This window comes from Escherichia sp. MOD1-EC5495, from assembly GCF_002965965.1.
GTDB classification, from domain to species: domain Bacteria; phylum Pseudomonadota; class Gammaproteobacteria; order Enterobacterales; family Enterobacteriaceae; genus Escherichia; species Escherichia ruysiae.
Window position 1 is genome coordinate 56,947 of record NZ_PTRI01000018.1, and the last position, 42,795, is coordinate 99,741.

A 42,795-nucleotide genomic window follows, 5' to 3' on the forward strand; every position below is an offset into this window, starting at 1 on the left:
CGATCGCGGAACTCATACATCTCGCGGAATTTCCAGCCAGTATCAACATGCAGCAATGGGAAAGGCAGCGTACCTGGATAAAACGCCTTGCGCGCCAGATGCAGCATGACGCTGGAATCTTTACCGATAGAGTAGAGCATCACCGGATTTGAGAATTCTGCAGCCACCTCACGAATAATGTGGATGCTTTCCGCCTCCAGTTGCCGCAGGTGAGTAAGTCGTTTTTGATCCATAACCGTTCCTTTGCAATACCGCTATTTTCTTGCCATCAGATGTTTCGACTATAGGGAGCGTAAGAGAACGAATGAAATTACCAATTAGAATGAGTAGTTCCTTAACGGAATAACGATTTGGCAAAGCTAATATCAAAAAGTGCTTAAGGCTCCGGATTTCGGGCATTTAGGAAGATTTGAAATTGTTTTAGCGCAGCGGCAGTTTCATACTATGGCGGTAAAAAATTTGCATGGTATTTAAGGACTCACTATGTTTTCCGCATTGCGCCACCGTACCGCTGCCCTGGCGCTCGGCGTATGCTTTATTCTCCCCGTACACGCCTCGTCACCTAAACCTGGTGATTTTGCCAATACACAGGCGCGACATATTGCCACTTTCTTTCCGGGACGCATGACCGGAACACCCGCAGAAATGTTATCTGCCGATTATATTCGCCAACAGTTTCAGCAAATGGGTTATCGCAGTGATATTCGGACATTTAATAGCCGATATATTTATACCGCCCGCGATAATCGCAAGAACTGGCATAACGTGACGGGAAGTACGGTGATTGCCGCCCATGAAGGCAAAGCGCCGCAGCAGATCATTATTATGGCGCATCTGGATACCTACGCCCCGCAGAGCGATGCTGACGCCGATGCCAATCTCGGCGGGCTGACATTACAAGGAATGGATGATAACGCCGCAGGTTTAGGTGTCATGCTGGAACTGGCAGAACGCCTGAAAAATACGCCAACCGAATATGGTATTCGTTTTGTGGCGACCAGTGGCGAAGAGGAAGGGAAATTAGGCGCTGAGAATTTACTCAAGCGGATGAGTGACACCGAAAGGAAAAATACGCTGCTGGTGATTAATCTCGATAACTTAATTGTCGGCGATAAATTGTATTTCAACAGTGGCGTAAAAGCCCCTGAAGCAGTAAGGACATTAACGCGCGACAGGGCGCTGGCAATTGCCCGCAGTCATGGAATTGCCGCTACGACCAATCCGGGTTTGAATAAAAATTATCCGAAAGGCACCGGATGTTGTAATGACGCCGAAGTTTTCGACAAAGCCGGTATTGCCGTACTTTCGGTGGAAGCGACAAACTGGAATCTGGGAAATAAAGACGGTTATCAGCAACGCGCAAAAACAGCCGCATTCCCTGAGGGAACCAGCTGGCATGATGTAAGACTGGATAATCAACAGCATATTGATAAGGCACTTCCTGGAAGAATAGAACGCCGCTGCCGTGATGTAATGCGGATAATGCTACCGCTGGTGAAGGAGCTGGCGAAGGCGTCTTGATGGGTTTTAACTGATTATTCCTGTGCCTGCAGGAAATCAATGCCACCTGAAACAGAGTAAAAAAGGGTGCAGGAGACCAAACCATCACAATTCAATACGCGGGGTTTTACCCCCGCGTGGTGGCTACTTCTTCGATTCGTAAGCGAGAACTGCCTTAAACTCCATACCACGTTCTCTGATACTCAACTCACACAACGAGTCACTACCATCAGCGTGAATCCCAGTACTGTAAAACACAGTACTATGATTGCCACAAGGGCATATTTTGTCAGCATGTCTTGCCTCCCTGCAAAGAAGAGACTAACATCCGAATTGCTTAGGTTCGAACGCTGGCCTCAGGTTGATAGAAATATCGCCTGGGGCTTTTGTCCATCTGGAACCTCGCGAATGCTTAACGCCAGACAGCCTCAAGCACCCGACACCATTCTATACCTGTTGATTCTCCCTGCGACGTTCACGTTTAAATGCCGGAATGCTGCTCGCAAAATAAAAACGCCCCATCATTTCTGACAGAGGCGTTTAATTTATCCGGATAACGTTTACCCTTCGTGTAATCCACATTCCCTTTTTAAGCCAAAGAAACGCGTTTCTTCTTCCGCCATTCCGGGTTCCCATTTACGGGTTGTATGAGTATCACCGACCGATAAATATCCTTCGTCCCATAATGGGTGATATTTCAGGCCATGTTTTTGCAGATACTGATAAATAGTTCGGTTATCCCAGTCTATAATCGGCAGCACTTTAAATACGCCACGCTGGATAGCCAGCACCGGTAAATTGGCGCGGCTGCCAGATTGTTCACGGCGTAATCCTGCAAACCAGGTTTGCGCATTCAGCTCTTTCAGCGCCCGGTTCATGGGTTCGACTTTGTTGATCTCATTGTATTTTTCAATGCCATCAACACCCTGCTCCCACAGTTTACCGTAGCGCGCTTCCTGCCAGGCGGCGCTTTCTTTTGCCCTGTAGACCTTCAGGTTCAGTTTGAGTTTGTCCGTTAACTCATCAATAAAGCGGTAGGTTTCCGGGAACAGATAACCAGTATCGGTGAGGATCACCGGAATATCCGGGCGAATCTGGTTCACCAGATGCAGGCTCACCGCTGCCTGAATGCCGAAACTGGAAGAGAGCACATATTCACCGGGCAGATTTTCCAGCGCCCAGGCAACGCGGCCTTCAGCGTCCAGTTTTTCCAGTTGGGCGTTAGTTTCCGCCAGCGCCAGAATACGCTCTACCTTCGGCAGGTCATTCAGGGCGTTTAGATCGAGTCTGGACATAATTACCTCTGCACTTTTCCCCTCACCCTACCCCTCTCCCAAAAGGAGAGGGAATAGTCAGGAGATGCGTTAATCCCACAAATCACGCGCCGGATCGAGCACCGGGCGAATGATGCCCGCACGCACCGTAAAGTCGCCGAAGCCTTCACCCGCTTCGCGCTCTTTCGCCCAGCGCCCTATCAGCTCATCAAGCGACGCCAGGATTTCCGGCTCGGTGATGTTTTCTTTATACATCCGTGGGATACGTGTCCCAATGCGGTTGCCGCCAAGATGCAGGTTGTAGCGACCCGGCGCTTTACCCACCAGGCCCACTTCCGCCAGCATCGCGCGACCACAACCGTTCGGGCAGCCTGTTACACGCATCACGATATGCTCATCGCTGACGCCATGTTTCGCCATTAAATTATCGATGTTATCGATAAACGATGGCAGGAATCGTTCAGCTTCCGCCATCGCCAGTGGGCAGGTCGGGAAAGAGACACAGGCCATTGAGTTTTCACGCTGCGGCGTGACGGCATTCATCAACCCACTCTCTTTGGCGATCTTCTCAATCTTCGCTTTCTCACTTTCCGGTACACCGGCGATGATCAGATTCTGGTTCGCCGTAATGCGGAAATCGCCTTTGTGGATCTTCGCGATCTCCAGCAGCCCCGTTTTCAGCGGACGCCCCGGATAATCGAGAATACGACCATTTTCGATAAACAGCGTCAGGTGCCATTTGTCGTCAATACCTTTAATCCAGCCGATGCGATCGCCGCGTCCGGTGAACTCATACGGACGGATCGGTTCAAACTTGATCCCCGCACGACGTTCCACTTCCGCTTTAAACGTCTCGACCCCCACACGTTCCAGCGTGTATTTGGTTTTGGCATTTTTACGATCGGTTCGATTACCCCAGTCACGCTGAGTCGTCACGACGGCTTCCGCCACCGCCAGCGTATGCTCCAGCGGCAGATAGCCAAACTCGCTCGCGGTGCGGGCGTAGGTTTTTTTGTTACCGTGTTCGATAGACAGCCCACCGCCCACCAGCAAATTGAAGCCTACCAGCTTGCCGTTTTCTGCTATTGCCACAAAGTTCATGTCATTGGCGTGCAGATCAATGTCGTTCTGCGGCGGGATCACTACCGTCGTTTTAAACTTACGCGGTAAATAGGTCTGACCGAGGATCGGTTCTTCATCAGTGGTGGCGACTTTCTCCTGATCGAGCCAAATCTCCGCATATGCACGAGTACGTGGCAGCAGGTGCTCAGAAATTTTCTTCGCCCATTCATACGCTTCCGCGTGCAGCTGCGATTCAAACGGGTTCGAGGTGCAAAGCACGTTACGGTTCATGTCGTTGGCGGTTGCCAGCGCATCAAGCCCGACCGAGTGCAGCATCTGGTGTGCCGGCTTAACGTTCTTTTTCAGAATGCCGTGGAACTGGAACGTCTGGCGGTTGGTCAGACGAATGCTGCCGTAAATCGTGTTGTCTTCAGCAAATTTATCAATCGCCTGCCATTGTCTGGTGGTGATCACCCCACCAGGCAGACGGCAACGCAGCATCATCGCATGACGCGGTTCCAGCTTCTGCTCGGCACGCTCAGCGCGGATATCGCGGTCATCCTGCTGATACATACCGTGGAAGCGGATCAGCAGAAAGTTGTCGCCTTTAAAGCCGCCGGTCAGGCCGTCGTTTAAATCTTCAGCAATCGTGCCGCGCAGGTAGTTGCTCTCAAGCTTCATGCGCTCCGCGTCTGCCAGTTTACCTTCGACCACTAAAGGCCCTGGATGTTTTTCGCTCATTAGTAGACATCTCGCTGATAACGGCGCTCAACGCGCAGCTCACTTAAAAATTCATCCGCCGCTTCGGTGTCCATGCCACCAAATTCGGCAATCACTTCCAGAAGTGCCTGTTCAACGTCTTTCGCCATGCGATTGGCGTCGCCGCAGACATAAATGTGGGCACCGTCATTGATCCAGCGCCACAGCTCTGCGCCCTGTTCGCGCAGTTTGTCTTGTACGTAAATTTTTTCTTTTTGATCGCGCGACCAGGCGAGATCGATACGCGTCAGCACGCCTTCTTTGACGTAACGCTGCCATTCCACCTGATAGAGGAAATCTTCCGTAAAATGCGGATTACCAAAGAACAGCCAGTTTTTACCCGGCGCTTCGTCGGCGGCGCGCTGCTGCATAAAGGCGCGGAACGGCGCGATGCCCGTACCGGGGCCAATCATAATCACCGGAGTTTCGGGGTTAGCAGGCAAACGGAAGTTTTCGTTATGTTCGATAAAGACGCGGACTTCGCCCTCTTCTTCCACGCGATCGGCGAGGAAGCTGGAGGCACCACCCGCACGGGCGCGGCCTTCCACGTCATAACGCACAACGCCGACGGTGACGTGCACTTCGCTCTCGACTTCCGCCTGCGATGAGGCGATGGAATACAGGCGCGGCGTCAGTGGGCGCAAAATACCGATGAATGCATCAGCGTCCAGTTGTGCCGGAGAGAAACGCAACATATCGACAATTGGCGTGGTTGCCGCGTAATGCTGCAACTTCGCTTTATCGCCCACCAGCGGCAGCAGCGTTTCACTGCGCGTTAAAGTGGCGTAGTTCTCAACAATATTCGCGGTGTTGACGGTCAGTTCGAAGTGCCACTGTAAGGCTTCTGCCAGCGGTAGCGTTTTGCCGTCAACGGTGACGGGTTCATCGCCTTTCAACCACAGCAGTTCAACAATCTCTTTTACCAGTGCGGGATCGTTCTGATACCAGACGCCCAGCGCGTCGCCCGGCTGATAGCGCAGGCCTGAATCACCTAAATCGATCTCGATATGGCGAACGTCTTTTTCAGAATTGCGTCCGGTAATTTTCTGGTTAACCGAAAGGCTCGCCACCAGCGGCGCTTCTTTGCTATATGGGCTGGTGTGAATTTCATTTACCGCGCCAGTAGCGACGGATTGCAAAGGAGCCGCAACAGGCGCGCGGGACTTCAGAACATCAACCACGCGGGCGCGCCATTCGCTGGCGGCTGCCTGATATTCAACGTCAGCATCAACACGGTCGAGCAGGCGTTCACCGCCCAGTTCCGCCAGCTTGCTGTCAAAATCTTTACCGGACTGGCAGAAAAACTCATAAGAGGTGTCACCAAGGCTAAACACGGCAAAAGCGGTATTTTCCAGCTTCGGCGCTTTTTTGGAGAACAGGAACTTATGCAGCGCGACGGCTTCTTCCGGCGGTTCCCCTTCCCCTTGTGTTGAAGTCACCACGATAAGCAGTTTTTCACTGGCGATTTGTTTGAATTTATAGTCGCCTGCGTTCACCAGCTTAACGTTCAGTTTTGCCGTTAATAAGTCGTCACGTAACGCTTCAGCTACCCGGCGAGCATTACCCGTTTGCGAAGCGGAGATGATGGTGATACCCGGCATTTCTGCGCCTGGCGCAGGTGTAGCTGCAAGTGTACCTGGCTGCTGGTTAAGTATTCCCCAGAAATAGCCGGATACCCACGCAAGCTGGGTAGGAGTCAAATCAGTAGTGGCTGCCTGGAGGCGAGCCAGTTGCTCCGGGTTCAGCGGAAGCAAAGCGGAAGGTGGGGCCTGTGTCGTCATTCGTCGTTATGTTCCAGTAAGCAAAGCTGTTTCTGCGCCCTGTCTGCGCCCATAAAACAAAAGAGAAGGTAAGGTTAACGGGGCGAACGGTGTGGATTAAAGACGGGATAGCGATAACTAATAACCAAATCGACTAACCTGTTTTAGCAATAGTCTTTAACAACAAAATAGATTTATTAACCCAATGAAAAATAAATAAATATTGACCATCATTAAGATAATTAGGCTATTTTGCGCAACAAACCCATTTTAGATAATGCGAAAAAACAGGCTTTCCGGTACTCTACGCCCGTTTTGTCGTCCTGTAGAGAAATTATGATGTCCACCACGTTATTTAAAGATTTCACCTTCGAAGCCGCTCACCGCTTACCACACGTCCCACAAGGGCATAAATGTGGTCGCCTTCACGGGCACTCTTTTATGGTGCGCCTGGAAATTACCGGGGAAGTCGATCCGCATACGGGCTGGATTATCGATTTCGCTGAACTGAAAGCGGCATTTAAACCAACCTATGATCGCCTCGATCACTATTATCTCAATGATATTCCAGGTCTGGAAAACCCGACCAGCGAAGTTTTAGCAAAATGGATTTGGGATCAGGTTAAACCTGTTGTTCCGCTGTTAAGTGCGGTTATGGTGAAAGAAACCTGCACCGCAGGTTGCATCTATCGCGGCGAATGATAAGAGTGTGTCGGCGGTCAATTTCCCTTAAGTAACGCTATGTTAGGGTGTTGCGCTCTGGATATGTGGGGCACGGCGTAACGCCATTAACGGCTGTGCAAGTTTGGGGGCGGCGATTAATACAGCGGTAGGTCTGGGTCTGTATCCGGATTACGCAACGGCGATCGACAAAATGGTTCGCGTGAAAGATATCTTTATGCCTGTTGAGTGCAATGCCAAACGCTACGACGCGATGAATAAAGGTATTTTCAAAGACCTAACCAAACACACCGATGTGATTTTGAAAAAATCGTATGAAGTGATGTATGGTGAGCTGGGGAGTGCGGATTCGATCCAGAGCTGGTCGAATGCGTAAGTAAGGAAGACCGGGCGGGAAACTGCCCGGGCTGAACCCTACTGAAAGGTTTATCCCCGCTGACGCGGGGAACTCGATTCCACCGTGGACGACCTGAAGACTATTCACGGTTTATCCCCGCTGGCGCGGGGAACTCTCTAAACATAACCTATTATTAATTAATGATTTTTTAAGCCAGTCACAATCTACCAACTTTACAGGATCACACAAACAACACATCTACTATGTTAAAGAGCACTTAATCCATTGACTGAAAAGGTAAATATTTAAAATAAATCTATAAAAACTAAAATCTACCAAACTTCACCGCAATAATTTTCACCCCAGCGAAAAATTAACGCCACAGAATTTGTAGAGAATGGCAATGATTAGTCCAGGATGGGCAAAATGGAGTAGTTTCAGAGGCGACAAAGAATATAAATGAGTGGAGTTATTTACAGGTTCCACTCATTTTCAACGCTTATAAATGTTTAATCAGGCAATATTCAAATATTTATGCGTTTGCATCGACAAACGCCAGTTCCGCGCAATGCAGGTTTCAATACACAAACGCGTGGCATCATCCTTCTGGCTAATCGGCTGAAGGGCAATTACTCGCGGTTTATCATCGGTCAGCGTCGCCAACAATTCATCCAGTGCTTCAATATCCCGTACGCGTCCAACAGGATGTTTAATTTCATTGGCTCGTTCCAGTGCCTGAGACAACACTTCATAGCCGCCACGCATATTTATTTTTGGCGACACGGTAACCCAGGTATTCGGTGTGCAACGCACTTCATGAGTGCCGCTGGTTTCGATCTGGCAGCTAAAACCATTCTTTTCGAGCAGGTCGGTCAATGGCAGCAAATCATGAATACAAGGCTCACCACCAGTAATCACCACGTGACGCGCGGTGTATCCCTGACGACCGATGACTGCGAGCAAGTCTTCACTGCTCGCTGCCCCCCACTTATCACTCTCTTTGGTTTTCGCCAAAATGCTGAAAAGAGAAACTTCCCGATCCTCAAGTTTTTCCCACGTGTGTTTGGTATCACACCAGGCACAGCCGACCGGGCATCCCTGTAAACGAATAAAAATGGCGGGGACGCCGGTAAAGTAACCCTCACCTTGCAGGGTCTGGAACATCTCGTTAATCGGGTACTGCATAGCATTCTCTGTAAAGTGGATAATTGTTAATTATTGCAGATCCTACCGCAATATTCATGCTTTATTAACATTCTGTTACATGCGGGTTTAAGATAAAAAGGTGAATCAGATCATTAAGGAAATAATGAAACGACGTATTATGTCCTGGGGAATTAAACTAAAGGGATTTAAACATGCTCAGAATATTCATCGTAATTATATTTATTTTCAATTTATCAGGTTGTGGATATAACGATATTCAAACTTATGACGAGCAGATTAATTCATCCTGGTCAGAAGTTCTGAATCAGTATCAACGTCGCGCCGACCTTATTCCTAATCTCGTCGCCAGTATTAAAGGTTATTCCAGCCATGAAAAAGAAGTGTTGGAAGCCGTAACATTGGCGCGTAGCCAGGCTAATCGCGCCAGCAGCGATCTTCAGCAAGCTCCGGGAGATGCGCAAAAATTACAAACCTGGCAGCAAGCTCAGTCGCAGCTGACACGTACACTCGGCCAGCTAACGATTATTAGTGAGCGTTATCCTGAATTAAAGGCTCAGGAACTCTATCAAAATTTGATGGTACAACTTGAAGGAAGTGAAAACCGAATTGCCGTTGCGCGAGGAAGATATATTAAAGCCATTGAACAATATAATGTTACCATCCGCAAATTCCCCGCTGTATTAACCGCAAAGGTAATGGATTACACACCGAAGAAAAATTATTTGCCAGATGATGTCGCCGCAGTAAGTAAAGCCCCAACAATAGATTTTAGCCAGAATACTCATGCTCATTAAGCGGAGAAGCCCTATGCGAAATTTTATCTTTCTTATGGCTTTCTTCTGTTCATCTGCGTTTGCCACGCAAATTCCAGTACCTGAAATACCCAAGTATGTAAATGATTTAACTGACACATTGACGAACAACGAAGTAAACACCCTGACCAACCAGATTAAAGCCCTGACGCAAAAAAATCAGGCGCAGCTGGTCGTGTTAGTGGTTGAAACAACAGGCGATGAAACCATCGAACAGTACGCAACGCGGGTATTCGATAGCTGGAAGCCAGGTGATAAAGACCGCGATGATGGCATTCTGCTGTTAGTCGCCTGGCAGGATCATACCGTGCGTATTGAAATCGGTTACGGGCTGGAAGGCGTTATTACGGATGCACAGTCCGGACAAATTATTCGCAACAGTATTATTCCAGCATTTAAAAATGGCGACCTGGCTGGCGGTTTGCAAGAGGGAATCAGCGATATTGAAAGTCGTCTGACAGAGGATAATTTAGCAACGATAACACCGACCGATCACCCTTTACCCTTTAGCGGTTGGTGGGCTTTGTTGGCCTGGGCGATAGTACTGACCTTTATTTCCGCCAGGGGATATATCAAAACGCTGGGATTGATTTGCTTCGCAGCTGTTGTACTGGCCTTTGTTTTACCTATTGCCGGTTTCAGCGGAAGCTGGGGAGTGCTCGCAACATTACTCTGCTTCGCCACACCATTTCTGGCTGTCGCCATCGCCTTTACCCCTTTCGGCAGAAAAGTGCGTGATTCAATGCGTAAGGCCAACCAGCCATCACGTCATACCAGAAGCAATTCTAACTACAGAGATTCGTCGTCATCATCATCCTCTTCTTTCGACAATGACAATTTCAGCGGTGGCGGCGGTTCATCTGGTGGCGGTGGCGCTTCCGGGCGCTGGTAACGAAAGGAATTGCTATGCGTATTTTTATCCTGATTCTGGCGCTATTCGGTTTTCCTGTATTCGCTGAACAAGTGCCATATGTAACGGACTTGACCGGGACGTTAACGCCAGAAGAACAAACAGCTTTAACTCAACAATTACAGACTCTCGAGCAGCAAAACCACTTCCAGGTGGCAGTGTTGGTTGCGCCGACCACAGGGGGCAAAAACATTAAACTTGCAGCCTCGCAGAGCTACGGGGTATATCACTGGAAACCCGTTGGAGAGAAGCGGTACGGCGAAGGTATCTTAATTCTCGTCGTTTGGCCGGAAGGGCGGGCGTCAATGAAGATTGGACATGGACTGGAAGAAATGTTGCCACCAGAACAAGCTTCGCAAATTGTTCGTTACCGTATGCAATCAGAGTTTGAAAAAAACAATCTCTTCGCCGGATTAACGCAGGGAGTTGAAGGCATAGCTCTGTTTACCCATACCAAAGCGAACCTTAGTCCACTGGATGCTTTAGCCAATCATCTGTTTGCTAATCCGCAACGCTCACTGCCATGTCTTGCCTGGACATTGCTGATGATCGCCATTATTGCCGCCGTCTGGCGCTTCATCGATAATCCTGGACCTGTAATATGGCTTATTTCACTGGCAACCCCCGTCGTTTGGTTTTGCTTCTTTCGTGATGATGTCATCATTCGGCGAATATCTTTAGTATGCATAAGTTTATTGTTTACTGCCAAATGCTGGCGGCGCCTGATGGTGTTTTTTCATATGAGCCGCGCATTCTCCATGATGCTGGCACCAAAGAATAAAAACACCAAAGCAATAAAACAAAATACGCCTCTGCAACATCCTAAGTCAGGACGAAATTCATTGTTTGTCGTGCTGCTGATAATTGTTGTGGGATGGTGCCTGGTTTTCGCCAGTAATAAAGATATGGCATTGATATCAACAATTATCGGGCTGACTGATTATTTTATCGGGCCAATAACCATTGCTGGCATCGTTCTGCTGATCATTGTGGCTATATTTACCGGCAATCTTAAACTGGGTTCCAGTGCAAAAAATAACAAAAAAACGGAGAGTAGTGCTGCTCATTCTCGCTCTTCGTCGAGAAATTCTTTTCGTGGCGGGGGCGGATCTTCAGGAGGCGGCGGTTCATCCGGACGCAGGTGATCAATATGCGCTTAATCTTTTTTCTACTCATATTGTGGTGCGTTCCTGTGTTTGCCCAGCAAATTGCTGTACCGGAACTACACCAACAGGTGACCGATCTTACTGATACATTAAGTTCACCTGAGCAACAATCTCTGACACTGCAGTTACAGAAGATTGCACAGAATACGCAGGCGCAGGTCGCTATATTAGTGGTGCCATCCACTGGTGAAGATACCATTGAACAATATGCAACACGCGTTTTTGATAGCTGGAAGTTGGGCGATGTACAGCGTAACGATGGTATTTTACTCCTGGTCGCCTGGGAAGATCATACCGTCCGTATTGAAGTTGGCTATGGACTGGAGGGCGTTGTTACCGACCTGCAAGCGGCAAAGATTATCAGTGATATATTGATCCCCGCGTTCAAAAACGATGATCTTATGGGAGGGTTAACACTGGCCAGCGAAAATATCGGCGCGCTTCTGTTGAATGGTGAATTGCCAGAAGGCAGCGGAAATCATTACAGTATCAAAACTCCAATTCCATTATCGATTGCTATCATTATTTTACTGGCTGTACTTTCGTATTTTATTATTTTTACCGATCCATCAAATCTACCGTGGATTGCCCTCACTGCCGCAATTTACGGGATGGTATTCCTCTATGTTGCCGAGCCAGGACCATGGACGAATTTAATCGTTGCCTGCGGTATGTTAACGCCTTTTGCGATCGTACCGCTGCTTATCTTCTGGCTTCTGGTGAATAAAAAGTTACGCGCCAAATACAAGAAGCTCGGTAAAGAAAGAGCTTCAAAAAAAGGTTCTTCTTCATCCTCTTCCGGTGGAGGTTCAAGTGGCGGCGGATTTAGCGGAGGTGGCGGTTCTTCTGGCGGTGGCGGCGCGTCCGGCCGCTGGTAACTCAACCATAAAAAATGCCAGCCCGGAGGCTGGCATTTTTAAATCAGATAAAGTCAGACTTATGCCTGGCCTTTGATCTCTTTACGACCGTTGTACGGTGCTTTTTCGCCCAGAGCTTCTTCAATACGAATCAGCTGGTTGTATTTAGCAACACGGTCAGAACGGCTCATAGAACCGGTTTTGATCTGGCCTGCAGCAGTACCAACAGCCAGGTCAGCGATGGTAGCGTCTTCAGTTTCACCAGAACGGTGAGAGATTACTGCAGTGTAGCCAGCGTCTTTCGCCATCTTGATTGCAGCCAGAGTTTCGGTCAGAGAACCGATCTGGTTGAATTTGATCAGGATGGAGTTAGCGATACCTTTTTCGATACCTTCTTTCAGGATCTTGGTGTTGGTTACGAACAGGTCGTCACCAACCAGCTGGATTTTGTCGCCCAGAACTTTGGTCTGGTATGCGAAACCGTCCCAGTCAGATTCGTCCAGACCGTCTTCGATAGAAACGATCGGGTACTGTTTGGTCAGTTCTTCCAGGAAGTGAGTAAATTCTTCAGAGGTGAACGCTTTGTTGCCTTCGCCAGCCAGAACGTATTTACCGTCTTTGTAGAATTCAGAAGCTGCGCAGTCCATCGCCAGAGTGATGTCTTTGCCCAGTTCATAACCAGCAGCTTTAACAGCTTCAGCGATTACAGCCAGAGCTTCAGCGTTGGAACCCAAGTTCGGCGCATAGCCACCTTCGTCACCAACAGCAGTGTTCATGCCTTTCGCTTTCAGAACTTTTGCCAGGTGATGGAAAACTTCAGAACCCATGCGGATGGCTTCTTTCACAGTTTTCGCGCCAACCGGCTGAATCATGAATTCCTGGATATCGACGTTGTTGTCAGCGTGCTCACCACCGTTGATGATGTTCATCATCGGAACCGGCATGGAGTATTTGCCCGGAGTACCGTTCAGTTCAGCAATGTGCTCGTACAGCGGCATACCTTTAGCAGCTGCAGCAGCTTTGGCGTTAGCCAGAGATACAGCCAGGATTGCGTTCGCGCCGAATTTGGATTTGTTTTCGGTGCCGTCCAGGTCGATCATGATCTTGTCAATGCCAGCCTGATCTTTGGCATCTTTGCCAATCAGCGCCTGAGCGATCGGGCCGTTAACCGCAGCAACAGCTTTGGTTACGCCTTTGCCCAGGAAACGGGATTTGTCGCCATCGCGCAGTTCCAGTGCTTCACGGGAACCAGTAGAAGCACCTGACGGAGCAGCTGCCATACCGACGAAACCACCCTCCAGGTGTACTTCGGCTTCAACAGTCGGGTTACCACGGGAGTCGATGATTTCACGACCGATGATTTTTACGATTTTGGACATTAGGGTTTCCTCAAGTCACTAGTTAAACTAAAACTCCAGACAAACAACGCGTACCCTGGGTACGCGTTGCCGTTCTAACTTTTTTACTTACTTCGCCTGACGTTTCTGGAACTCGCTGGCGGCTTTCACAAAGCCGGCAAACAGCGGGTGACCATCACGTGGAGTAGAAGTAAACTCCGGATGGAACTGACAAGCCACGAACCACGGGTGATTCGGAACTTCGATGATCTCGACCAACTGATCATCCCCGGAACGGCCCGCAACGCGCAGACCTGCATCTTCAATCTGTTTCAACAGCATGTTGTTGACTTCGTAACGGTGACGATGACGCTCAACAATTGTCGGCGCATTGTACAGCTGGCGAACCAGACTATCGTCAACCAACTGGCACTGCTGTGCGCCGAGACGCATGGTGCCACCGAGATCGCTCTTCTCGCTACGAACTTCAACGTTGCCGTTTTCATCGCGCCACTCGGTAATCAGCGCCACAACCGGGTACTTACAGTCTGGCACAAATTCCGTAGAGTTGGCGTTCTCCATGTTGGCAACATGGCGAGCGTAATCAATTAACGCCACCTGCATACCCAGGCAAATGCCCAGATAAGGAATATTGTTCTCACGCGCAAAGCGCGCGGTAGTAATCATGCCTTCTACGCCACGATAGCCGAAACCACCAGGTACGAGGATCGCGTCCAGACCTTTAAGGATTTCAACACCGCGCGTTTCAACATCTTGTGAATCGATCAGTTTAATGTTGACACTGACACGATTTTTCAGCCCACCGTGTTTCAGTGCTTCAATCACGGATTTATAAGCGTCCGGCAGTTCAATGTACTTACCGACCATACCGATGGTAACTTCGCTCACCGGATTCGCTTCTTCAAAGATAACCTGTTCCCATTCGGACAGATCCGCTTCCGGGCAGTTCAAGCTGAATCGTTTACAAATATAATCGTCCAGCCCCTGAGATTTCAACAGGCCCGGAATTTTATAGATGGAATCGACGTCTTTCAGAGAAATAACCGCTTTTTCCGGAACATTACAGAACAATGCAATCTTCGCACGTTCGTTTGCCGGTACGGCGCGATCTGAACGACAAATCAGGATGTCAGGCTGGATACCGATAGAGAGCAGTTCTTTTACAGAGTGCTGAGTCGGTTTAGTTTTGACTTCACCAGACGCTGCCATGTACGGCACCAGCGTCAAGTGCATAAACAGAGTATGTTCGCGGCCAATTTCAACAGCCAACTGGCGAATCGCTTCGAGGAACGGCAGGGATTCAATATCACCTACAGTACCGCCGATTTCTACCAGAACCACGTCGTGGCCTTCGCCACCAGCAAGAACGCGTTCTTTGATAGCGTTAGTAATGTGTGGGATAACCTGTACGGTTGCGCCTAGATAGTCGCCACGGCGTTCTTTACGCAGAACGTCAGAGTAGATACGACCCGTGGTGAAGTTGTTACGGCGGCTCATTTTAGTACGAATGAAACGCTCGTAGTGCCCCAGGTCCAGGTCGGTTTCAGCGCCGTCTTCAGTAACGAACACTTCCCCGTGTTGGATTGGGCTCATAGTACCTGGATCGACGTTGATGTACGGATCCAGTTTCATGATGGTCACATTGAGGCCACGGGCTTCAAGAATGGCTGCGAGGGAGGCTGCGGCAATGCCTTTACCCAGAGAGGATACGACCCCGCCGGTCACAAAAATATAGTTCGTTGTCATGCTGAACCTGAGAAGTTAGGTTGAAAAGACGATGGAATAACCAGGACGGGAAAGCAGTATACCCGAACATGACCTGTGCCACAAACTTTCATTATCCCTCCTCTTCGCCAGCGCACTATTGAAATCAGGAGTGAGAAAATAGCCCCTTTGGGGTAAATGTTTTTGACGCAAATCAATCGCTTGTCATTTAAAAAATGACACAAATCGCGCTTGACCGCGTAATTCCCTTAGAGATCAATTTCCTGCCGTTTTACCTGTTGCCAGACTTCTTCCATTGTTTCGAGGTCAACACCTGTCATTTCCAGTCCACGCGCGGCAACAATACGCTCCACTTCGCGAAAACGACGCTCGAATTTTTCGTTCGCTTTTTGCAATGCAATTTCTGCTTTTGTCCCTAAATGGCGAGCCAGATTGACCGTGGCAAACAACAGGTCACCCATTTCCTCCTCCAGTTTAGCCTGGTCGACAACAGCCTGCCGCGCCTCGTACATCACCTCGTCGATCTCTTCATAAACTTTATCGACCACCGAGCCAAGCGTCGTCCAGTCAAAGCCAACGTTGGCGCAACGTTTCTGAATTTTTTGCGCACGCATTAAGGCCGGTAAACTACGAGGAATATCGTCCAGCGCCGAATGCTGCGCTTTCTGCGCGCGTTCTTCGGTTTTGATTTGCTCCCAACGGACGAGCACTTCACTGCTGTTTTCGGCAGAACTGTCAGCAAAAACATGTGGATGTCGACGCTCTAATTTATCGCTGATTGCAGCGCAAATATCATTAAAGTCAAAGCGCCCTTCTTCCTGAGCCATTTGCGCGTAAAACACCACCTGGAACAATAGATCGCCAAGTTCACCGCGCAGATCGTCAAAGTCTTCGCGGGCAATGGCATCCAGCACTTCGTAGGTTTCTTCAAGGGTATAAGGTGCAATAGAGGCGAAAGTCTGCTCTTTATCCCACGGGCAGCCGTTTTCCGGGTCGCGAAGACGCTGCATAATAGTGAGCAAACGGTCGATTTGATTCATTGGAATGTCCTGAAAATTGCGGGTCTGTCAGGTGTAATACCTTCGAGTAAAAGATATCGCTGGATACGGCTGACGCCATATCCAGCTATGTAAGATTAATTCCCGTGCAACCGACGCGCATCGATAACATCCGGCACCTGATTGAGTTTACCCAGCACGCGCCCCAGCACCTGCAAGTTGTAAATTTCAATGGTCATGTCGATGGTCGCCAGTTGCTGTTTGGTATCGCTACGGCTGGCAACGCCAAGCACGTTCACCTTCTCGTTGGCGAGAATGGTCGTGATATCACGTAACAACCCGCTACGATCATTCGCCAGCACACGAACCACCAGCGAATACCCGGCGGAGTAGCTCTCGCCCCATACAGCGTCAACAATGCGTTCCGGCGCATGGGAGCGCAGTTCCGCCAGTTGTTCGCAATCGGCGCGGTGTACTGAGATACCACGTCCCTGGGTAATGAAGCCGACAATCTCATCGCCAGGAATCGGCTGGCAGCAGCGCGCGATATGGTGCATCAGGTTGCCGACACCTTCGACTACCACGCGACCGTTATCTTTACTGCGGTTTTGCGGTATGTAGCTTTTTTGCTGAAGCTGCTTCAGCGCGGCGGCGTCCTGCTCTTCGGCACTCGGCTTATTAAATTGCGATTGCAGGAAGTTGACCATCTGATTGAGACGGATATCCCCGCCACCAATCGCCGCCAGCAACTCGTCGACATCATTGAAGTTGTAACGCGGCAGCAGATGTTTTTCTGCTTCTTTCAGGCTGATCCCCAGATGTTCCAGCTCGTCGTCAAGGATTTGCCGTCCTGCCAGAATGTTTTTGTCACGATCCTGTTTACGGAACCAGGCGTGAATTTTCGAACGCCCACGGCTGGTTGTGACGTAGCCGAGGTTTGGGTTTAACCAGTCACGGCTGGGGTTCGGCTGTTTCTGGGTGATAATTTCGATCTGGTCGCCCATCTGCAACTGGTAGGTGAACGGCACGATACGCCCGCCAATTTTTGCCCCGATGCAGCGGTGCCCGACATCACTGTGGATGTGGTACGCGAAGTCCAGCGGCGTTGAGCCCGCAGGTAAATCAACCACATCACCTTTCGGCGTAAAGACGTACACCCGGTCGTCAAAGACCTGGCTGCGTACTTCATCGAGCATTTCGCCGGAATCGGCCATCTCTTCCTGCCACGCAATCAGTTTACGCAGCCAGGCAATCCGGTCTTCATGTCCCGAACGCGCGCCGCCAGCAGCCGCGCCCTCTTTATATTTCCAGTGCGCAGCAACGCCCAACTCTGCATCTTCATGCATCTGTTTGGTGCGGATTTGGATCTCAACGGTTTTGCCGCCCGGCCCAAGCACCACGGTATGAATAGACTGGTAGCCGTTTGGTTTCGGGTTAGCGACGTAATCGTCGAACTCATCCGGCAGGTGGCGATAGTGAGTGTGCACTATCCCCAACGCGGCGTAGCAGTCCTGTAAACGCTCGGCGACGATACGTACTGCACGGACATCAAACAGCTCGTCAAAGGCAAGGTTCTTTTTCTGCATTTTGCGCCAGATGCTGTAGATGTGTTTCGGGCGGCCATACACTTCAGCTTTAACGCCTTCAGCTTTCATCTCTGCACGCAGATGACCGACAAACTCTTCAATGTAGTGTTCGCGGTCGAGACGGCGCTCATGCAGCAGTTTTGCAATGCGTTTGTATTCGGTCGGGTGGAGATAACGGAAGCAGTAATCTTCCAGTTCCCATTTCAGTTGCCCGATCCCGAGACGGTTCGCCAGCGGCGCATAGATATTGGTGCACTCTTTTGCTGCCAGTACGCGTTCATCTTCCGGCGCGTCTTTCACTTCGCGCAGATGAGCAATACGCTCAGCCAGTTTGATGACCACACAGCGAAAATCATCGACCATCGCCAATAACATCCGGCGAACGTTATCGACCTGTTCAGAGGAAACAGAATCGGTGTGCGTCGCTTTCAGCTGGCGGATCGCCGCCATATCTCGCACGCCGTGAATAAGGTTGACGACCGACTTACCGACGCTCTCACGCAGCACATCTTCGCTGACTACGTTGGCATCCGCCAGAGGGAACAGCAGCGCCGCCCGCAGCGTGTCAATGTCCATACTTAATGTCGAGAGGATCTCCACCATCTCAACACCACGCCACAATAGCAGACTGGCATCCGGATGCCCCTGCGTCTGCTGCAGACAATACGCCCAGGTTTCGGCTAAGCACTCACACGACTTCTGGCTGGTAATACCCAGACTTGCGATCCATTTTTGCGGATCAAATTCACCAGCCTTATTGATATGTGCACTTCTTACCGCAACCATCGTCCTCTCCTTTAGGGACCAGACCTGCCGAAATCAGCAAATCGTAACTATTTTACGCGCGAGAAAAGTACCATCGATTCCAGATGCCCCGTGTGTGGGAACATATCCAGCATCGCCAGTCGCGCAATGGTATATCCTGCTTTTAATAACGCTTCGCTATCCCGAGCCAGCGTTGCAGGGTTACAGGATACATAAACTATACGAATGGGTTCCAGTTTTATAATTTGTTGCATAACACCTGCGGCACCTGCTCGCGCTGGGTCCAGCAACACTTTATCGAAGCCGCTTTTCGCCCACGGCTGCTTTGTGACATCTTCTTCAAGATTTTCGTGATAAAACGTCACATTTTGTAAGCCATTAAGACGCGCATTCTGCTGGCCTTTTTCCACCAGTGCCGGAACACCTTCTACGCCCACCACGTTTGCCGCACGAGTGGTTAACGGCAGCGTAAAATTGCCCATGCCGCAGAACAGATCCAGCACGCGCTCGTCAGGTTGCACATCCAGCCACTCCAGCGCGCGCGCCACCATTTTCTGGTTCACGCCCGCGTTGACCTGAATAAAATCACGCGGGCTAAAAGTTAAGCGCAACCCGTTTGAGTCATACCAGGGCATCTCACCAGAGACCGTTTCGAGTATCTCACTATCGGGGGCGAGATACAGATCCAGGCCTTCAGAATGCGAAAAGCATTCCAGTTTTTCGCGATCTGCCGAACTTAGCGGTGCGGTATGGCGCAAAATCATCAGCGTGCCGCTGGTTGCCTGCACCAGTTCAACATGCCCAAGGTGGCGCATTCCCTGTAAGCTCGTCAGACATGCTCTGACTTTGGGCAGCAATGCTTCAAGTTGGGGCACTAAAACAGGGCATTGTTTAACATCAACAATGTCACTGGAACCCGCTTTGCGAAATCCCATCTGGAGCTGTTGTGTTTTCGGCTGAAAGTTCAGACTTAAACGCGCACGGCGCCGATAGCCCCAGGGGACGTCGGCGATCACTTCAGAGACGTCGTGTTTCATTAACCGGGCGAGCGCCGCACTTTTGCTGCGCTGCTGTAAATCCACGCTGGCGTGTTGTTGCTGACAGCCACCGCATACGCCAAAATGAGGGCAGCGTGGCGTTTCGCGTTCCGGGCTGTCGCTTAACCGCCGTACGACTTTAGCGCGGGCATACTGTTTTTTATCTTCAGTAACAGTCACTTCCGCGTTTTCCTGCGGCAATAGCCCGGGGATAAATAACGTTTTGCCGTTATGTCGCGCCACGCCCTGACCAAAAGAGTCGAGGTCGTTGACTGAAACGGTTATGATCTGACGCGTCGTCGTGCGTCGTTTTGCAGAGTAGAATTGCGCCATTGGCGAGACTTTCTCAATTTAACAGTGTGACCTTAATTGTCCCATAACGGAACTCCATGACCAACTACAGCCTGCGCGCACGCATGATGATTCTGATCCTGGCACCGACCGTCCTTATTGGTTTATTGCTGAGTATCTTTTTCGTCGTACACCGCTATAACGACTTGCAGCGTCAACTGGAAGATGCCGGTGCCAGCATTATTGAGCCACTTGCCGTTTCTACTGAATATGGCATGAGCCTGCAAAATCGCGAATCTATCGGTCAGTTAATAAGCGTACTGCATCGTCGCCATTCCGATATTGTTCGCGCGATTTCGGTTTATGATGAAAATAACCGACTTTTTGTCACCTCCAATTTTCATCTTGATCCTTCATCAATGCAGCTCGGCAGCAACGTGCCGTTTCCTCGCCAGCTCACTGTTACACGTGACGGCGATATTATGATCCTGCGCACACCGATTATTTCCGAGAGTTATTCTCCCGACGAATCGCCCAGTAGCGATGCCAAAAATAGCCAGAATATGCTGGGATATATTGCGCTTGAGCTGGATCTCAAATCAGTTCGCTTGCAGCAATATAAAGAGATCTTTATTTCCAGCGTGATGATGCTGTTTTGTATCGGTATTGCGCTTATTTTTGGCTGGCGCTTAATGCGCGATGTAACCGGCCCAATTCGTAACATGGTGAATACCGTCGACCGCATCCGTCGTGGGCAACTCGACAGCCGGGTGGAAGGATTTATGCTCGGCGAGCTGGATATGCTGAAAAACGGTATCAACTCGATGGCAATGTCGCTGGCAGCTTATCACGAAGAGATGCAGCACAATATCGACCAGGCGACTTCCGATCTGCGGGAAACGCTGGAGCAGATGGAAATTCAGAACGTTGAGTTGGATCTGGCGAAAAAGCGCGCCCAGGAAGCGGCGCGTATTAAGTCCGAGTTTCTGGCAAATATGTCACACGAGCTGCGTACACCGCTGAATGGCGTTATTGGCTTTACCCGCCTGACCCTGAAAACAGAATTAACACCAACGCAGCGCGATCACCTGAATACCATTGAACGCTCGGCAAATAATTTGCTGGCAATTATTAATGATGTTCTCGACTTCTCGAAACTGGAAGCGGGCAAGCTGATTCTGGAAAGTATTCCGTTCCCATTGCGTAGCACGCTGGATGAAGTCGTTACCCTGCTGGCACATTCTTCTCACGATAAAGGGCTGGAATTAACGCTCAATATTAAGAGCGACGTGCCCGATAACGTAATTGGCGACCCACTGCGTTTACAGCAAATCATCACTAACCTGGTGGGGAATGCGATTAAATTCACCGAGAATGGCAACATTGATATTCTGGTAGAAAAACGTGCGCTGAGTAATACCAAGGTGCAGATTGAAGTGCAGATTCGAGATACCGGCATTGGTATTCCTGAACGCGATCAATCGCGCTTATTCCAGGCCTTCAGACAGGCTGATGCCAGTATTTCCCGCCGCCATGGTGGCACCGGGTTGGGGCTGGTGATCACACAGAAACTGGTTAATGAAATGGGCGGCGATATTTCGTTCCATAGCCAGCCGAATCGCGGTTCAACTTTCTGGTTCCATATTAATCTTGATCTGAACCCGAATATTATCATCGAAGGGCCATCCACCCAGTGCCTCGCCGGTAAGCGTCTGGCCTATGTCGAACCAAACTCCGCAGCAGCGCAATGCACGCTGGATATTTTAAGTGAAACGCCGCTGGAAGTGGTTTATAGCCCAACGTTCTCCGCGCTGCCTCCCGCGCATTACGACATGATGTTGTTAGGCATCGCGGTGACCTTCCGCGAGCCGTTAACAATGCAACATGAGCGGTTGGCGCAAGCGGTGTCGATGACCGATTTCCTGATGCTGGCGCTTCCTTGCCATGCACAGGTCAATGCCGAAAAACTCAAGCAAGATGGTATCGGCGCGTGTCTGCTGAAACCCTTAACACCTACGCGCCTGTTGCCTGCCCTGACGGAATTTTGTCATCAAAAACAAAACACACTTTTGCCTGTTACCGATGAAAGTAAGCTGGCAATGACAGTCATGGCGGTTGATGATAACCCCGCGAACCTGAAACTTATCGGCGCGTTGCTGGAAGATATGGTGCAACATGTGGAGCTTTGCGATAGCGGGCATCAGGCGGTTGAACGCGCGAAACAGATGCCGTTCGATTTGATCTTAATGGATATTCAAATGCCGGACATGGACGGCATTCGGGCGTGCGAACTCATCCACCAGCTCCCACATCAGCAGCAAACGCCGGTTATCGCGGTAACGGCACATGCGATGGCAGGGCAAAAAGAGAAACTGCTTGGCGCGGGAATGAGCGATTATCTGGCGAAACCGATTGAGGAAGAGCGATTGCATAATTTGCTGTTGCGCTACAAGCCTGGCAGCGGTATTTCCTCTCGCGTCGTAACGCCAGAAGTGAACGAAATTGTGGTGAACCAGAATGCGACTCTCGACTGGCAACTGGCACTGCGACAGGCCGCAGGAAAAACCGATCTGGCGCGCGATATGCTGCAAATGTTGCTCGATTTCCTGCCAGAAGTTCGCAACAAAGTTGAGGAACAACTGGTTGGAGAAAACCCGGAAGGTCTGGTTGATTTGATTCATAAACTACATGGCAGTTGTGGCTATAGTGGCGTACCACGTATGAAGAATCTCTGCCAGCTCATCGAACAACAGCTACGCAGCGGTACTAAAGAAGAAGATCTGGAGCCGGAGCTACTGGAACTGTTAGACGAGATGGATAATGTGGCGCGCGAAGCCAGCAAAATTCTCGGATAATTAATATTTTATCGAGTAAAAACCGGCTCCAGACAGAGCCGGTTTTTGTTATCTGTCTTAACGCACCATGCAAGGACGCTTGTTATCGAACGTCCAGCCTGGGATCAGGTACTGCATTCCCATCGCATCGTCACGCGCGCCAAGCCCATGTTTCTGATACAACTCGTGCGCTTTCATCACCTGATCCATATCGATTTCTACACCCAACCCCGGTTTCTCCGGCACCTGTACCAAACCGCCTTTGATCTCAAACGGTTCTTTGGTCAGGCGCTGATTACCTTCCTGCCAGATCCAGTGCGTATCAATAGCGGTGATTTTACCCGGTGCAGCGGCTGCAACATGGGTAAACATCGCCAGGGAAATATCGAAGTGGTTGTTGGAGTGTGAACCCCAGGTCAGGCCAAATTCATGGCACATCTGCGCCACTCGCACTGAACCTTGCATCGTCCAGAAATGCGGGTCTGCCAGCGGGATATCAACTGATTGCAGGGAGAGCGTATGGCCCATCTGCCGCCAGTCGGTGGCGATCATGTTGGTTGCGGTTGGCAGGCCAGTTGCGCGACGGAACTCAGCCATCACTTCACGCCCGGAGAAACCTTGCTCCGCACCGCACGGATCTTCTGCATAAGCCAGCGAACCTTTCAGGTATTTACCAATTTTAATCGCTTCGTTCAGCGACCAGGCACCGTTAGGATCGAGGGTAATACGCGCCTGCGGGAAGCGTTTCGCCAGTGCCACGATAGATTCGGCTTCTTCTTCCCCGGCCAGTACACCGCCCTTCAGTTTGAAATCATTAAAGCCATATTTTTCATATGCTGCTTCCGCCAGGCGCACCACCGCATCCGGCGTCATCGCTTCTTCGTGACGCAGGCGATACCAGTCGCATGAGTCATCCGGCTGGCTTTGATACGGCAGCGGTGTAGCGTTGCGATTACCCACAAAGAACAGATAGCCCAGCATTTCGACTTCGCTACGCTGTTGACCATCGCCCAGCAGCGACGCCACGTTAACCCCCAGATGCTGCCCCAGCAGATCCAGCATTGCCGCTTCAATTCCAGTCACCACATGAATCGTGGTACGCAAATCAAATGTCTGTAAGCCCCGCCCGCCAGCATCACGATCGGCAAACGTGTTACGCACCAGCGTCAGAACGTTTTTGTACTCGCCGAGGGTTTTACTCACCACCAGCGGAATCGCATCTTCCAGCGTTTTACGGATTTTCTCACCGCCGGGAATTTCCCCTACGCCGGTGTGACCGGAGTTATCTTTGATGATCACAATATTACGCGTGAAGAACGGCGCGTGTGCGCCACTCAGGTTCATCAGCATACTGTCGTGACCCGCAACCGGAATTACCTGCATTTCAGTAACAACGGGCGTCGTAAATTGAGAACTCATGTTTATGTCCTTATTCAGAATCAATGACGGCCGAAAACGGGACGTTTACGGTCAGAAATTCAGGAGCCGGGATGTTTGAAATCGGGGTTATCATTTTATTTTCCCGCGACAGGTTTCAGCTCAATACGCTTGATATCACCCACCAGCACCAGATAACTCAGTACCGCGATTAAGGCATGAACCCCAACGTAAATCAGCGCCCCATTAAAGGAGCCCGTCGTGCCAACGATATAACCAATTGCGATAGGTGTGACGATGCCAGAAATGTTACCGAACATGTTGAACAGGCCACCGGAAAGACCGCTGATCTCTTTTGGCGCGGTATCTGCCATTACAGCCCAACCCAGCGCCCCGATGCCCTTACCGAAGAAGGCCAGCGCCATAAAGCCGATGATCATCCACTCAACGTTGACGTAGTTACAGAACACCATCACCATCGACAGCAACATGCCCATCACGATCGGCGTTTTACGCGCAATGTTCAGCGACCCCGTGCGACGCATCAGCCAGTCGGAAATAATCCCACCCAGCACACCGCCGATAAAACCGCAAACCGCCGGAACAGACGCAACAAACCCCGCTTTCAAAATCGACATCCCACGCGCCTGCACCAGATAAACCGGAAACCAGGTGATAAAGAAGTAAGTCATAGCGTTGATACAATACTGACCAATATAAACGCCGATCATCATCCGCGAACCTAGCAACTGTTTGATTTGCCCCCACTTCACGCTGAACGGCACTTTAACTTTGGTGTTTTGCTGATCCATATTGATAAGCGCACCGCCCGCAGCAATGTAGTCCAGCTCTTTCTGATTTACGCCCGGATGTTGATTTGGCTCGTGGATGACTTTCAACCAGATAAAGCTGATGACAATGCCCAGACCGCCCATAAAGAAGAAAACGTGTGACCAGCCCACTTCATGAGTCAGCCAGCCCATAATCGGCGCGAAGATAACCGTCGCAAAGTATTGTGCGGAGTTAAAAATCGACACCGCCGTTCCTCTTTCCTGCGCCGGAAACCAGGCCGCTACAATGCGACTGTTGCCGGGGAAAGATGGCGCTTCAGCAAGCCCGACCAGGAAGCGCAGCGTAAACAAGGCAACGATAATGCCAAATCCACTAAAGATATCGACAAAGCCTTGCAGCAAGGTAAACATCGACCAGATAAAGATCGACCAGAAGTAGACGCGTTTTGAACCAAAGCGATCCAGCAACCAGCCGCCAGGGATCTGCCCAATGACATAAGCCCATGAGAAAGCAGAGAACACATAGCCCATTCCCACTGGATCAAGGCCGATATCTTTGGCCATTTCCGAACCGGCGATAGAGAGCGTAGCGCGGTCGCCGTAGTTGAAGGATGTGACGATAAACAACATCACCACTATCCAGTAACGAGCATTAGTGCGTTTTTCCACACTGCTCGCAGCCTGACTTAAAGAACTCATTGTTGCACTCCTGAAAATTCGCGTTAGCCACGCTCACTCTGGACTGCAATACCGCCAGGAAATCAGAGGTGACGTAGGGTGTTTTTTGCCGTTTTTATAGGTCGTTCGCCGAATGCGGCGCGTGTTTATATCTGGCATCAGCAGTATAAAAAGCGCGCCATAGCGGCTCACCGTGCAACAACACAACATTAATGCGTTCAATGAGGCTCGATTTTGGCATTAGCCCTGGACGGTGGAATCAACTTCACGGAAATGAAAACAAGAACAAGAAAGGAAGGGTTATAACGGAGAAATAAAGAAGAGTATGAAATGGATCGCTTGACTCCAGGCAAACGCCAGTAAAAAACCGTCACATTTGCGAGTTTTTACTGGCATTTGCCTGAAAGGATTCGATTCAGTTTGCTTAAAACGGCAATTTGTCAGGACAACAGCGTGCCCCACTGTTCGACCCACGGGTTTGATTCCGTTTCAGGTTCCGGGTGCTCACTGGCGTCAATCAGCAGCATTTCCCCTATCCGCTGCGCACTCTGTTCCTGCAACAACGCATCGAACTGTTTGCCGCCATTGCAGAAATTCACATAACTACTGTCGCCGAGCGCAATCACGCCATAACGCAGATTCGGCTGAAAACCGAGACTATCTTTGATTCCCTGAAAGAGCGGCACAATGCTGTCAGGAAGGTCGCCTTGCCCGGTCGTGGACGTAACCACCAGCACGAACTTGTCCTGATAAGGCAGCCAGTCGCTTAATTCTGGATCTTCAAACACCGTTGCTTTGTGACCCTGCGCGGTCAAAATTGCTTCCGCCTCTTCCGCCACTAACAGCGAGTTTCCGTACATGGTGCCCACAAAAATACCAATTTCCGCCATACCGTTTTCTCCCTGGATTAGGAACTTATCTCACCATCCTGACCTGATGGCGCACTGAACTCAACCCTTTCATTTTCAGGAAGCAGACCACGCCAGCCAAATTGTGATAACGCCAGCATCCAGGTGTCGTCCAGCCCCGCGTGAATAGTCAGCGGTTCGCCAGTGAACGGATGCGTCAATGACAACTGACTGGCATGTAGCATTAACCGCTGGAGGCCAAAATGTTCAGCACCGCTGCGATTCTGGCGTAAATCACCATGTTTGCTGTCGCCAATAATTGGATGACGCAAATGGGCAAGATGGCGGCGGAGCTGGTGTTTGCGTCCGGTTTTCGGCTCCAGTTCCACCAGGCCGTAGCGCGTGGTCGGGTAACGTCCGGTTGCGACTGGCATTTCCACCGTCGCCAGACCGCGATAATGCGTTACCGCTGGCTGCGGGCCTTTATCTTCTCGGGCAAATTTATCGGCGATTTTGTCCAGTTCTTCCACCAGTGGATAATCCAGCGCCGCTTCTTCCATTAGCCAGCCACGAACTATCGCATGGTAACGTTTCTGGATTTGATGCTGTTCAAACTGTTGTGCCAGCAGCCGTCCAGCTTCGCTGGACAGTCCCATCAGCAATACGCCGGAAGTTGGTCTGTCCAGGCGATGCGCGGTAAATACGTGCTGACCAATCTGGTCACGCACGGTTTGCATGACCACCACTTTCTCGTCGCGATCCAGCCAGCTACGGTGGACCAGCCAGCCAGACGGTTTATTTACCGCAACCAGCCATTCATCCTGGTAGAGTATTTCCAGCATCAGTTTGCATCATCCGCAAAAAGAGCATCCAGCTTTTCCAGTTCCGCCAGAATAAGCGTGCGTTGCGGGTGGTCCGTCGCCAGCGCCATTTCATAGTACGGCGCCACGGCAAATGCCCCCGGTAATGGCTGGTTGTTATCTAATAAATCGTGCATCCGTGGGATAAGTACCCACTGCAACCACTCCAGTGGCTCCATGGTGTCCATAAAGAACGGTTGGGTACTGTTGAATTGATGCGGCTGGGGCTCATCGTTTCGCCAGTGCTGATGTTCACGCAGTAACGATTCAAGCACCTGCAACTGGAGACGAACGCGGTCATGAGTGGTCATAAAGCAACCTCAATAAGAAAAAACTGCCGCGAAGGATAGCAGGAATAAAAAAAGGGAGCACTGTATTCACAGTGCTCCCGGTTCGTTTCGCAGCAATCCAGCTACTTTTGTTGCTCCCTGCTCATCCTTGACAACTTTTCCTCTGGTCTTGCGACCAATCGTTCATCCTGAACTATCGCTTCCTGCTCACACCACCCCGATGTGATACTTCATCCTGAAGTGTCCCTGGCCTTCCTGACCCACCGAATCATCCTGACCGGTTCTCATTCTCCATCCTGGAGGTGTCCTTTAACGCGTCCTGCGTTATCCTCTTCGCTTCATCCAGAAGCCTTTCCCTGAAACACCGTCCTGGCGTGTCCTTCAGAAGTGTCATCATCCTAATGTTCACTTCTATTGTCTGACTCCCTGTCGACGAAGATAGAATCGTCTTTTTCGCTGAGTCTTACAAGGAGCTTACAGACAATGCCTTAAGGATAATTTCATATGAAAGTTAAGAATTAACAAGTAATAGATTGATTTTAAATGGAAATATCGATTCTTATCTTTTTAAGTATTCGCTTATTTCCTGGCGATCTCCTACAGGGTCTGTAAGAGATCTCTCACAACCAGACGGGGTATTTGGATTACAGAAGGGGCTTAAGTTGGTTAAGGAATTCCGCAAGATTTGAGGCTAAATGCGTCCGTTTACGCGTTCCCAGCGTCTCTTTGCACACTTCACCAGAGAGATTACACACCGAGATAACCTCTAACTCTTCTTCCAGCGTCGCGATAAATAGCGTGGGCGGCAGTTTTAGCCGTTTCTGAGTCACCAGATGACCAATCAGATTTTCCTGCACCCGACGGAAGTCGTCTTCGCTCCAGGTTTGCAGTAATGTCAGTGAGATATCACCAAACCGGGCATACATGTCCCCGGCAAACTGGGTTGTATAGAAAGTATGAATTGTGGGTTGTATCACAATATCAAAAGCGCGTTCAACCGCGTTTACATTTTGTTCACCGGTAAACGGCTGGGGTTGCCAGTATACGGCGTCATCGGTGGTTGAAATAATGCATGGTGAAGGCACACCATACAGCTCCTCACTTAACGGCCAGCTTTTATGCTGCTCATGCCACGCATCGCAGTAGCGCGCAGTAAAATCTCTTAAGGCTTGTGCGGTCAAATCGTCCACTAATTTCTCTCTTCACTTAAACCAGATACACTTGTTGTTTAGTTTATCTGGTTTATGACGGTGAAACATGTCTTCTTATGCAAACCATCAGGCACTTGCGGGCCTGACTCTCGGGAAATCAACCGATTACCGGGATACCTATGACGCCAGTCTGCTGCAAGGCGTTCCGCGTAGTCTGAATCGCGATCCATTGGGTCTGAAAGCGGATAACCTGCCTTTTCACGGTGCGGATATCTGGACGCTGTATGAACTTTCCTGGCTGAATGCCAAAGGTTTGCCACAGGTCGCGGTCGGTCATGTTGAACTTGATTACACCAGCGTAAATCTGATTGAGTCGAAGAGTTTTAAGCTCTATCTCAACAGTTTTAACCAGACGCGTTTTAATCACTGGGACGAGGTGCGTCAGACGCTGGAACGAGACTTAAGCACCTGCGCCCAGGGTAAAGTTAGCGTGGCCTTATATCGTCTTGATGAACTGGAAGGCCAGCCGATGGGTCATTTCAATGGCACCTGCATTGATGACCAGGATATCGCTATCGATAACTATGAATTTACCACTGACTATCTTGAGAATGCCGCCAGCGGTGAAAAAGTGGTGGAAGAGACGCTGGTTAGCCACCTGCTGAAGTCAAACTGCCTGATCACCCATCAGCCAGATTGGGGTTCGATCCAAATTCAGTACCGTGGACGCAAAATTGACAGGGAAAAACTGCTGCGTTATCTGGTTTCTTTCCGTCATCACAACGAGTTCCATGAGCAGTGCGTAGAGCGTATTTTCAATGACCTGCTGCGCTTCTGCCAGCCAGAGAAATTAAGCGTCTATGCGCGTTATACCCGTCGTGGCGGCCTGGACATTAACCCGTGGCGTAGCAATAGCGACTTTGTCCCATCGACGACCCGACTGGTACGACAATAAATTTTTTCTCATTTTTGCGTACTGGATTCACGCATAGAGTTGTGAAAGGCCATCAGGCAGGGCTATTGTAATCAAAGGGAATGACGATATTCGTCCCATAAGGAGTTTTTCTTGATTACACATATTAGCCCGCTTGGCTCCATGGATATGTTGTCGCAGCTGGAAGTGGATATGCTTAAACGCACCGCCAGCAGCGACCTCTATCAACTGTTTCGCAACTGTTCACTTGCTGTTCTGAACTCCGGTAGTTTGACCGATAACAGCAAAGAATTGCTGTCTCGTTTTGAAAATTTTGACATTAACGTGCTACGCCGTGAACGTGGCGTTAAGTTAGAACTGATCAACCCCCCGGAAGAAGCTTTTGTCGATGGGCGCATTATTCGTGCCTTGCAGGCCAACTTGTTCGCTGTTCTGCGCGACATTCTCTTCGTCTATGGGCAAATCCATAACACCGTTCGTTTTCCAAACCTGAATCTCGACAACTCTGTCCACATTACTAATCTGGTCTTTTCTATATTGCGTAATGCTCGCGCACTGCATGTCGGCGAAGCGCCAAATATGGTTGTGTGCTGGGGCGGTCACTCAATCAACGAAAACGAGTATTTGTATGCCCGTCGCGTCGGAAATCAGCTGGGTCTGCGTGAGTTAAATATCTGCACCGGTTGCGGCCCGGGTGCGATGGAAGCACCGATGAAAGGCGCGGCAGTGGGTCACGCTCAGCAGCGTTACAAAGACAGCCGTTTTATTGGTATGACAGAGCCGTCAATTATCGCCGCTGAACCGCCTAACCCGCTGGTCAACGAATTGATAATCATGCCGGATATCGAAAAACGTCTGGAAGCGTTTGTGCGTATCGCTCACGGCATCATTATCTTCCCAGGCGGTGTGGGTACGGCAGAAGAGTTGCTCTATTTGCTGGGAATTTTGATGAATCCGGCAAATAAAGATCAGGTTTTACCGCTGATCCTCACCGGTCCGAAAGAGAGCGCCGATTACTTCCGCGTACTGGACGAGTTTGTCGTGCATACGCTGGGAGAAAACGCGCGCCGCCATTACCGCATCATCATTGATGACGCTGCTGAAGTCGCTCGTCAGATGAAAAAATCGATGCCGCTGGTGAAAGAAAATCGCCGCGACACCGGTGATGCTTACAGCTTTAACTGGTCAATGCGCATTGCGCCAGATCTGCAAATGCCGTTTGAGCCGTCTCACGAGAACATGGCTAATCTGAAACTGTACCCGGATCAGCCTGTAGAAGTTTTGGCCGCTGACCTGCGTCGCGCGTTCTCCGGTATTGTGGCGGGTAACGTGAAAGAGGTCGGTATTCGCGCCATTGAAGAGTTTGGTCCTTACAAAATCAACGGCGATAAAGAGATAATGCGTCGTATGGACGACCTGCTCCAGGGTTTTGTCGCCCAGCACCGTATGAAGTTGCCTGGCTCCGCCTACATCCCTTGCTACGAAATCTGCACATAATCGCCCTTCCCCCGGTAACGTTTGTTGCCGGGTTTTCTCTTTTTTGGTCACTCACTCACCAATCCATTTCATTTGTTATCTGAATGTTTCAACGCATCAGAGGGCAATTAATATCACCAATATTAATATATCATACAATTTATATTGCAACGCAAACGTTTACCTGCTTTCATAAACCGCATTTTATTACTGTGAAAAAGAAATTCTTATCATGATTAACTAAAAGTATTGATTTTTTCAGTTCAACCTACATATATTGCGCGCCCCGGAAGAAACCAGATATCGTTTAGTGGGAAAATATTGCCCTTAAATTCTCTTTTACTTTTGATTTACAGAGTAAAGAGTTGGGATTATCTATCTTCTAAGTAGATTATTGTATTTGAGATCAAGATCACTGATAGATGCATAACTTGTGTGTATCTTTCCGCCCTCAAATTATTACGGCGGAAAATGATTAAGCCACCGCCGATAGACAGATTTCATTTTTACGGCCAGGCACCTTCCCGGGCTGAACTGGCTAAAAGCTGAATTATTTGCATTCCTCCAGGAGAAATAGATGGAAACGACTCAAACCAGCACGATTGCGTCGAAAGACTCTCGCAGTGCCTGGCGCAAGACAGACACCATGTGGATGCTGGGCCTGTACGGCACGGCAATCGGCGCGGGTGTACTGTTCCTGCCAATCAACGCCGGTGTTGGCGGTATGATCCCGCTGATCATCATGGCCATCCTTGCGTTCCCGATGACGTTTTTTGCTCACCGTGGCCTGACTCGCTTCGTACTGTCTGGTAAAAACCCGGGCGAAGATATCACCGAGGTAGTAGAAGAACACTTTGGTATTGGTGCAGGTAAACTGATTACTCTGCTGTACTTCTTCGCTATCTACCCGATCCTGCTGGTTTATAGCGTGGCAATCACCAACACGGTTGAAAGCTTCATGTCTCACCAGCTGGGTATGACGCCGCCGCCGCGTGCGATTCTGTCGCTGATCCTGATCGTAGGTATGATGACCATCGTTCGCTTCGGTGAGCAGATGATCGTTAAGGCGATGAGTATTCTGGTATTCCCGTTTGTTGGCGTACTGATGCTGCTGGCTCTGTACCTGATCCCGCAGTGGAATGGCGCAGCTCTGGAAACGCTGTCTCTGGACACTGCATCAGCAACCGGAAACGGTCTGTGGATGACCCTGTGGCTGGCAATCCCGGTAATGGTGTTCTCGTTCAACCACTCTCCGATCATCTCTTCTTTCGCCGTTGCGAAGCGTGAAGAGTACGGTGATATGGCAGAACAGAAATGCTCGAAGATCCTGGCATTCGCACACATCATGATGGTGCTGACCGTAATGTTCTTCGTATTCAGCTGCGTACTGAGCCTGACTCCGGCAGACCTGGCTGCAGCAAAAGAGCAGAACATCTCGATTCTGTCTTACCTGGCTAACCACTTTAACGCGCCGATCATCGCGTGGATGGCTCCGATTATCGCGATTATCGCTATCACCAAATCCTTCCTCGGTCACTACCTGGGTGCGCGTGAAGGCTTCAACGGTATGGTGATTAAATCTCTGCGTGGTAAAGGTAAGTCTATCGAAATCAACAAGCTGAACCGTATCACTGCGCTGTTCATGCTGGTAACGACCTGGATTGTTGCTACGCTGAACCCGAGCATCCTGGGGATGATTGAAACCCTGGGCGGCCCAATCATCGCGATGATCCTGTTCCTGATGCCGATGTACGCAATCCAGAAAGTACCGGCAATGCGTAAGTACAGCGGTCACATCAGCAACGTATTCGTTGTCGTGATGGGTCTGATTGCTATCTCCGCAATTTTCTACTCTCTGTTCAGCTAAATCCTTTCGCGCCGCTTTCGGGCGGCGCTTCCTCCGTTTTAACCCGATGAATTTCCTATGATTAGCGTATTCGATATTTTCAAAATCGGCATTGGCCCTTCCAGTTCCCATACCGTTGGACCAATGAAAGCGGGTAAACAATTTACCGACGATCTGATTGCCCGTAACTTGCTAAAAGACGTGACCCGCGTGGTGGTTGATGTCTACGGCTCGCTCTCTCTGACCGGTAAAGGCCACCACACGGATATCGCCATTATTATGGGCCTGGCGGGTAACCTGCCGGATACCGTGGATATCGATTCCATCCCTGGTTTTATTCAGGATGTGAATACTCACGGTCGCCTGATGCTGGCAAACGGTCAGCACGAAGTCGAGTTCCCGGTTGATGAATGCATGAACTTCCATGCCGACAACCTTTCTCTGCATGAAAACGGTATGCGCATCACCGCGCTGGCGGGCGATAAAGTCGTTTACAGCCAGACTTACTACTCCATCGGCGGTGGCTTTATCGTTGATGAAGAACATTTTGGTCAGCAGGATAGCGCACCGGTTGAAGTTCCGTATCCGTACAGTTCAGCAGCCGATCTGCAAAAGCATTGTCAGGAAACCGGGCTGTCACTCTCTGGCCTGATGATGAAAAACGAACTGGCGCTGCACAGCAAAGAAGAGCTGGAACAGCACCTGGCGAACGTCTGGGACGTGATGCGCGGCGGTATTGAGCGCGGTATTTCCACCGAAGGCGTGCTGCCAGGCAAACTGCGCGTTCCACGCCGTGCGGCGGCGCTGCGCCGGATGCTGGTCAGCCAGGACAAAAACACCACTGACCCGATGGCGGTTGTTGACTGGATCAACATGTTCGCGCTGGCAGTGAACGAAGAGAACGCTGCTGGTGGTCGCGTGGTGACTGCACCGACTAACGGCGCGTGCGGGATTATCCCGGCAGTGCTGGCGTACTACGACAAGTTTATCCGTGAAGTGAACGCTAACTCACTGGCTCGTTACCTGCTGGTAGCAAGCGCCATTGGTTCTCTTTATAAGATGAACGCCTCGATTTCTGGTGCCGAAGTCGGCTGCCAGGGCGAAGTTGGCGTTGCGTGCTCAATGGCGGCGGCGGGTCTGGCTGAACTGTTAGGCGCAAGCCCTGCACAGGTATGCATCGCGGCAGAAATCGCCATGGAACATAACCTCGGCCTGACGTGTGACCCAGTCGCCGGACAAGTACAGGTGCCGTGCATCGAGCGTAACGCCATTGCGGCAGTGAAAGCGGTGAACGCCGCGCGTATGGCGCTGCGCCGTACCAGCGAGCCGCGCGTCTGCCTCGACAAAGTTATCGAAACCATGTACGAAACAGGTAAAGATATGAACGCCAAATACCGCGAAACCTCTCGTGGTGGCCTGGCGATGAAGATTGTTGCCTGCGATTAATCGCTCTCCAGAGGCCTCGTTTTGCGAGGCCTCTTCCTGTTTTCTCATCCAGCCGTAGCCTCTTCCGATATCGAATGTTACCCTTATCGCCTGATCTTTAAGGGGGTTATCGTGGCTGTTCATTTGCTTATTGTCGATGCACTGAATCTTATTCGTCGCATTCATGCTGTTCAGGGGTCGCCCTGTGTCGAAACCTGCCAGCACGCGCTCGATCAGCTCATTATGCACAGCCAGCCAACCCATGCCGTCGCCGTTTTTGATGATGAAAACCGCAGTAGCGGCTGGCGTCATCAACGCTTACCTGATTACAAAGCCGGTCGTCCGCCAATGCCCGAAGAGTTGCACAACGAAATGCCTGCGTTACGCGCCGCCTTTGAACAACGTGGCGTCCCGTGCTGGTCAGCCAGCGGCAACGAAGCCGATGACTTAGCCGCCACGCTGGCGGTCAAAGTGACTCAAGCCGGGCATCAGGCAACTATTGTTTCGACAGATAAAGGCTACTGTCAGTTACTTTCACCTACATTACGTATTCGTGATTACTTCCAGAAACGTTGGCTGGATGCGCCGTTTATCGATAAAGAATTTGGCGTTCAACCGCAGCAGTTACCCGATTATTGGGGGCTGGCGGGGATCAGCAGTTCAAAGGTGCCGGGTGTTGCGGGGATCGGGCCAAAAAGCGCCACGCAGTTACTCGTCGAGTTTCAGAGTCTGGAAGGGATATATGAAAATATTGACGCGGTTGCCGAAAAGTGGCGCAAGAAACTGGAAACCCATAAAGAGATGGCGTTTCTGTGCCGCGATATTGCCCGCTTACAAACCGATTTACATATCGACGGCAATTTACAGCAATTGCGGTTGGTACGGTAACAGCGTGCCGAATACTACCGATTAACAACTCATTGAATTAAATGCACTTGTAGGCCGGATAAGACGCGGCTAGCGTCGCATCCGGCATCAACACATCTGCGTAATTACCACGCTGTATGGTAAAGCTTTACAATATCCTCAAGCGTTGCTTCACGCGGGTTGCCACTGGTACAAACATCGGATGCCAGACCGGAGTCAATGCCCCTGCCAACTCACTTACCGTTCGTCGCGACGACCACCCACCGCAGCCCAGATACGACGGACATGCACCGTCACTTCTTCACGATCGTGATACAACTGACGCGCCTGAATCTGAGCATTTATGCCATGTTCATCAAGCTGTGCCTGAATGTACGCCAGATTGTGTGACACTTCTTCGTAGCGTTTTTTCATCGGTAGCTTAAGGTTGAAGATAGTTTCACGACACCAGCCATTAACCAACCACTGTGCCATCAGTGCTGCGACTTTCGCCGGTTTCTCCACCATGTCACACACCATCCATGAGATGTTGCTACGTGTTGGACGGAATTTGAAACCATCTTCCCGCAGCCACGTCACCTGCCCGGTATCCATCAGACTTTGCGCCATCGGGCCGTTATCGACGGAGTATACCCACATGTTGCGCTTCACCAGTTGGTAGGTCCAGCCGCCTGGACAAGCGCCCAAATCTACCGCCCACATTCCATTTGCCAGGCGTTCATCCCACTCATCCGCAGGAATAAACACATGAAATGCCTCTTCCAGCTTAAGCGTGGAACGGCTTGGCGCATCCGCCGGAAACTTCAGGCGTGGAATCCCCATATAGAACGGCGAATTATTATTGCTGTAGGAGTAGCCGGTATAGCAGCAGCCTGGTGCAATAAAGAATACATGCACAACCGGACGCTTCGGCGTTTCATAGTTCACCAGCACGCCCGCCTCGCGCAAGGCAGCCCGTAGCGGCACGGTGAATTTACGGCAGAATTTCAGCAGCTCTTTGCTTTCATTGGTATCGGCAACTTCAACGCGCAACTCTCCGCCCTTCTCTACCACGCCCTGCAACATACCAACAATGGGCGTAATACGATCTTCTGGCGGCAAATGCTGGAGGAGTTCCCCCACCACAAACCACTGGCGGGCAAAAATTAATGAACTGAACGGCAGTTCGCGGATTAACTTATCGCCATCATCCGGTTGATAACATTCATAAATGACATAACCCGCATTGTCTTTAACGCGGGCAAAACCGAAGATTTCCCGCTGACCGGCTTTATCGGTAATTTCTGCAGCACACTCTTTTTCAAAGCCAGGACGGCACAACAATACAACCTTATTCATGATTTACGCCCTTGCGCTTCAAACGGATAGCACCGACTAACATTAACGCCCAGCCTGCAAGGAAGCTCACGCCGCCGACCGGAGTGACAAACGCCCATAAACGCAGATGAGACAGCGCCAGGCAATAAAGGCTACCGCTGAACAGCACCGTACCTAACGCGAGGAAAACGCTACTCCAGTAAAACCAGATACTGATGCGACGCTGCATTGCCACTGCCAGACCTAAAATCGCCAGCGTATGGAACGCCTGGTATTCGAGGCCGGTCTGGATCCAGCCCATCTCAACGGCTCCCATGGTTTTACTTAATACATGCGCGCCAAAAGCGCCCAGAGCCACAAAAATGAAGCCGCTAATGGCGGCGAAAATCAGCATAAAACGGCTGGTCATGGTCGTACCCTACGTAAATTATTGTTCATAACGAAAGCGGAATTTTTCTTGTTCAGCAGCGGCTTTCGCCAGGATCCATTGGCGAAAGGCGGCTATTTTACCCAGTTCTGCCTGGCTGTCATGACATACCAGATAAAAAGCATTTTTACTGACCAGAACATCATTAAACGGGCAGACAAGGCGTCCGGCCTCGATTTCCGATTGCGCCATCACATTATTTGCCAATGCGACTCCCTGCCCGTGGATAGCCGCTTGCAGCACCATGGCGCTGTGACTGAAGATTGGCCCTTGTTGAACGTTGATATGGTTTAACCCCAACTGGCGGGTATATGTCTGCCAGTCACGCCGGGACGCATCGTGTAATAACGTATGTTTAGCCAGATCTTCTGGCGTCTTCAAGGGTTTTTCGCCGGTTAGCAGTAGCGGAGAACACACCGGCAACAGATATTCGGCATAAAGTTTTTCCACCCGCAGCCCCGGCCAGTTGCCACGACCATAAAATATCGCCACATCAACATCATCCGCCAGTTTATCTTCCTGGCGATCGACCGCCTGGATTCGAACGTCGATTCCCGGATAAGCTGAATTAAAGCTGGAAAGTCGCGGCACCAGCCAGTGGATGGCAAAACTGGGGAGTAAACTGACCGTCAACGCCCCCTTGGCGCTACGAGCCTGGAGTTTACGCGTCGCTTCGGTTAATTGCGAAAATATCTCTTTAATATCGAGGAAATAGCTTTGCCCTTCCTCGGTCAGCAGGAGTGAACGATTACGGCGACGGAACAGTTTCAGCCCCAAAAAATCCTCAAGTGACTTGATTTGATGACTTACTGCGGCCTGGGTCACAAAAAGCTCTTCTGCTGCGCGCGTGAAGCTTAAATGGCGTGCGGCGGCATCAAAAACTCGTAAGGCATTTAGCGGTGGTAATCGTTTTGACATGGCTTTTAAACTTTGATGTTAAATGAATTTAACAATTAGATCACACTGTGTAACCTATTAGTTTTTTTTATCTGAGCCATTATAAATTGTCCGTTGAGCTTCTACCAGCAAATACCTATAGTGGCGGCACTTCCTGAGCCGGAACGAAAAGTTTTATCGGAATGCGTGTTCTGGTGAACTTTTGGCTTACGGTTGTGATGTTGTGTTGTTGTGTTTGCAATTGGTCTGCGATTCAGACCATGGTAGCTAAGCTACCTTTTTTCACTTCCTGTACATTTACCCTGTCTGTCCATAGTGATTAATGTAGCACCGCCTAATTGCGGTGCTTTTTTTTACCTTGCGATCGCAAATTACTGATCCAGTTCGACCATCTCTTTCACGTCGGTACGGTTGATCTGCTGTTTGTTGCCATTAGCGTCTTTATACGAAATCATACCGGTTTCATTATCAGTCTGTGGTTTACCGTCAGAGACGATAGTACGTCCGTCATTGGTGTGCATCACATAGTTCGAACCGGAACAGGCGCTCAGGGCAAAAGTCAGCATACAGGCAGAAATAATTGCGGCAGTCTTTTTCATCATCTTCTCCTTAAAGCGATTAATAAATCTTAATAGTATTGATTAACAGGCTAAAATTAACGCCTAACACTATTCAGCATATGTTACTGACGCGGCTTCGCCAGGATATCCAGATAATTCCGATGGTTAGCACTCTCCTTGTATCAAAGTGAATTTTGCGTCACGATCGGTGAATCAAGCCGAGGAGTACCATGAACGTTTTTAATCCCGCGCAGTTCCGCGCGCAGTTTCCCGCATTACAGGATGCGGGCGTCTATCTCGACAGTGCCGCAACCGCGCTCAAACCCGAAGCCGTGGTTGAGGCTACCCGACAGTTCTATAGCCTTAGCGCCGGAAACGTCCATCGCAGCCAGTTTGCCGAAGCCCAACGTCTGACCGCGCGTTATGAGGCTGCGCGGGAGAAAGTAGCGCAATTACTCAATGCACCAGATGACAAAACTATTGTCTGGACGCGCGGCACCACCGAATCCATCAACATGGTGGCGCAATGCTATGCGCGTCCGCATCTGCAACGGGGCGATGAGATTATTGTCAGCGTGGCAGAGCACCACGCCAACCTCGTCCCCTGGCTGATGGTCGCCCAACAAACCGGAGCCAAAGTGGTGAAGTTGCCGCTTAATGCGCAGCGGCTGCCAGATATCGATTTGTTACCGGAGCTGATTACTCCCCGTAGCCGGATTCTGGCGTTGGGCCAGATGTCGAACGTCACTGGCGGTTGCCCGGATCTGGCGCGAGCGATTACCTTTGCCCATTCAGCCGGGATGGTGGTGATGGTTGATGGTGCTCAGGGCGCGGTGCATTTCCCTGCAGATGTTCAGCAACTGGATATCGATTTCTACGCTTTTTCAGGTCACAAACTTTACGGCCCGACGGGTATCGGCGTGCTGTATGGCAAACCAGAACTACTGGAAGCAATGTCGCCCTGGCTCGGCGGTGGCAAAATGATTCACGAAGTCAGTTTTGACGGCTTCACCACACAATCTGCCCCATGGAAACTGGAAGCCGGAACGCCCAACGTCGCAGGCGTCATTGGGTTAAGTGCGGCGCTGGAATGGCTGGCAGATTATGATATCAACCAGGCAGAAAGTTGGAGTCGTAGCCTGGCGACGCTTGCAGAAGATGCGCTGGCAAAACGTCCAGGCTTTCGTTCATTCCGCTGCCAGGATTCCAGCCTGCTGGCCTTTGATTTCGCGGGTGTTCATCACAGCGATATGGTAACGCTGCTGGCAGAGTACGGAATTGCCCTGCGCGCCGGGCAGCATTGCGCTCAGCCGCTACTGGCAGAATTAGGCGTAACCGGCACACTGCGCGCCTCTTTTGCGCCATATAATACAAAGAGTGATGTAGATGCGCTGGTGAACGCCGTTGACCGCGCGCTGGAATTATTGGTGGATTAATGACAAACCCGCAATTCGCCGGACATCCGTTCGGCACAACCGTTACCGCAGAGACGTTACGCGATACTTTCGCGCCGTTGACGCAGTGGGAAGATAAATATCGCCAGTTGATCATGCTGGGGAAACAGCTTCCTGCTTTGCCAGACGAATTAAAAGCACAGGCCAAAGAGATTGCCGGATGCGAAAACCGCGTCTGGCTGGGGTATACCGTGGCTGAAAACGGCAAGATGCATTTCTTTGGCGACAGCGAAGGACGCATTGTGCGCGGTCTGCTGGCGGTGTTGTTGACCGCCGTGGAGGGCAAAACCGCCGCCGAGTTACAAACGCTGTCGCCGCTGGCGTTGTTTGATGAGCTGGGATTGCGTGCGCAGCTTAGCGCCTCACGCAGTCAGGGGCTGAATGCATTAAGCGAGGCGATTATCGCGGCGGCAAAACAGGTTTAAGCACAGATCCAGGTCGGATAAGACGCTCGTGTCGCATCCGACATAATTGTTTATCCCTGGCGCGCTGCTTTCGCCATCATCTTCTTCAGCGCATGAGAAACCGCAACAAAACCAAAGGTGGCGGTCACCATCGTTGCCGCACCAAATCCTGATGCGCAATCCATTCGCTTTGGCCCTTCCGCCGTGGCTTTCATCGCACAGACCGTACCGTCTGACTGCGGGTATACCAGTGCTTCGGTAGAGAACACACAATCCACACCGAGCTTACCTTTACTGTTTTTCACCACGCCGAAATCGCTTTTCAGGCGCTCACGCAGCTTCGCCGCCAGCGGATCCTGAATGGTCTTCGCCAGATCGGTAACCTGAATCTGCGTCGGATCAATCTGCCCGCCTGCACCACCCGTCGTTACCAGTGGGATTTTATTGCGACGGCAATATGCGATTAGTGCCGCTTTGGGTCGCACACTGTCAATGGCATCAATAACGTATGAATAACCGGCATTCATATATTGCGCTACGTTATCCGGCGTCACGAAATCGTCCACCACTGTCACCCGACACTCCGGGTTAATCTGGCGAATACGCTCCGCCATCACTTCCGCTTTCGCCAGCCCGACGTTATCACGCAGCGCGTGAATTTGCCGATTGGTATTGGTGACACACACGTCATCCATATCAATAAGCGTTATTGCACCAATCCCTGTGCGCGCCAGAGCTTCCGCCGCCCAGGAACCGACACCACCGATGCCGACCACACAGATATGTGCATCGGCAAATAGTTGCAAGGCTTTCTCACCATACAGACGCGCAGTGCCGCCAAAACGCTGACGCCAGGCATCACTAATTACCACAGACATAGCACCTCAGAATTAAAAAGGGTGAGGTTATCCCTCACCCTGTCTTATCCGTAAAAACGGTGTACAGAATAACACATCAGCCGCTAAAGACGTTACCTGCACCCGGTGCCGTTTTCAGCACCCAGACACGCCCATAGTGGTTGTACCAACCTGCGCGGTGTCCGGCTTCCGGCCCGATCCCTTGATAGATATCGAAATGTTGGCCTTTGATTGCGCCGCCGACATCCAGCGCCACCATCAGACGCAGTTCATACTGACCGTTAAATTTACCGTTATTATCCAACAACGGTACTTCTGCCAGCAAGGTAGTACCTGGCGGGATGAGCGAGCGATCGGAGGCAACAGAAGCACGTCCAACCAGCGGCACAGCACTTGCACCTTTCACCGGCGCAAAAGATTGCGGCTTAAAGAAGACGAAAGACGGGTTCTGTTCCAGCAGTTCGCGAACTTCGGCTTCACTGTGCGTTTCCCCCCAGTGGCGAATCGCCTGCATTGACATATTTTCTTTTTTCACTTCGCCACGATCGATCAACACCTTACCAATACTGCGATAGGCATGACCGTTCTTTCCGGCATAGCTGAAGAAGTTAAGCGGACTGCCATCGCCAAAGTCGATATACCCGCTACCCTGTACATCCATAATGAAGTTATCCATCAGGGAGTTGCTGTAAGCGAGGATATATTTATCGCTCAGTGCCCCCGCATAGATCTCCGCACGAGACGGCAGACGACCTCGTTTTGGTGGCATACGGTAAATAGGATACTGGAACTCGCCCTGGCGGGTATGGCGCGCCTGAATTACCGGCGTGTAATAGCCCGTAAACTGCACGTTGCCATAGTTGTCCGCGCCTTCCATCTGCCAGGCATCGATACCGAACTGGCGCATATTGCGGGTATCACCGCCTGCACGCAGCCACTCTTGCACCGCGTTATAAACATTACTCTGGTTACCATAAAGACGCGGTGACGAATTACGAATATGGTTAATTTGCTCGGCAAAATCACCGGCGTTAATTGGCGCGCCAACGGCATCTGGCTGGTTCACCAGAGAGAAAGGCTGGGTAAATTTCCCGTCTTTATATTGCTGTCCGCGATCGGTTGGTTTGGAGGAGCAGGCGGCAAGCATCGCCACAACAGCGCCCATAAGAAGGTACTTTACCCAACGTCCTTTCATTGTTCTCTTCTTCAGGTTAAAAAAATAAGGCACAACGAAGATAACAAACCGTCGCGTTTAATGAAATGAGCAGACTCTCCCTGACGCAAATTTTGCACAAAAAATAGGCGATAGTGTTTTGTTTTTGTTCAAAATCATGCCAAATCCGTGATCCGGGTAAAAAAAAGGTTGCATGAAAACGCGAGCGGAGTATAGTGCGCATCCACGGACGCGGGGTGGAGCAGCCTGGTAGCTCGTCGGGCTCATAACCCGAAGGTCGTCG

General features: G+C 50.5%; 36 protein-coding genes and 3 pseudogenes (1 of these 39 only partly in view). 15 read left to right on the forward strand and 24 right to left on the reverse strand.

Annotated features, from left to right (window positions below; all coding sequences use genetic code 11):
* A protein-coding gene (gene cysD / locus BEG40_RS15485; RefSeq protein WP_000372392.1) for a sulfate adenylyltransferase subunit CysD crosses the window boundary here: on the reverse strand, nucleotides 1-233 show its 5' portion. The gene continues 676 nt to the left of window position 1, outside the view; only the first 233 of its 909 coding nucleotides appear in the window; its start codon is at nucleotides 231-233; its stop codon lies beyond the left edge, outside the window.
* A gap of 250 nt (nucleotides 234-483) precedes the next feature.
* On the opposite strand from cysD, the gene iap reads away from it, so the two are divergent.
* The gene (gene iap, locus BEG40_RS15490; RefSeq protein ID WP_105285694.1) at nucleotides 484-1,521 is read left to right on the forward strand and encodes an alkaline phosphatase isozyme conversion aminopeptidase; all 1,038 of its coding nucleotides are present in this window, start codon (nucleotides 484-486) and stop codon (nucleotides 1,519-1,521) included.
* 123 nt (nucleotides 1,522-1,644) lie between these two features.
* On the opposite strand, the pseudogene BEG40_RS15495 reads toward iap, so the two are convergent.
* From BEG40_RS15495 to cysJ, 4 genes and pseudogenes are all read right to left on the reverse strand, one after another.
* Nucleotides 1,645-1,796 (reverse strand): annotated as a pseudogene (locus BEG40_RS15495) (Hok/Gef family protein).
* Nucleotides 1,797-2,060: 264 nt separating this feature from the next.
* Nucleotides 2,061-2,795, reverse strand: coding sequence for a phosphoadenosine phosphosulfate reductase (gene cysH, locus BEG40_RS15505; protein ID WP_000088608.1), 735 nt, complete (start codon nucleotides 2,793-2,795; stop codon nucleotides 2,061-2,063).
* Nucleotides 2,796-2,864: 69 nt separating this feature from the next.
* Entirely contained in the window at nucleotides 2,865-4,577 is a 1,713-nt protein-coding gene (gene cysI / locus BEG40_RS15510) for an assimilatory sulfite reductase (NADPH) hemoprotein subunit (protein ID WP_001290644.1), read from the reverse strand.
* A complete protein-coding gene (cysJ, locus tag BEG40_RS15515) occupies nucleotides 4,577-6,376 on the reverse strand; it encodes an NADPH-dependent assimilatory sulfite reductase flavoprotein subunit (protein WP_105285695.1) in 1,800 nt (599 codons plus the stop codon). The genes cysI and cysJ overlap by 1 nt, the downstream gene beginning before the upstream one ends.
* Nucleotides 6,377-6,691: 315 nt before the next feature.
* Between cysJ and queD the strand changes: the two genes are divergently transcribed.
* Complete coding sequence (queD, locus tag BEG40_RS15520; RefSeq protein WP_016159619.1) at nucleotides 6,692-7,057, forward strand: 6-carboxytetrahydropterin synthase QueD; 366 nt, start codon at nucleotides 6,692-6,694, stop codon at nucleotides 7,055-7,057.
* A 70-nt stretch (nucleotides 7,058-7,127) separates the two neighbouring features.
* Nucleotides 7,128-7,412, forward strand: a pseudogene (locus tag BEG40_RS15525) (FGGY-family carbohydrate kinase); the annotation flags it as partial.
* A gap of 474 nt (nucleotides 7,413-7,886) precedes the next feature.
* On the opposite strand, the gene queE reads toward BEG40_RS15525, so the two are convergent.
* Nucleotides 7,887-8,558, reverse strand: a complete 672-nt coding sequence (queE, locus tag BEG40_RS15530; RefSeq protein WP_001199968.1) for a 7-carboxy-7-deazaguanine synthase QueE — start codon at nucleotides 8,556-8,558, stop codon at nucleotides 7,887-7,889.
* Between the two features lie 173 nt (nucleotides 8,559-8,731).
* Between queE and BEG40_RS15535 the strand changes: the two genes are divergently transcribed.
* The 4 genes from BEG40_RS15535 to BEG40_RS15550 are packed head-to-tail and all read left to right on the forward strand — an operon-like array spanning nucleotide 8,732 to nucleotide 12,306.
* Nucleotides 8,732-9,334: a LemA family protein gene (locus BEG40_RS15535; protein ID WP_000944220.1), complete on the forward strand. Its 603-nt coding sequence runs from the start codon at nucleotides 8,732-8,734 to the stop codon at nucleotides 9,332-9,334.
* 13 nt (nucleotides 9,335-9,347) lie between these two features.
* Nucleotides 9,348-10,244, forward strand: coding sequence for a TPM domain-containing protein (locus BEG40_RS15540; RefSeq protein WP_105285696.1), 897 nt, complete (start codon nucleotides 9,348-9,350; stop codon nucleotides 10,242-10,244).
* A 14-nt stretch (nucleotides 10,245-10,258) separates the two neighbouring features.
* The gene (locus BEG40_RS15545; RefSeq protein WP_105285697.1) at nucleotides 10,259-11,407 is read left to right on the forward strand and encodes a TPM domain-containing protein; all 1,149 of its coding nucleotides are present in this window, start codon (nucleotides 10,259-10,261) and stop codon (nucleotides 11,405-11,407) included.
* The gene (locus tag BEG40_RS15550; protein ID WP_123058473.1) at nucleotides 11,404-12,306 is read left to right on the forward strand and encodes a TPM domain-containing protein; all 903 of its coding nucleotides are present in this window, start codon (nucleotides 11,404-11,406) and stop codon (nucleotides 12,304-12,306) included. The genes BEG40_RS15545 and BEG40_RS15550 overlap by 4 nt, the downstream gene beginning before the upstream one ends.
* Nucleotides 12,307-12,365: 59 nt before the next feature.
* Here BEG40_RS15550 and eno read toward each other — a convergent pair whose 3' ends face one another.
* The 5 genes from eno to rlmD all read right to left on the reverse strand — a co-directional run bounded on the left by eno (nucleotide 12,366) and on the right by rlmD (nucleotide 20,087).
* Nucleotides 12,366-13,664 carry a phosphopyruvate hydratase gene (gene eno / locus BEG40_RS15555; protein WP_000036723.1) on the reverse strand — a complete coding sequence of 433 codons (1,299 nt, stop codon included), beginning with the start codon at nucleotides 13,662-13,664 and terminating at the stop codon, nucleotides 12,366-12,368.
* Nucleotides 13,665-13,751: 87 nt separating this feature from the next.
* A complete protein-coding gene (pyrG, locus tag BEG40_RS15560; protein WP_000210857.1) occupies nucleotides 13,752-15,389 on the reverse strand; it encodes a glutamine hydrolyzing CTP synthase in 1,638 nt (545 codons plus the stop codon).
* 227 nt (nucleotides 15,390-15,616) lie between these two features.
* The gene (gene mazG, locus BEG40_RS15565) at nucleotides 15,617-16,408 is read right to left on the reverse strand and encodes a nucleoside triphosphate pyrophosphohydrolase (protein ID WP_105285699.1); all 792 of its coding nucleotides are present in this window, start codon (nucleotides 16,406-16,408) and stop codon (nucleotides 15,617-15,619) included.
* A gap of 95 nt (nucleotides 16,409-16,503) precedes the next feature.
* The gene (relA, locus tag BEG40_RS15570; protein WP_105285700.1) at nucleotides 16,504-18,738 is read right to left on the reverse strand and encodes a GTP diphosphokinase; all 2,235 of its coding nucleotides are present in this window, start codon (nucleotides 18,736-18,738) and stop codon (nucleotides 16,504-16,506) included.
* 47 nt (nucleotides 18,739-18,785) lie between these two features.
* Complete coding sequence (rlmD, locus tag BEG40_RS15575) at nucleotides 18,786-20,087, reverse strand: 23S rRNA (uracil(1939)-C(5))-methyltransferase RlmD (protein WP_105285701.1); 1,302 nt, start codon at nucleotides 20,085-20,087, stop codon at nucleotides 18,786-18,788.
* Between the two features lie 56 nt (nucleotides 20,088-20,143).
* Here rlmD and barA point away from each other — a divergent pair, with 56 nt between their 5' ends.
* A complete protein-coding gene (gene barA, locus BEG40_RS15580; protein WP_000186460.1) occupies nucleotides 20,144-22,900 on the forward strand; it encodes a two-component sensor histidine kinase BarA in 2,757 nt (918 codons plus the stop codon).
* A 57-nt stretch (nucleotides 22,901-22,957) separates the two neighbouring features.
* On the opposite strand, the gene gudD is transcribed toward barA, so the two are convergent.
* From gudD to syd, 6 genes are all read right to left on the reverse strand, one after another.
* Complete coding sequence (gene gudD, locus BEG40_RS15585) at nucleotides 22,958-24,298, reverse strand: glucarate dehydratase (protein ID WP_105285702.1); 1,341 nt, start codon at nucleotides 24,296-24,298, stop codon at nucleotides 22,958-22,960.
* Between the two features lie 95 nt (nucleotides 24,299-24,393).
* Entirely contained in the window at nucleotides 24,394-25,746 is a 1,353-nt protein-coding gene (gene gudP / locus BEG40_RS15590; RefSeq protein ID WP_000097076.1) for a galactarate/glucarate/glycerate transporter GudP, read from the reverse strand.
* Between the two features lie 419 nt (nucleotides 25,747-26,165).
* Complete coding sequence (locus BEG40_RS15595) at nucleotides 26,166-26,615, reverse strand: flavodoxin (protein ID WP_000807745.1); 450 nt, start codon at nucleotides 26,613-26,615, stop codon at nucleotides 26,166-26,168.
* A 17-nt stretch (nucleotides 26,616-26,632) separates the two neighbouring features.
* Entirely contained in the window at nucleotides 26,633-27,415 is a 783-nt protein-coding gene (truC, locus tag BEG40_RS15600) for a tRNA pseudouridine(65) synthase TruC (RefSeq protein ID WP_105285703.1), read from the reverse strand.
* Nucleotides 27,415-27,744 (reverse strand): YqcC family protein, encoded by a 330-nt coding sequence (locus BEG40_RS15605; RefSeq protein WP_105285704.1) that lies wholly within the window; start codon nucleotides 27,742-27,744, stop codon nucleotides 27,415-27,417. The genes truC and BEG40_RS15605 overlap by 1 nt, the downstream gene beginning before the upstream one ends.
* Nucleotides 27,745-28,367: 623 nt before the next feature.
* A complete protein-coding gene (gene syd / locus BEG40_RS15610) occupies nucleotides 28,368-28,913 on the reverse strand; it encodes a SecY-interacting protein (protein ID WP_000342444.1) in 546 nt (181 codons plus the stop codon).
* A 67-nt stretch (nucleotides 28,914-28,980) separates the two neighbouring features.
* Here syd and queF point away from each other — a divergent pair, with 67 nt between their 5' ends.
* The 5 genes from queF to xni all read left to right on the forward strand — a co-directional run bounded on the left by queF (nucleotide 28,981) and on the right by xni (nucleotide 35,443).
* Nucleotides 28,981-29,829, forward strand: a complete 849-nt coding sequence (gene queF / locus BEG40_RS15615; RefSeq protein WP_021551300.1) for an NADPH-dependent 7-cyano-7-deazaguanine reductase QueF — start codon at nucleotides 28,981-28,983, stop codon at nucleotides 29,827-29,829.
* 111 nt (nucleotides 29,830-29,940) lie between these two features.
* On the forward strand, nucleotides 29,941-31,305 hold the full coding sequence (gene ppnN, locus BEG40_RS15620) for a nucleotide 5'-monophosphate nucleosidase PpnN (RefSeq protein ID WP_000627995.1): 1,365 nt from the start codon (nucleotides 29,941-29,943) through the stop codon (nucleotides 31,303-31,305).
* Nucleotides 31,306-31,861: 556 nt separating this feature from the next.
* Nucleotides 31,862-33,151 (forward strand): HAAAP family serine/threonine permease SdaC, encoded by a 1,290-nt coding sequence (gene sdaC / locus BEG40_RS15625; protein WP_000450473.1) that lies wholly within the window; start codon nucleotides 31,862-31,864, stop codon nucleotides 33,149-33,151.
* A 57-nt stretch (nucleotides 33,152-33,208) separates the two neighbouring features.
* Nucleotides 33,209-34,576: an L-serine ammonia-lyase II gene (sdaB, locus tag BEG40_RS15630; protein ID WP_000626394.1), complete on the forward strand. Its 1,368-nt coding sequence runs from the start codon at nucleotides 33,209-33,211 to the stop codon at nucleotides 34,574-34,576.
* Nucleotides 34,577-34,687: 111 nt separating this feature from the next.
* Nucleotides 34,688-35,443, forward strand: coding sequence for a flap endonuclease Xni (gene xni / locus BEG40_RS15635; protein WP_024191161.1), 756 nt, complete (start codon nucleotides 34,688-34,690; stop codon nucleotides 35,441-35,443).
* A 104-nt stretch (nucleotides 35,444-35,547) separates the two neighbouring features.
* Here the strand turns inward: xni and BEG40_RS22135 are convergent.
* From BEG40_RS22135 to BEG40_RS15655, 5 genes and pseudogenes are all read right to left on the reverse strand, one after another.
* Nucleotides 35,548-35,622: pseudogene (locus BEG40_RS22135) on the reverse strand (hypothetical protein); the annotation flags it as partial.
* Between the two features lie 37 nt (nucleotides 35,623-35,659).
* Nucleotides 35,660-36,760, reverse strand: a complete 1,101-nt coding sequence (gene rlmM, locus BEG40_RS15640; protein ID WP_016159631.1) for a 23S rRNA (cytidine(2498)-2'-O)-methyltransferase RlmM — start codon at nucleotides 36,758-36,760, stop codon at nucleotides 35,660-35,662.
* Nucleotides 36,753-37,148 carry a DUF423 domain-containing protein gene (locus BEG40_RS15645; RefSeq protein WP_000203904.1) on the reverse strand — a complete coding sequence of 132 codons (396 nt, stop codon included), beginning with the start codon at nucleotides 37,146-37,148 and terminating at the stop codon, nucleotides 36,753-36,755. Before BEG40_RS15645 ends, rlmM begins: the two co-directional genes overlap by 8 nt.
* Before the next feature lie 18 nt (nucleotides 37,149-37,166).
* Nucleotides 37,167-38,084, reverse strand: coding sequence for a glycine cleavage system transcriptional regulator GcvA (gcvA, locus tag BEG40_RS15650; RefSeq protein ID WP_000044401.1), 918 nt, complete (start codon nucleotides 38,082-38,084; stop codon nucleotides 37,167-37,169).
* Between the two features lie 350 nt (nucleotides 38,085-38,434).
* Complete coding sequence (locus BEG40_RS15655; RefSeq protein ID WP_000750399.1) at nucleotides 38,435-38,662, reverse strand: YgdI/YgdR family lipoprotein; 228 nt, start codon at nucleotides 38,660-38,662, stop codon at nucleotides 38,435-38,437.
* A 191-nt stretch (nucleotides 38,663-38,853) separates the two neighbouring features.
* Between BEG40_RS15655 and csdA the strand changes: the two genes are divergently transcribed.
* Nucleotides 38,854-40,059: a cysteine desulfurase CsdA gene (csdA, locus tag BEG40_RS15660; protein ID WP_105285705.1), complete on the forward strand. Its 1,206-nt coding sequence runs from the start codon at nucleotides 38,854-38,856 to the stop codon at nucleotides 40,057-40,059.
* Nucleotides 40,059-40,502 (forward strand): cysteine desulfurase sulfur acceptor subunit CsdE, encoded by a 444-nt coding sequence (csdE, locus tag BEG40_RS15665; protein WP_016159633.1) that lies wholly within the window; start codon nucleotides 40,059-40,061, stop codon nucleotides 40,500-40,502. Before csdA ends, csdE begins: the two co-directional genes overlap by 1 nt.
* Nucleotides 40,503-40,552: 50 nt before the next feature.
* Here csdE and tcdA read toward each other — a convergent pair whose 3' ends face one another.
* Nucleotides 40,553-41,359, reverse strand: a complete 807-nt coding sequence (tcdA, locus tag BEG40_RS15670; RefSeq protein WP_000117716.1) for a tRNA cyclic N6-threonylcarbamoyladenosine(37) synthase TcdA — start codon at nucleotides 41,357-41,359, stop codon at nucleotides 40,553-40,555.
* A 76-nt stretch (nucleotides 41,360-41,435) separates the two neighbouring features.
* Entirely contained in the window at nucleotides 41,436-42,533 is a 1,098-nt protein-coding gene (gene mltA, locus BEG40_RS15675) for a murein transglycosylase A (protein WP_105285706.1), read from the reverse strand.
* Nucleotides 42,534-42,795 lie beyond the last annotated feature (262 nt).

What these genes read in the sequence shown, in the direction of transcription:
- csdE (WP_016159633.1), top strand. Translation starts at nt 40,059, where the DNA reads ATGACAAACCCGCAATTCGCCGGACATCCGTTCGGCACAACCGTTACC.
- gudP (WP_000097076.1), bottom strand. Translation starts at nt 25,746, where the DNA reads ATGAGTTCTTTAAGTCAGGCTGCGAGCAGTGTGGAAAAACGCACTAAT.
- queF (WP_021551300.1), top strand. Translation starts at nt 28,981, where the DNA reads ATGTCTTCTTATGCAAACCATCAGGCACTTGCGGGCCTGACTCTCGGG.
- csdA (WP_105285705.1), top strand. Translation starts at nt 38,854, where the DNA reads ATGAACGTTTTTAATCCCGCGCAGTTCCGCGCGCAGTTTCCCGCATTA.
- cysH (WP_000088608.1), bottom strand. Translation starts at nt 2,795, where the DNA reads ATGTCCAGACTCGATCTAAACGCCCTGAATGACCTGCCGAAGGTAGAG.
- BEG40_RS15645 (WP_000203904.1), bottom strand. Translation starts at nt 37,148, where the DNA reads ATGACCAGCCGTTTTATGCTGATTTTCGCCGCCATTAGCGGCTTCATT.
- cysJ (WP_105285695.1), bottom strand. Translation starts at nt 6,376, where the DNA reads ATGACGACACAGGCCCCACCTTCCGCTTTGCTTCCGCTGAACCCGGAG.
- BEG40_RS15595 (WP_000807745.1), bottom strand. Translation starts at nt 26,615, where the DNA reads ATGGCGGAAATTGGTATTTTTGTGGGCACCATGTACGGAAACTCGCTG.
- mltA (WP_105285706.1), bottom strand. Translation starts at nt 42,533, where the DNA reads ATGAAAGGACGTTGGGTAAAGTACCTTCTTATGGGCGCTGTTGTGGCG.
- iap (WP_105285694.1), top strand. Translation starts at nt 484, where the DNA reads ATGTTTTCCGCATTGCGCCACCGTACCGCTGCCCTGGCGCTCGGCGTA.
- cysI (WP_001290644.1), bottom strand. Translation starts at nt 4,577, where the DNA reads ATGAGCGAAAAACATCCAGGGCCTTTAGTGGTCGAAGGTAAACTGGCA.
- queD (WP_016159619.1), top strand. Translation starts at nt 6,692, where the DNA reads ATGATGTCCACCACGTTATTTAAAGATTTCACCTTCGAAGCCGCTCAC.
- tcdA (WP_000117716.1), bottom strand. Translation starts at nt 41,359, where the DNA reads ATGTCTGTGGTAATTAGTGATGCCTGGCGTCAGCGTTTTGGCGGCACT.
- BEG40_RS15605 (WP_105285704.1), bottom strand. Translation starts at nt 27,744, where the DNA reads ATGACCACTCATGACCGCGTTCGTCTCCAGTTGCAGGTGCTTGAATCG.
- pyrG (WP_000210857.1), bottom strand. Translation starts at nt 15,389, where the DNA reads ATGACAACGAACTATATTTTTGTGACCGGCGGGGTCGTATCCTCTCTG.
- BEG40_RS15540 (WP_105285696.1), top strand. Translation starts at nt 9,348, where the DNA reads ATGCGAAATTTTATCTTTCTTATGGCTTTCTTCTGTTCATCTGCGTTT.
- BEG40_RS15545 (WP_105285697.1), top strand. Translation starts at nt 10,259, where the DNA reads ATGCGTATTTTTATCCTGATTCTGGCGCTATTCGGTTTTCCTGTATTC.
- rlmD (WP_105285701.1), bottom strand. Translation starts at nt 20,087, where the DNA reads ATGGCGCAATTCTACTCTGCAAAACGACGCACGACGACGCGTCAGATC.
- gcvA (WP_000044401.1), bottom strand. Translation starts at nt 38,084, where the DNA reads ATGTCAAAACGATTACCACCGCTAAATGCCTTACGAGTTTTTGATGCC.
- relA (WP_105285700.1), bottom strand. Translation starts at nt 18,738, where the DNA reads ATGGTTGCGGTAAGAAGTGCACATATCAATAAGGCTGGTGAATTTGAT.
- sdaC (WP_000450473.1), top strand. Translation starts at nt 31,862, where the DNA reads ATGGAAACGACTCAAACCAGCACGATTGCGTCGAAAGACTCTCGCAGT.
- BEG40_RS15655 (WP_000750399.1), bottom strand. Translation starts at nt 38,662, where the DNA reads ATGAAAAAGACTGCCGCAATTATTTCTGCCTGTATGCTGACTTTTGCC.
- rlmM (WP_016159631.1), bottom strand. Translation starts at nt 36,760, where the DNA reads ATGAATAAGGTTGTATTGTTGTGCCGTCCTGGCTTTGAAAAAGAGTGT.
- mazG (WP_105285699.1), bottom strand. Translation starts at nt 16,408, where the DNA reads ATGAATCAAATCGACCGTTTGCTCACTATTATGCAGCGTCTTCGCGAC.
- gudD (WP_105285702.1), bottom strand. Translation starts at nt 24,298, where the DNA reads ATGAGTTCTCAATTTACGACGCCCGTTGTTACTGAAATGCAGGTAATT.
- sdaB (WP_000626394.1), top strand. Translation starts at nt 33,209, where the DNA reads ATGATTAGCGTATTCGATATTTTCAAAATCGGCATTGGCCCTTCCAGT.
- barA (WP_000186460.1), top strand. Translation starts at nt 20,144, where the DNA reads ATGACCAACTACAGCCTGCGCGCACGCATGATGATTCTGATCCTGGCA.
- eno (WP_000036723.1), bottom strand. Translation starts at nt 13,664, where the DNA reads ATGTCCAAAATCGTAAAAATCATCGGTCGTGAAATCATCGACTCCCGT.
- BEG40_RS15535 (WP_000944220.1), top strand. Translation starts at nt 8,732, where the DNA reads ATGCTCAGAATATTCATCGTAATTATATTTATTTTCAATTTATCAGGT.
- truC (WP_105285703.1), bottom strand. Translation starts at nt 27,415, where the DNA reads ATGCTGGAAATACTCTACCAGGATGAATGGCTGGTTGCGGTAAATAAA.
- queE (WP_001199968.1), bottom strand. Translation starts at nt 8,558, where the DNA reads ATGCAGTACCCGATTAACGAGATGTTCCAGACCCTGCAAGGTGAGGGT.